Source organism: Pseudoalteromonas sp. ABV4_021, from assembly GCF_056159365.1.
The window spans coordinates 1-57,671 of the sequence record NZ_JBSWVB010000001.1 but is presented as its reverse complement, the minus strand read 5'-3'; the positions used below and the strand labels follow the sequence as shown (position 1 = coordinate 57,671).

General features: G+C 41.3%; 42 protein-coding genes and 3 rRNA genes (1 of these 45 running past the window's edge). 20 read left to right on the top strand and 25 right to left on the bottom strand.

What is annotated here, in order from left to right:
• From ACXAFE_RS00225 to ACXAFE_RS00190, 8 genes are all read left to right on the top strand, one after another.
• A protein-coding gene (locus tag ACXAFE_RS00225; RefSeq protein WP_336434221.1) for a DUF484 family protein crosses the window boundary here: on the top strand, positions 1–216 show its end. 396 nt of this gene lie to the left of the window's left edge; the window shows 216 of its 612 coding nt (coding positions 397–612); the start codon falls outside the window, past its left edge; the stop codon is at positions 214–216.
• A complete protein-coding gene (gene xerC / locus ACXAFE_RS00220) occupies positions 213–1,130 on the top strand; it encodes a tyrosine recombinase XerC (protein ID WP_475146878.1) in 918 nt (305 codons plus the stop codon). The genes ACXAFE_RS00225 and xerC overlap by 4 nt, the downstream gene beginning before the upstream one ends.
• Position 1,131: 1 nt before the next feature.
• Positions 1,132–1,833 (top strand): HAD-IA family hydrolase, encoded by a 702-nt coding sequence (locus tag ACXAFE_RS00215; protein WP_475146875.1) that lies wholly within the window; start codon positions 1,132–1,134, stop codon positions 1,831–1,833.
• 124 nt (positions 1,834–1,957) lie between these two features.
• Complete coding sequence (locus ACXAFE_RS00210) at positions 1,958–2,281, top strand: hypothetical protein (RefSeq protein ID WP_475146873.1); 324 nt, start codon at positions 1,958–1,960, stop codon at positions 2,279–2,281.
• Positions 2,282–2,313: 32 nt separating this feature from the next.
• Complete coding sequence (locus ACXAFE_RS00205) at positions 2,314–2,649, top strand: hypothetical protein (protein ID WP_475146870.1); 336 nt, start codon at positions 2,314–2,316, stop codon at positions 2,647–2,649.
• Positions 2,650–2,738: 89 nt separating this feature from the next.
• On the top strand, positions 2,739–4,910 hold the full coding sequence (gene uvrD / locus ACXAFE_RS00200; protein ID WP_054981405.1) for a DNA helicase II: 2,172 nt from the start codon (positions 2,739–2,741) through the stop codon (positions 4,908–4,910).
• Positions 4,911–4,913: 3 nt separating this feature from the next.
• Positions 4,914–6,962 (top strand): tRNA(Met) cytidine acetyltransferase TmcA domain-containing protein, encoded by a 2,049-nt coding sequence (locus ACXAFE_RS00195; protein ID WP_475146867.1) that lies wholly within the window; start codon positions 4,914–4,916, stop codon positions 6,960–6,962.
• Positions 6,931–8,043, top strand: coding sequence for an ABC transporter substrate-binding protein (locus tag ACXAFE_RS00190; protein ID WP_475146864.1), 1,113 nt, complete (start codon positions 6,931–6,933; stop codon positions 8,041–8,043). The genes ACXAFE_RS00195 and ACXAFE_RS00190 overlap by 32 nt, the downstream gene beginning before the upstream one ends.
• Here the strand turns inward: ACXAFE_RS00190 and ACXAFE_RS00185 are convergent.
• Complete coding sequence (locus tag ACXAFE_RS00185) at positions 8,036–9,196, bottom strand: hypothetical protein (protein ID WP_475146859.1); 1,161 nt, start codon at positions 9,194–9,196, stop codon at positions 8,036–8,038. The genes ACXAFE_RS00190 and ACXAFE_RS00185 overlap by 8 nt on opposite strands.
• A gap of 116 nt (positions 9,197–9,312) precedes the next feature.
• Between ACXAFE_RS00185 and ACXAFE_RS00180 the strand changes: the two genes are divergently transcribed.
• Positions 9,313–10,131: a CZB domain-containing protein gene (locus ACXAFE_RS00180; RefSeq protein WP_475146857.1), complete on the top strand. Its 819-nt coding sequence runs from the start codon at positions 9,313–9,315 to the stop codon at positions 10,129–10,131.
• 164 nt (positions 10,132–10,295) lie between these two features.
• Here the strand turns inward: ACXAFE_RS00180 and rrf are convergent.
• The 3 genes from rrf to ACXAFE_RS00165 form a co-directional block, all read right to left on the bottom strand.
• Positions 10,296–10,410: ribosomal RNA gene (rrf, locus tag ACXAFE_RS00175) — 5S ribosomal RNA — on the bottom strand.
• Between the two features lie 135 nt (positions 10,411–10,545).
• Positions 10,546–13,428, bottom strand: a 23S ribosomal RNA gene (locus ACXAFE_RS00170).
• Between the two features lie 283 nt (positions 13,429–13,711).
• Positions 13,712–15,244 (bottom strand): 16S ribosomal RNA (locus ACXAFE_RS00165).
• Together the 16S, 23S and 5S rRNA genes form the textbook arrangement of a ribosomal RNA operon.
• Before the next feature lie 584 nt (positions 15,245–15,828).
• Here ACXAFE_RS00165 and ACXAFE_RS00160 point away from each other — a divergent pair.
• Entirely contained in the window at positions 15,829–16,362 is a 534-nt protein-coding gene (locus ACXAFE_RS00160; RefSeq protein WP_054979424.1) for a gamma carbonic anhydrase family protein, read from the top strand.
• On the opposite strand, the gene ACXAFE_RS00155 is transcribed toward ACXAFE_RS00160, so the two are convergent.
• Both ACXAFE_RS00155 and aroE read right to left on the bottom strand, forming a co-directional pair.
• On the bottom strand, positions 16,357–16,599 hold the full coding sequence (locus ACXAFE_RS00155; protein ID WP_054979423.1) for a DUF1488 family protein: 243 nt from the start codon (positions 16,597–16,599) through the stop codon (positions 16,357–16,359). The two genes, ACXAFE_RS00160 and ACXAFE_RS00155, sit on opposite strands and share 6 nt — an antisense overlap.
• Positions 16,599–17,420, bottom strand: coding sequence for a shikimate dehydrogenase (gene aroE, locus ACXAFE_RS00150; protein ID WP_475146853.1), 822 nt, complete (start codon positions 17,418–17,420; stop codon positions 16,599–16,601). The genes ACXAFE_RS00155 and aroE overlap by 1 nt, the downstream gene beginning before the upstream one ends.
• 47 nt (positions 17,421–17,467) lie before the next feature.
• Here aroE and ACXAFE_RS00145 point away from each other — a divergent pair, with 47 nt between their 5' ends.
• Both ACXAFE_RS00145 and ACXAFE_RS00140 read left to right on the top strand, forming a co-directional pair.
• Positions 17,468–17,899 (top strand): group II truncated hemoglobin, encoded by a 432-nt coding sequence (locus ACXAFE_RS00145; RefSeq protein WP_475153577.1) that lies wholly within the window; start codon positions 17,468–17,470, stop codon positions 17,897–17,899.
• Positions 17,900–17,984: 85 nt separating this feature from the next.
• Positions 17,985–19,592 carry a methyl-accepting chemotaxis protein gene (locus tag ACXAFE_RS00140; RefSeq protein WP_475146848.1) on the top strand — a complete coding sequence of 536 codons (1,608 nt, stop codon included), beginning with the start codon at positions 17,985–17,987 and terminating at the stop codon, positions 19,590–19,592.
• Positions 19,593–19,662: 70 nt separating this feature from the next.
• Here ACXAFE_RS00140 and hemF read toward each other — a convergent pair whose 3' ends face one another.
• The 6 genes from hemF to ACXAFE_RS00110 all read right to left on the bottom strand — a co-directional run bounded on the left by hemF (position 19,663) and on the right by ACXAFE_RS00110 (position 24,497).
• On the bottom strand, positions 19,663–20,577 hold the full coding sequence (gene hemF, locus ACXAFE_RS00135; RefSeq protein WP_475146846.1) for an oxygen-dependent coproporphyrinogen oxidase: 915 nt from the start codon (positions 20,575–20,577) through the stop codon (positions 19,663–19,665).
• 2 nt (positions 20,578–20,579) lie between these two features.
• Complete coding sequence (tsaC, locus tag ACXAFE_RS00130; protein ID WP_475146843.1) at positions 20,580–21,143, bottom strand: L-threonylcarbamoyladenylate synthase type 1 TsaC; 564 nt, start codon at positions 21,141–21,143, stop codon at positions 20,580–20,582.
• A gap of 13 nt (positions 21,144–21,156) precedes the next feature.
• The gene (locus ACXAFE_RS00125) at positions 21,157–21,714 is read right to left on the bottom strand and encodes a DNA topoisomerase family protein (protein ID WP_475146840.1); all 558 of its coding nucleotides are present in this window, start codon (positions 21,712–21,714) and stop codon (positions 21,157–21,159) included.
• Between the two features lie 78 nt (positions 21,715–21,792).
• Entirely contained in the window at positions 21,793–22,266 is a 474-nt protein-coding gene (locus ACXAFE_RS00120) for a DUF494 family protein (RefSeq protein WP_475146837.1), read from the bottom strand.
• Between the two features lies 1 nt (position 22,267).
• Positions 22,268–23,359, bottom strand: coding sequence for a DNA-processing protein DprA (gene dprA / locus ACXAFE_RS00115; protein ID WP_475146834.1), 1,092 nt, complete (start codon positions 23,357–23,359; stop codon positions 22,268–22,270).
• Positions 23,360–23,390: 31 nt separating this feature from the next.
• The gene (locus tag ACXAFE_RS00110; protein WP_475146832.1) at positions 23,391–24,497 is read right to left on the bottom strand and encodes a LysM peptidoglycan-binding domain-containing protein; all 1,107 of its coding nucleotides are present in this window, start codon (positions 24,495–24,497) and stop codon (positions 23,391–23,393) included.
• A 124-nt stretch (positions 24,498–24,621) separates the two neighbouring features.
• On the opposite strand from ACXAFE_RS00110, the gene def reads away from it, so the two are divergent.
• The 5 genes from def to ACXAFE_RS00085 all read left to right on the top strand — a co-directional run bounded on the left by def (position 24,622) and on the right by ACXAFE_RS00085 (position 30,083).
• Positions 24,622–25,134, top strand: coding sequence for a peptide deformylase (gene def / locus ACXAFE_RS00105; RefSeq protein WP_475146828.1), 513 nt, complete (start codon positions 24,622–24,624; stop codon positions 25,132–25,134).
• Positions 25,135–25,152: 18 nt separating this feature from the next.
• Complete coding sequence (gene fmt, locus ACXAFE_RS00100; protein ID WP_475146823.1) at positions 25,153–26,106, top strand: methionyl-tRNA formyltransferase; 954 nt, start codon at positions 25,153–25,155, stop codon at positions 26,104–26,106.
• Positions 26,090–27,382, top strand: coding sequence for a 16S rRNA (cytosine(967)-C(5))-methyltransferase RsmB (gene rsmB / locus ACXAFE_RS00095; protein ID WP_475146820.1), 1,293 nt, complete (start codon positions 26,090–26,092; stop codon positions 27,380–27,382). Before fmt ends, rsmB begins: the two co-directional genes overlap by 17 nt.
• Positions 27,383–27,417: 35 nt before the next feature.
• Positions 27,418–28,794 (top strand): Trk system potassium transporter TrkA, encoded by a 1,377-nt coding sequence (gene trkA, locus ACXAFE_RS00090; protein ID WP_475146818.1) that lies wholly within the window; start codon positions 27,418–27,420, stop codon positions 28,792–28,794.
• 164 nt (positions 28,795–28,958) lie between these two features.
• Positions 28,959–30,083 (top strand): DUF3103 family protein, encoded by a 1,125-nt coding sequence (locus ACXAFE_RS00085; protein ID WP_475146815.1) that lies wholly within the window; start codon positions 28,959–28,961, stop codon positions 30,081–30,083.
• 298 nt (positions 30,084–30,381) lie between these two features.
• Here ACXAFE_RS00085 and ACXAFE_RS00080 read toward each other — a convergent pair whose 3' ends face one another.
• From ACXAFE_RS00080 to ACXAFE_RS00065, 4 genes are all read right to left on the bottom strand, one after another.
• The gene (locus ACXAFE_RS00080) at positions 30,382–31,833 is read right to left on the bottom strand and encodes a TrkH family potassium uptake protein (protein ID WP_010561297.1); all 1,452 of its coding nucleotides are present in this window, start codon (positions 31,831–31,833) and stop codon (positions 30,382–30,384) included.
• Positions 31,834–31,870: 37 nt separating this feature from the next.
• Complete coding sequence (locus ACXAFE_RS00075) at positions 31,871–32,488, bottom strand: YigZ family protein (RefSeq protein WP_475146813.1); 618 nt, start codon at positions 32,486–32,488, stop codon at positions 31,871–31,873.
• Between the two features lie 59 nt (positions 32,489–32,547).
• The gene (gene pepQ, locus ACXAFE_RS00070) at positions 32,548–33,870 is read right to left on the bottom strand and encodes a Xaa-Pro dipeptidase (protein ID WP_475146811.1); all 1,323 of its coding nucleotides are present in this window, start codon (positions 33,868–33,870) and stop codon (positions 32,548–32,550) included.
• A 121-nt stretch (positions 33,871–33,991) separates the two neighbouring features.
• Positions 33,992–35,884 carry a transglycosylase SLT domain-containing protein gene (locus ACXAFE_RS00065; protein ID WP_475146807.1) on the bottom strand — a complete coding sequence of 631 codons (1,893 nt, stop codon included), beginning with the start codon at positions 35,882–35,884 and terminating at the stop codon, positions 33,992–33,994.
• A gap of 326 nt (positions 35,885–36,210) precedes the next feature.
• Here ACXAFE_RS00065 and fadB point away from each other — a divergent pair, with 326 nt between their 5' ends.
• Both fadB and fadA read left to right on the top strand, forming a co-directional pair.
• Complete coding sequence (fadB, locus tag ACXAFE_RS00060) at positions 36,211–38,373, top strand: fatty acid oxidation complex subunit alpha FadB (RefSeq protein ID WP_475146803.1); 2,163 nt, start codon at positions 36,211–36,213, stop codon at positions 38,371–38,373.
• A 1-nt stretch (position 38,374) separates the two neighbouring features.
• Entirely contained in the window at positions 38,375–39,538 is a 1,164-nt protein-coding gene (fadA, locus tag ACXAFE_RS00055) for an acetyl-CoA C-acyltransferase FadA (protein WP_475146797.1), read from the top strand.
• A gap of 67 nt (positions 39,539–39,605) precedes the next feature.
• Here fadA and ACXAFE_RS00050 read toward each other — a convergent pair whose 3' ends face one another.
• Both ACXAFE_RS00050 and ACXAFE_RS00045 read right to left on the bottom strand, forming a co-directional pair.
• Complete coding sequence (locus tag ACXAFE_RS00050) at positions 39,606–41,588, bottom strand: hypothetical protein (protein WP_475146792.1); 1,983 nt, start codon at positions 41,586–41,588, stop codon at positions 39,606–39,608.
• 258 nt (positions 41,589–41,846) lie between these two features.
• Positions 41,847–47,264 (bottom strand): hypothetical protein, encoded by a 5,418-nt coding sequence (locus ACXAFE_RS00045; protein ID WP_475146786.1) that lies wholly within the window; start codon positions 47,262–47,264, stop codon positions 41,847–41,849.
• Positions 47,265–47,563: 299 nt separating this feature from the next.
• Between ACXAFE_RS00045 and tusA the strand changes: the two genes are divergently transcribed.
• On the top strand, positions 47,564–47,806 hold the full coding sequence (tusA, locus tag ACXAFE_RS00040; protein WP_475146782.1) for a sulfurtransferase TusA: 243 nt from the start codon (positions 47,564–47,566) through the stop codon (positions 47,804–47,806).
• Positions 47,807–47,864: 58 nt separating this feature from the next.
• Here the strand turns inward: tusA and ACXAFE_RS00035 are convergent, their stop codons facing one another.
• From ACXAFE_RS00035 to dnaA, 7 genes are all read right to left on the bottom strand, one after another.
• The gene (locus ACXAFE_RS00035; RefSeq protein ID WP_054979404.1) at positions 47,865–48,323 is read right to left on the bottom strand and encodes an early set domain-containing protein; all 459 of its coding nucleotides are present in this window, start codon (positions 48,321–48,323) and stop codon (positions 47,865–47,867) included.
• A gap of 174 nt (positions 48,324–48,497) precedes the next feature.
• Complete coding sequence (gene glyS / locus ACXAFE_RS00030; RefSeq protein WP_475146775.1) at positions 48,498–50,564, bottom strand: glycine--tRNA ligase subunit beta; 2,067 nt, start codon at positions 50,562–50,564, stop codon at positions 48,498–48,500.
• Positions 50,565–50,566: 2 nt separating this feature from the next.
• Positions 50,567–51,490 carry a glycine--tRNA ligase subunit alpha gene (gene glyQ / locus ACXAFE_RS00025; RefSeq protein ID WP_010561306.1) on the bottom strand — a complete coding sequence of 308 codons (924 nt, stop codon included), beginning with the start codon at positions 51,488–51,490 and terminating at the stop codon, positions 50,567–50,569.
• Between the two features lie 138 nt (positions 51,491–51,628).
• Complete coding sequence (gene gyrB, locus ACXAFE_RS00020) at positions 51,629–54,046, bottom strand: DNA topoisomerase (ATP-hydrolyzing) subunit B (protein WP_475146772.1); 2,418 nt, start codon at positions 54,044–54,046, stop codon at positions 51,629–51,631.
• A 12-nt stretch (positions 54,047–54,058) separates the two neighbouring features.
• A complete protein-coding gene (recF, locus tag ACXAFE_RS00015; RefSeq protein ID WP_475146769.1) occupies positions 54,059–55,153 on the bottom strand; it encodes a DNA replication/repair protein RecF in 1,095 nt (364 codons plus the stop codon).
• 22 nt (positions 55,154–55,175) lie between these two features.
• Positions 55,176–56,279: a DNA polymerase III subunit beta gene (gene dnaN, locus ACXAFE_RS00010; RefSeq protein WP_475146767.1), complete on the bottom strand. Its 1,104-nt coding sequence runs from the start codon at positions 56,277–56,279 to the stop codon at positions 55,176–55,178.
• Positions 56,280–56,291: 12 nt separating this feature from the next.
• The coding region (dnaA, locus tag ACXAFE_RS00005) for a chromosomal replication initiator protein DnaA (RefSeq protein ID WP_475146765.1) at positions 56,292–57,671 on the bottom strand (1,380 nt) is incomplete at its 5' end.

Genomic DNA, 57,671 nt, shown 5'->3' with positions numbered 1-57,671 from the left:
ACCAGCTTTTTAGGACGTTTGAGCCAAGATGAGCAAATGCTGCTATTTCAAAAAACAGTTGGCTCGGTCGCGGTGTATTTAGTTGGCGATAAAAGTACGCCAACAGCTATATTAGCCTTCGCCAGCAGCGATGAAACACATTATCACCCAGAACAAAACAGCGTATTTGTTTTAGAATTTATTCAAGCCTTAGATATCAAACTGTCTCAGTTATGAGTGAGCAACAACCGCTAAGCGCAAGCTGGCAGCAGAGTATAGATTTATACATCGCCTTTGCGCGCAATGAGAAACACTATTCAACAGCCACCATCGATGCATACCTTCGTCATTTAGAAACATCTGCACACTATTTTTCGCAATTTGTTGCTAACTGGCAAGCAATTGAAGTTGAGAATGTGAAAGGCTTGCTCGCGAAATTAAAAAGCCGCGAATTATCAGCTAGAACCATTAATTTGCACCTATCGTGCTTGCGTAGCTTTTATAAGTTTTTAATTAGAAAAGGACTCGCTAAAGCGAATCCGGTCGAGCTCGTAAAAGGGCCAAAATACACCAAACCATTACCAAAAAACCTTGATGTTGACCAAGTAAATCAGCTGCTTGAAATTGTGCCTGAAGATAGCTTAGCAATTCGCGACAAAGCCATGATGGAATTAATGTATTCATCAGGGCTGCGCTTATCTGAGCTTGCTAGCCTTAATTTAACGGATAAGAGCGCGATCTTTAATGGCCTTCTAACCGTATTAGGTAAAGGAGGTAAAGAGCGGGTTATTCCCGTTGGGCGAAAAGCCATTAGCGCAGTAAAAGAGTGGCTTAAAGTGCGTGCAGAGTTTGCTAACCCCGACGAACTCGCTTTATTTACTAGTAAACAAAAACGTCGCTTGTCGATTCGCCAAATTCGTGCGCGCATGAAAAAATGGGGCATTGAACAAGGCCTAAGTGCCAATGTGCATCCACACAAATTACGTCATAGCTTTGCATCCCACATTTTAGAGTCGAGCGGTGATTTACGTGCAGTGCAGGAGTTACTTGGCCATAGCAATTTATCAACCACCCAAGTGTATACGCACCTAGATTTTCAACACCTTGCAAAGGTATACGACAACACACATCCAAGGGCAAAAAAGAAGTAATATGATGCGATTTAACCGAGCAATTTCTGCCGTAAAGGTAATTAGTTTTGATTTAGACGATACCCTTTACGACAACCGCCCTATCATAAAAAACGCCATTAACGCACAGCAAGATTATCTTGCTGCCATTCCAGAGTGGGCGGAGCAAAACGGCGATTTCTGGCGCACTTGCCGAAACGGTTATGCACTTGAAAACCCAGAGGTCGTAAACGACGTAACGCTATGGCGTCAAAAGGCTTTACTATGGGGGTTAGAAACTCTCAAAGTAGAAAATGCAGCATTTCATGCAGCACAAGCCTATAACGCATTTGCAAAAGCACGCAGCGATATTGAAGTAGCACCTGAGGTAATTGATTTACTCGCAGCACTTCGTAAAAAATACAAAGTGATTGCTATTACCAATGGTAATGTCGATGTAAACCAATTTAATTTAAAAGACAGCTTTGATTTAGTATTACAAGCAGGCCCTCACGGCAAAGCAAAACCAGAAAGCGATATGTTTGATTTGGCCTGCCAGCAATTAGGTGTAAGTCCAAACGAGATTTTACATGTAGGTGACAGCCTTGATTCAGATGTGCAAGGCGCTAACAACGCTGGCTGTTATAGCGTTTGGCTAGAAAATACCTTTGTGCCCTACCGCTACAAAGGTTTAGCTGACATGGAAATAAGCGATGTTTTTGCGCTCAAATCCCTGCTTGATTAATAACTTAAGGAAATATCACGTGCGCGATATTTCCTTACGTCACGTAATATAACCTCTCATCATTAATAACTTTAATAAGCTCATACCAGAATATAATCTGCACTCAATAAATAAGAGAGCAGTTATGTTTACAAAAGAATGGAAATTTAATCTCAAGCATCACCAAATCCACATTACTTATCATTGGCATAACGGCATGAAACTATATGTTGATGGTGATTTAAAGGATTTTAGTGAACTTAATTTGTCATTTCGTGATGATGTACTTTTAAGGGCTAACCTCTGCGAGATTGGTATTATTGATGTAACTCCTTCATTACCTTTTTTTAGCCTTGAAGTCACAGTGCAACTTTCCCAAGCTTCAGACAGGTTTATCGTCTACTCCTTTCACGAGCGAGTACCATTACGGGAGCAGCGCCTTATAAGTAAATTAACGACTTTTTCTTAAAAAATAACAACATTATAAAAAGGACTAACATTATGTATAAAGAATGGGAATTCGACTTAAACGACCATCACGTTCGCGTAACCAATAACTGGTTAACTGGGGTGAAGCTTTATGTAGACGGAAAGCTAAAAGGACGGAATGGATTTCCTGTTATGGGCCCTCTGTTAATTCTCTTTTTCCTTATCAGCGGTGACAGAGTTATCTCTCACTTTCAAGAAAAACAAAAAATAGCGCATATTGAGAATATCATTGCAACGTTGCCTGAAAGCGAAAGAGCAACGTTTGTTAAAACGTACTTAGAAACAAAAAGTTCAGAGCTCCAACAACCTACTCACAATGTAAAGGCTAGCGAAAAAATCAATAGATAAACAACCCCTGTTTATAAAAACAGTATTCTATTTGGTATTAAATCAACTCCTGTTATACTTTTGCCAATTTTGGTAAAGAGTTAACTTCGATGGACGTTTCTGAATTATTAGATGGTTTAAATGACAATCAACGCGAAGCCGTAGCCGCCCCGCTGCAAAATATGCTGGTGCTGGCAGGCGCAGGCTCAGGTAAAACCCGCGTACTTGTCCATCGAATTGCTTGGTTAATGCAAGTTGAACACGCATCGCCTTACAGCATTTTTGCGGTAACCTTTACCAACAAAGCAGCCAAAGAAATGCGCAGCCGTGTTGAAGCAACGCTTAAAGCGTCTGTTGGCGGCATGTGGATTGGCACTTTCCACGGTTTATCGCATCGTATTCTGCGCGCCCATCATAAAGAAGCAAACCTGCCAGAATCATTTCAAATTCTCGATACTGACGACCAAGTGAGGATGATCCGTCGCTTAATGAAAGCAATGAACATCGACGAGAAGAAATGGCCAGCCAAACAAGCGGCTTGGTATATTGGCGCTAAAAAAGACGAAGGTTTACGCCCTAAACACATTCAAGCGTTTGATCCTAACGAGCAAATGATGCTGCGTATTTATACCGCTTATCAAGAAGCATGTGACCGCGCAGGTTTAGTGGATTTTGCCGAAATTTTGCTGCGTTGTTTCGAATTGTTACGCGACCAACCAACCTTGTTACGTCACTACCAACAGCGTTTTCCACATATGTTGGTAGATGAATTCCAAGATACCAACACCATTCAATATCAGTGGTTAAAGTTGATTGCTGGCAAAAGCAACAAGATCATGATTGTAGGTGATGATGACCAAAGTATTTATGGTTGGCGTGGCGCACGTATCGAGAATATTAAACAGTTTATTAGTGACTTTGATGCACAAACTATTCGCTTAGAACAAAATTACCGCTCAACAGGTAATATTCTAAAGGCGGCAAACCATTTAATTGCCAATAACTCTGAGCGAATGGGTAAAGAGCTGTGGACTGACGGCAATCAAGGTGAACAAATTGGCGTTTACGCTGCTTATAACGAGCTAGACGAAGCCCGCTTTATTGTAAGTAAAATTAAGGCCTGGTTTGAACAAGGGAATGCACTGCAAGACTGCGCCATTTTATACCGCAACAACGCCCAATCTCGTGTATTGGAATCAGAATTAAATATTCAGTCACCGCGAATTCCTTACCGTATTTATGGCGGTATGCGCTTCTTCGAACGTCAAGAAATCAAAGATGCCTTATGTTACTTACGCATTGTAAATAACCGCAATGATGACGCGGCATTTGAGCGTATTATTAACACCCCAACGCGTGGTATTGGCGATCGCACATTAAGCCTGATTCGTGATTGTGCGCGTAGCGAATCATTGCCACTTTGGTACGCAGCAAAAACCTTACTAGCAGAAAAACATTTAGCCGGGCGCGCTGCTAATGCGGTTAATTCGTTTATTGAGCTTATCGATCAGATTGAAGATAACATTCTTGATAAATCATTAGATAAACAAACCAAATACGCTATTCAAACCTCGGGCCTAATGGCAATGTATATGGCAGAAAAAGGTGAAAAAGGCCAAGCGCGGGTAGAAAACTTAGAAGAATTAATTAACGCTACTAGCCAATACGAACTGCCAGATGAAGAGGAGTTTAGCTCGCCACTTGATGGCTTTTTAGCGTATACCGCACTAGAGTCAGGTGAAGGACAAGCAGACGAACACGAAGATGCGGTACAAATGATGACACTGCACTCGGCTAAAGGCCTAGAGTTCCCTCTGGTATTTATGGCTGGCGTTGAAGAAGGCATGTTCCCGTCACAACAAAGCCAAGAAGAAACCGGCCGTTTAGAAGAAGAACGTCGTCTATGTTATGTAGGTATGACACGCGCCATGCAAAAGCTTTATATTTGCCACGCTGAAAGTCGCCGTTTATACGGGCAAGAAAAGTTTCATAGCCCGTCGCGCTTTATTCGCGAATTACCGGAAGATTGCTTGGATGAAATTCGCATTAAAACACAAATCACCAAGCCTAAAACCACTGGCCGTTTTAGCAATACCATCAGTTTAGAAACCTTTAACGATACAGGCTTTAAACTCGGCCAGCGTGTAATGCACGGCAAGTTTGGTGAAGGTACAGTGCTAAACTATGAAGGTACGGGCCCACAGGCGCGTATTCAAGTTAACTTTGATGATCATGGTACTAAGTGGCTAGTGACCATGTATGCGAAATTACAAGCGATGTAAATTATGCTCACTAACACCTGGCTTAACCAATTACACCAATCGTTGCTAACGAGTAAGCATCGTCAGTTATTGGTTTTGTCAGGGAGTGAGCATTGGTGTTGGCAACAAGTTGATACCTTAAAAACGGTTTACCCCGATTTATTAACCCTTAGTAATTCCCCCTCAGTAAATTTTTGGCCTGAGCATAATCACCAGTTATTAGGGCAAGAATACAGCACAGTGGTGTTTGACGTAAATTCAGGGCTAATGCCAGACAAGCTCGCAACCGTGGCGGGTACAGTAAAAGCAGGCGGCCTACTGGTGCTGCTAATGCCGAACTTTGAAAGTTACGCTAAGCAAGCTGATCCCGCGTTTTCTCGTTTTCAAAGTGCGAATAAATCACCTAACCCTATTTCACTTTTTCAAACACGTTTTATTTCGTTACTTTCATCTAACGAGCAAGTATTAATTGTTTCAGAGCACTATGCTCTGCCAAAAATCCCAATTTTCACTGCAACTGAGAGAACTCAGTATCAAGAGCAGCAAAATCTAGTTGCCGATTTGAGCAAGTTTATCACTAAGCGCCGCGCCACATTTTTACTAACCGCCGATAGAGGCAGAGGGAAATCGGCAACGCTTGGAATGCTGGCAGCCAATTGTTCATCACTAGGCAAGCCTGTTGCTATTTGCGCTCATCATAAACAAACCGTTGCGACAGTATTTAAACACTACGATCAACTCATAGATAATGACGTACAGCTTGATTTTATTGCACCTGATGCATTGCTAAACCAAGCAAAAAACTACGATTTAGTATTAATTGATGAAGCGGCAAGCTTGCCTGTAAGCATATTAAAAAAAGCGCTCGATTTACCGATAAAACTTGGCTTTGCAACAACGCTTCATGGCTATGAAGGCACAGGCCGAGGGTTTAATTTACGCTTTATTCCTTATTTGAAAGTAACCCGCAGCAATTGCCTTATCGCTGAGCTGTCGGACCCTATACGTTACGCTGATAACGACCCGCTCGAAAATACCATTAATCAGTTGCTTGTACTTGATGCTGACTTCAAACAACTGACGATCAACCATAAAACTGACGTTACTTTTGACGCGATAACACAGCAACAACTCGCAAACGATAACGAATTACTTAAACAAGTATTCGCTATTTTAGTCATGGCGCATTACCAAACCAGTGTGAATGACTTACGACATATGCTCGATGGGAATAACTTAAAGGTGTTTGTTGCTGAACAAAATGGTGTTTTATTAGCCGCAGCATTAGTTGCACTTGAAGGTGAGATTGCGGATCCGTTAGCATCACAAATTATCGCTGGAGAACGCCGCCCGCAGGGCAATATGTTGGCGCAATCTACCGCTTGTTTGCTCGGTGAAAAACACTTGTTGGCAACCCGTTATGCCCGCATTGTGCGTATTGCCGTTAACCCCTATTGCCAAGGTAATGCGATAGGTACCCAGTTACTCAATTCGATTGAATCATCACTGTCTGATCTCGTTGATTTTTTCGGTGCGAGTTTCGGCGCTGAAGCCAAGCTTTGCAATTTTTGGTTTAAGCAGAATTACAATCTAATTAAACTCGGTGCAAAGCGAGATAAAGCCAGCGGCGAACATTCTTGCTTAGTCATTAAAGCTTCAAATGTTTATTTAGACCAACAGACATTGCTCAAATCCCATTTCAAGCAGCAATTTTTGTTTGAGTTAGCACGCTCGTTTTCGCACCTGCCAAGCGAGTTAGTATTAGGCATTAGCGCAAACTTGAATTCATCAAACCAGCAATGCACTCGCAGCAATAACTTAGTGAAAAGATTTAGTGAAGGGCAAATCAGCTTTGACCAAGCACGCTTTGCCTTAGCTCAACAAGTTTATGTAAACCCTTGTTCACTAAATAAACTAGAAAGTATTTCTAGAAAGTTAATAATTAAGCTAGTATTACAGAATATGCCTGAGACTAAGGTCAACGAAGCTCTTGCATTAACGGGTAAAAAGCAACTTAATTCAGCGCTAAAACAAGCAGCTAATGAATGGTGTAACCATAATTCTAATCACTAAACTAATCATTGCAATTTGCTGTATTCCGCTAGTTGTCTTTGCAACGCAGCAACCACCTATAAAACTTGGCATGTCGGCGGCTTTAAGCGGCCCGTCGGCAGAATTAGGCGTGCAATTAAAGCAAGGAGCTGACGCTTACTTTGAGCGAGTAAATGCTAACGGTGGGGTAAATGGTCGAAAAATAGAATTACTCGCACTTGATGACCAATACGAACCTCACCTCACCGTAAATAACACACGATACTTTATAAACAACGCTAAAGTTGATGTTCTTTTCTCTTATGTTGGCACACCCACATCTAGCGCGATTCAACCCATTATTGATTCTCACCAAATTCCATTTATTACCCCCTTTACCGGCGCAGACTTTTTGCGCCACAAAGATCATATTTTTAATTTACGCGCCAGCTATAATGATGAAGCTAAGGTACAAATAGATTATTTAGTGAAGCAAAAAGGGCTAACAAAAATTGCGTTTTTGATTCAAGCTGATGAATTTGGTCTCTCGCTGCAAAATGCACTTACCCAAGCAATGTTACCATACGCATTAAAACCTAAAGCCATTGCGAGATTCAAACGAAATAGCCAAGATATTGAGCGAGCGTTAGAAAAATTAAAACAAAGCGGCGCACAAGCGGTTTGCTTAGTTGGTACTTATAAGCCCCTAGCCCATTTTATTAATTTAGCCGATCAGCAAAACTTTAAGCCCTATTTTACAAGTGTTTCTTTTGTATCGAGCAATGAACTGTTTGCTCGTATTAAGCAGCCTAGCAGAGTACTGGTAACGGAAGTAATACCAAAAGTTGATGGTTGTAAACAAAATTGGTGCAAACAATTTATTCAATCAATGAAGCAAGCAAATATAGCAAACCCAACGCGTGTGCACCTAGAAGGGTATGCAAATGCATTTGTATTTTACAACGCAGCAAAAGCCTGCAAACCGCTATCAAACGATTGCTTATTACAAAAGCTGCAAGTCATAAAAATGCAGTTAGATAAAAGCAAAAAAAACTATGTTGAATTATCCGAACGGGTAAAAGACAACACAGTTTTTTTAAACCATTTCACGTTTACTAAATAACCGGTATCGTCTGCTTTAGCATGGCTTCAATTTGATTCACAATCGCTTTATTGGTTGCATCGTCAAACGTTTTGATACGTGGTGTATGTATATGGCCAGTTGGCACTTTCGTACCTAATTGATTTTGCAAACGAATACTGCGATACGAGATTTCATTCGAAAGGTAACCACCGCCGCCACCTGAGACCGCAGTTAATCCATTTAACTCTGAAAGCGATTTAGGTTGTAACTCGCCTTTTTCTAACGTTACTACTTTTAAGTTATCGTTAATTTGATATTGCCCTTTTGCCTTTTGCATCGCAGCAACAGGCAAGCTAAATTCAACAAACTCGTCTCCCGAAAGAGTTTCGCCTGCTAACTTTGAAATAATTGGCGCATCTTTTGTGCCACCTGATAGTACATTTAAATTATCTGGCGCAGTTACACTACGACGCTTACCAGGGAAACGCTCAAGATCAAAATGCTCTCTACCCATTGAAACAGTTGAAACTAAATCTACTTGTCCACCTAAGTAAATAGGCGCTAGCAGTGATTCTATTTCACCTTGATCAAAATCTTCATAACGCACAGGTACAATAACCGCATTAATTTCAGCTTGCTTACCATTAAGCTCAATAACCTTTCCGTCTAACGCTAATGCCGCAAGTCCTGAAGGGTTACTTTGTGAAATATTTCTGTCCAATAAGAACGGGTCAAAACCGGTAATAAAAATTTGCGTATCTGCACTATAACGGTAATCAATATCAGAGTACCCACGAGATACTGTTTCAAACACTTCTAAAAGGCTAGCTAGCTCAGCTTTTGAAAAATTAAGCGGCTTGTTTTTTAGTTGTGATTTAACCGCTAGGCGCTGCCAGTAAAGCGGCCTATCGTCATATCGCTGGTTAGATTGCACCTGCGCTTTAACTTCAGACCATAACTTTGTGCCTACTTTCGAGAGTAACTGCTTAGCTTCAGCATAGTTACTTACGGCTTGCCATTGTTTCGCGAATTGTGACATTGCCTTGTGGTTAACTAAGCTTGCATCGACGGTGTTGAGTTTAGTTAATCGTAACTCTTCGACACTTTGCGAGATTACATTTTGGTTTGCATATGTATTTGCACTTAAAAACAGTGCTAAGCTGGTAATCAGTAGTTGGCGTTTATTTTTCATTGCTAAACTATCTTTTAATATAATATTCGGTGAGTTAGCTACTTATCATACGTGCATTTTTGACAAGCTCAACTATGCTCTATTTAATAAATGAGAATGTTAGGAAAGAATCTTATATGGACTTTATTAATTTTAAAGTTGGCTCTAAGACGATCGCTTTAAAAATACTCGATATTTTATTAACAGAACGATATGAAAATAACCTAACCGAATTACCCAACGATAATAAAAGCTTTATTGGCGTAAAGGATTACTTAGGCACTCCAACCCCCATCTTTGATCTTGGTATTGTTCTTAACAAAGAGTCGACTCAAGTTGCCAATCAAGCGCTTTCAGATTTACTTATTGCCAGAGAAAAGGACCATTTAGATTGGCTTGATGCGTTAGAAAATAGCCTCACCAATGGCGCACCATTCGAAAAAGCGAAAGATCCAGACAAATGCGCATTCGGCACTTGGTACAATAACTTCAAAACAGACAACGAAGAGTTACGCGTTATACTCGACAAGTTCGATAAGCCGCATCGAGAGCTACATGCTATGGCAGAAGAATTATTAAGTGTAAACGCTAGCGATACATCAGGAAGAGCCCTTACACTCTTCCATGAAAAGAAACGCAAGATATTTACCGTGCTCGTAAGGTTATTCCAAACAGCAAGAGAGCAGATCACTCTCGATTACAAACCCATTATCATCTTTACCACCAAAGACGGCAAAACCCCTCATATAGGCTTGTTGGTAGATAAGGTGGAAGACTCTTTAACGGTTAATAAAGACGATATCAAACCACTAGAACAATTAACTTCGATTGGTTTTGATATCGACCCACAAACCCGTCATATGATGAAAGGTCTGATTAATATGAATAATAAGCACAGCATTATTATCGACCCAACAGTGATTTTTTCACCGCAAGACGAAGCTGAGATAGCTTAGAGTAATGGATTCAGAATTCAGGATTCAGGATTCAGGATTCAGGATTCAGGATTCAGGATTCAGGATTCAGCAATATCCTGAACTCTGGTTGCTTAATCCTAAAATCTTTTATGTCTAAAACGCAAAAAGCCCGCTCAATGAGCGGGCTTTTTACTTAATTAGGAGCTTGGCGATGTTCTACTTTCACATGGGCGAACCCACACTATCATCGACGCTGTTTCGTTTCACTTCTGAGTTCGGCATGGGGTCAGGTGGTTCCAAAACGCTATAGTCACCAAGCAAATCTGGTTGACTTAAGAGTTAATCTTAAATCTAAATCTGGAAAGCTTTTTTTAAGTAAATGTCTACTTTAGTATTTGTCTCTTTTTTCAGAGACTATTCAACTTCTGCGGGTCTAAACCACTTTGGCGTTGTATGGTTAAGCCTCACGGGTAATTAGTACAGGTTAGCTTAATGGCTCACACCACTTCCACATCCTGCCTATCAACGTTGTAGTCTTCAACGGCCCTTCAGTTAACTCAAGTTAAAGTGAGAACTCATCTCGAGGCTCGCTTCCCGCTTAGATGCTTTCAGCGGTTATCGATTCCGAACGTAGCTACCGGGCAATGCAATTGGCATCACAACCCGAACACCAGCGGTTCGTCCACTCCGGTCCTCTCGTACTAGGAGCAGCCCCTCTCAATTCTCAAACGCCCACGGCAGATAGGGACCGAACTGTCTCACGACGTTCTAAACCCAGCTCGCGTACCACTTTAAATGGCGAACAGCCATACCCTTGGGACCGACTTCAGCCCCAGGATGTGATGAGCCGACATCGAGGTGCCAAACACCGCCGTCGATATGAACTCTTGGGCGGTATCAGCCTGTTATCCCCGGAGTACCTTTTATCCGTTGAGCGATGGCCCTTCCATTCAGAACCACCGGATCACTATGACCTACTTTCGTACCTGCTCGACGTGTCTGTCTCGCAGTTAAGCTTGCTTCTACCATTACACTAACCGTACGATGTCCGACCGTACTTAGCAAACCTTCGTGCTCCTCCGTTACTCTTTGGGAGGAGACCGCCCCAGTCAAACTACCCACCAGGCACTGTCCACAACCCCGATTCAGGGGCCTATGTTAGAACATCAACACTACAAGGGTGGTATTTCAAGGACGGCTCCACACAATCTAGCGACTGTGTTTCAAAGCCTCCCACCTATCCTACACATGTAGGGTCAATGTTCAGTGCCAAGCTGTAGTAAAGGTTCACGGGGTCTTTCCGTCTAGCCGCGGGTACACAGCATCTTCACTGCGATTTCAATTTCACTGAGTCTCGGGTGGAGACAGCGTGGCCATGGTTACACCATTCGTGCAGGTCGGAACTTACCCGACAAGGAATTTCGCTACCTTAGGACCGTTATAGTTACGGCCGCCGTTTACCGGGGCTTCGATCAAGAGCTTCGCCGAAGCTAACCCCATCAATTAACCTTCCGGCACCGGGCAGGTGTCACACCCTATACGTCATCTTTCGATTTTGCAGAGTGCTGTGTTTTTAATAAACAGTCCCAGCCACCTAGTCACTGCGACTCTCGTCCGCTTAGAGAGCAAGTCTCATCACAGATAAGAGCGTACCTTCTCCCGAAGTTACGGTACAATTTTGCCTAGTTCCTTCACCCGAGTTCTCTCAAGCGCCTTAGTATTCTCTACCTGACCACCTGTGTCGGTTTGGGGTACGATTCGAAATAATCTGAAGCTTAGAGGCTTTTCCTGGAAGTATGGCATCAACAACTTCACATCCGTAGATGCTCGTCTCGTATCTCAGCCTTAAAGAAACCCGGATTTACCTAAGTTTCAAGCCTACATACTTTCACATGGACAACCAACGCCATGCTTGTTTAGCCTGCTCCGTCCCCCCATCGCAATTATTCCAAGTACGGGAATATTAACCCGTTTCCCATCGACTACGCCTTTCGGCCTCGCCTTAGGGGTCGACTCACCCTACCCTGATTAGCATGGGATAGGAACCCTTGGTCTTCCGGCGAGCGGGTTTTTCACCCGCTTTATCGTTACTCATGTCAGCATTCGCACTTCTGATACCTCCAGCATGCCTCCCGGCACACCTTCAACAGCTTACAGAACGCTCCCCTACCCCGCGAATAAATTCGCAGCCGCAGCTTCGGTGGTATGTTTAGCCCCGTTACATCTTCCGCGCAGACCGACTCGACCAGTGAGCTATTACGCTTTCTTTAAAGGATGGCTGCTTCTAAGCCAACCTCCTGGCTGTCTGGGCCTTTCCACATCGTTTCCCACTTAACATACACTTTGGGACCTTAGCTGGCGGTCTGGGTTGTTTCCCTCTCCACGACGGACGTTAGCACCCGCCGTGTGTCTCCCGGATATTACTTATTGGTATTCGGAGTTTGCAAAGGGTTGGTAAGTCGGGATGACCCCCTAGCCTTAACAGTGCTCTACCCCCAATAGTATTCGTCCGAGGCTCTACCTAAATAGATTTCGGGGAGAACCAGCTATCTCCCGGTTTGATTAGCCTTTCACTCCTAGCCACAGGTCATCCGCTAGCTTTTCAACGATAGTCGGTTCGGTCCTCCAGTCAGTGTTACCTGACCTTCAACCTGCCCATGGCTAGATCACCGGGTTTCGGGTCTATACCCAGCAACTAAACGCGCAGTTAACGCTCGCTTTCACTACGGCTCCCCTAAATGGTTAACCTCGCTACTGAATATAAGTCGCTGACCCATTATACAAAAGGTACGCAGTCACAGAACGAATCTGCTCCTACTGCTTGTACGTATACGGTTTCAGGTTCTATTTCACTCCCCTCACAGGGGTTCTTTTCGCCTTTCCCTCACGGTACTGGTTCACTATCGGTCAGTTGGGAGTATTTAGCCTTGGAGGATGGTCCCCCCATATTCAGTCAAAGTTTCACGTGCTCCGACCTACTCGATTTCACTGTAAATAAGTTTTCGTGTACGGGACTATCACCCTGTATCGTCAAACTTTCCAGAATGTTCCACTAACTACATTACAGCTTAAGGGCTAATCCGATTTCGCTCGCCGCTACTTTCGGAATCTCGGTTGATTTCTTTTCCTCGGGGTACTTAGATGTTTCAGTTCTCCCGGTTCGCCTCACTTACCTATGTATTCAGTAAGTGATACCACTAAGTGGTGGGTTTCCCCATTCGGAAATCCTAGTCTCAAGCGCTTTTTACTAGCTTGACTAGGCTTATCGCAAGTTAATACGTCCTTCATCGCCTCCAACTGCCAAGGCATCCACCGTATACGCTTAGTCACTTAACCATACAACCCAAAATGGTTTGTATCGTCAAAGACAGTTTTTAACTCCGCCAGAAGTTAAATATTGAATACTAAAGTAGATACCAACATATTCTTTATTAAAGAGTATGCGGCATATTTTCTTTACTTTATTTTGAGAACTCTAAATTAAATATTGCACTTACTAAGTAAGTACTTAATTTAAAGTTTGTCAGCTTTCCAAATTTTTAAAGAGCAAATTAACTAAGCTATTGCTTAGCTAACAATCATCTGTGTGGACACTTCGAACAAAAAGTTCTAAATCGTATAAGGAGGTGATCCAGCCCCAGGTTCCCCTAGGGCTACCTTGTTACGACTTCACCCCAGTCATGAATCACTCCGTGGTAAGCGCCCTCCCTAAGGTTAAGCTACCTACTTCTGGAGCAACCCACTCCCATGGTGTGACGGGCGGTGTGTACAAGGCCCGGGAACGTATTCACCGCGACATTCTGATTCGCGATTACTAGCGATTCCGACTTCATGGAGTCGAGTTGCAGACTCCAATCCGGACTACGACGCACTTTAAGTGATTCGCTTACTCTCGCGAGTTCGCAGCACTCTGTATGCGCCATTGTAGCACGTGTGTAGCCCTACACGTAAGGGCCATGATGACTTGACGTCGTCCCCACCTTCCTCCGGTTTATCACCGGCAGTCTCCTTAGAGTTCCCGACCGAATCGCTGGCAACTAAGGATAGGGGTTGCGCTCGTTGCGGGACTTAACCCAACATCTCACAACACGAGCTGACGACAGCCATGCAGCACCTGTCTCAGAGTTCCCGAAGGCACCAAACTATCTCTAGTAAGTTCTCTGGATGTCAAGTGTAGGTAAGGTTCTTCGCGTTGCATCGAATTAAACCACATGCTCCACCGCTTGTGCGGGCCCCCGTCAATTCATTTGAGTTTTAACCTTGCGGCCGTACTCCCCAGGCGGTCTACTTAATGCGTTAGCTTTGGAAGACAGTTCCGAAAAACCGAACTCCTAGTAGACATCGTTTACGGCGTGGACTACCGGGGTATCTAATCCCGTTTGCTCCCCACGCTTTCGTACATGAGCGTCAGTGTTGACCCAGGTGGCTGCCTTCGCCATCGGTATTCCTTCAGATCTCTACGCATTTCACCGCTACACCTGAAATTCTACCACCCTCTATCACACTCTAGTTTGCCAGTTCGAAATGCAGTTCCCAGGTTGAGCCCGGGGCTTTCACATCTCGCTTAACAAACCGCCTGCGTACGCTTTACGCCCAGTAATTCCGATTAACGCTCGCACCCTCCGTATTACCGCGGCTGCTGGCACGGAGTTAGCCGGTGCTTCTTCTGTTGCTAACGTCACAGCTAGCAGGTATTAACTACTAACCTTTCCTCACAACTGAAAGTGCTTTACAACCCGAAGGCCTTCTTCACACACGCGGCATGGCTGCATCAGGCTTGCGCCCATTGTGCAATATTCCCCACTGCTGCCTCCCGTAGGAGTCTGGACCGTGTCTCAGTTCCAGTGTGGCTGATCATCCTCTCAAACCAGCTAGGGATCGTCGCCTTGGTGAGCCATTACCTCACCAACTAGCTAATCCCACTTGGGCCAATCTAAAGGCGAGAGCCGAAGCCCCCTTTGGTCCGTAGACATTATGCGGTATTAGCCATCGTTTCCAATGGTTGTCCCCCACCTAAAGGCATGTTCCCAAGCATTACTCACCCGTCCGCCGCTCGTCATCTTCTAGCAAGCTAGAAATGTTACCGCTCGACTTGCATGTGTTAGGCCTGCCGCCAGCGTTCAATCTGAGCCATGATCAAACTCTTCAATTAAAAGTGTTTTTGGACATAAGTCCGACTCAATGAATTCTGATTTTGATTTCTTTCGAAATCGAATTGACTGTACTGAAATAAACTATGTTTATTTCCGTTGGTCACTCAGTTCAATTAAGTCTAAATTTTGTTACGCTTTAAATGCGTATGTTAGAACTTAATCTGTACGAGTGCCCACACAGATGATTGCTTAAATTTTTAAAGAACAGCGCAAACAACCTTGTGTTTGCCGCGACGCTTCGTCGCTGTTAGGGCTGCGTATGTTACGCTTTCCTATTTTTTTGTCAACACTTAATTTTGATTATTTTCTTTTTATTTTGAAAACTCTCAAAACTCAGTTTTACTTGACTCAACCAACTCGTGATTCGCTGCTATGCTGCGTCGTTCCCCGTGTTGATGGAGGCGAATTATAGAGAGATTTGATTTGAGCGCAACCCCTTTTTTAAAGAAAATTTGTATTTTTTTACTGTTTGCCTGAAATACCAGCTATAAGCGTTAAAAACATACATTTTCTGGCCAGAAATTAACAATCAGTACACTTTTATCTATAATTTACGCTCTATAACTATTTTATTGGAGCCGTTATGACAATTAGAAGCTATAAAGGTGTAGAGCCAAAAATCAATTTAAATACCTATATAGACGAATCGGCTGTATTAGTTGGTCAAATTGAAGTTGGCGCCGATTCAAGTATTTGGCCTTTAGTTGCTGCACGTGGTGATGTTAACTATATAAAGATTGGCGAACGTACAAATATACAAGATGGTTCGGTGCTTCATGTAACGCGTAAAAGTAATGCAGTGCCAAATGGCTATCCGTTAATTATTGGCGACGACGTCACCATTGGTCACAAAGCAATGCTGCATGGTTGTGTACTTGGAAACCGTATCTTAGTTGGTATGGGCGCAATTATAATGGATAACGCGGTGGTACAAGATGATGTCATTATTGGTGGCGGATCATTGGTTCCACCGAATAAAACGTTAGAGTCAGGTTATTTATATGTAGGTAGCCCAGTTAAACAAGCCCGAAAGCTAACTGAAGCAGAAATAGCTTTCCTTAAAGTATCTGCTGATAACTACGTTATATTAAAGAATGAATACCTAGAAGAGCTATAATAGCTCTTCTACTTCAATCTCACCTTGATCATTGTATAGTTCGTCTTCAATTGCACTTTCTGCAGTATCTTCATAGTCGAACTTTTTACTTTCGAATTCTTTTATAGCACTTTCTTTAGATTGCTTAGTTAAATAAAAGCAGGTAATCAATTGCCCATTTACTTGTGCAAAGAAGTTTATACGTTTTGCATCTTCTATGTATTCAACGCGGTCGACAAATAAAATAGACTGGTTCATTACAAAATTCCTGATTTTAGCTTTTCAATCACATTATCGGTTAACGGCTTAACACCTCGCCACACAAAAAATGCCTCAGCGGCTTGCCCCACCAGCATGCCAGAACCATCTAGCGTTGTTGCGTTTGGGTTTATGCTATTAACCCAATCGTTAAATGATGTGCGTTGTTGGCTATAAAACATATCGTATGCCAGTTCACACTGTGCAACAAATCGCTTAGAAATTGGCGGCACATCGCCTGTTATACTTGCTGAAGTAGAGTTAATTACAATATCGTAGTCAATGTCAGGTTCGTGCTCGAAGCCATAGGCATCGATATCACCATATTTTGCAAATTCGTCTCTTAAGGTTTGCGCTTTCGCTTTTGTTCTATTAATTACTGTTAGCTTAGCTGGATTTTGTTGTAATAGAGGTAGCAATGCACCTCTTGCTGCACCGCCTGCACCAATTACCAATACTCGCTTTGATTGCAGCGTAAAGTTATTACTTAAAATGTCGTTTACTAAGCCTATACCGTCTGTGTTATCACCTAGTAACGAACCATCTGAGCTAACCTTTATTGTGTTAACTGCGCCCGCACATTTAGCGCGTTCAGAAAGTTCGTCTACTAACGCAAATGCTTGCTCTTTGAATGGCACAGTCACATTTGCCCCTTTGCCACCACGTGCGACAAACTGCTCTACCGATTCCTTAAAGCCGTCAATCGGTGCTAAGATTGCGCTGTATTCGATTTGCTGATCTAGTTGGCTAGCAAACTCACTGTGAATTTTCGGTGATTTTGAATGCTCTATCGGGTTTCCGAATACCGCGTATTTATCCATTAGTTTTCTCGCATTGAGTTAGAGTTATGAAGCAAATTTTAAGACGTATGTTTGGCACGACACAAAAACAAGATGAATCTCATCAATCTCCCTCTCCTGAAAAAACACCTTATGAGTTAATAGGACAAGAACAGGGTGCCCGCGCGCTAGCTAATCGATTTTACGACATTATGGCTGAAGAGGAATACGCAAAACCATTATATGATATGCATCCTCAACCTTTAAATAGAATTAGACAAGTGTTTTTCGAGTTTTTATCAGGTTGGCTTGGTGGACCTGATTTATTCGTAGAGAAATATGGGCACCCTATGTTGCGAAAGCGTCATATGCCCTTTCCTATTGATCAAGACTTAAGAGATCAATGGATGTTTTGCATGAACAAAGCACTTGATATTGAAGTTGATAACCCCGTATTGCGCGAAGGGCTTAAACAATCACTAGCGCAACTTGCGACACATATGATTAATCAGGGACGTTAACACTCACCATTAGATTGCGTTAAATCAATGCAGCTTCGTTGATAATTGCGCATACTCAGTTTACTTAGTGCTTGAGAAAACTGTTATGCGTCACCACTCTATTCAACACAAAATTTTTGCGTTACTTACGGTTACGGGTATTTTGGTACTTGTTGCTAGCTTGCTTACTGGGCAAAAACAGCAAAGCGAACTTGCTCATCAAACTATTGAGCAAAACATAAAAATACTTGCCGACAACTATTTTGACTCTATAAACACCATGATGCTTACCGGCACTATGGCAAACCGTGAAATTTTGCGTCAAAAAATACTCAGTGAAGAACAGATAAAAGATATTCATATTATTCGCGGAGACAAAATAAATAAATTTTTTGGCCCCGGCGAAGCAAATCAAGCACCACAAAACCAACAAGAAACCGAAGCTTTAAATGGCACTGAACAAATCCACTTTAGCAAAAGCGAAGACGGCAGTAATTTAATTACATACTTAAAACCAGTTGTTGCCAGTGAAAATTATCGCAGCACCAATTGTTTAGGTTGCCATCAAGCCACTGAAGGCGAAATACTCGGTGCGGTGAAGATCAGTTACTCGCTTGATAAGGTAGATGCGGCAGTCACTCGTAATTCATGGATTAGCTTTGCTATTCTGACAACAATATTTGTTATTACCTTTGCTACACTTGGCTGGTTATTTAGAAAGTTCTTAATTGAGCGTCTTCGTGTAATTGGCAAGTCAATGCGCTTAGCATCGCAAAATAACGATTTAACCATTCATGTGGAAGATAAAACCAATGATGAACTTGGACGTTTAGCAAATAACTTTAATTTAATGATGGCTGCATTTAAAGGAAATATTAGTCAGTTATCAGAATCGTCCAAGGTGCTTATTCACAGCGCTGAAAAAATTTATGCATCAGCTGAAACAACAGAACAGGCAATAAACCAACAAAAACAAGGTACTGACTCAGTTGCCGCAGCAATTAACGAGTTAGAATCTTCGTCTTCTGAAGTACGCAATACCACGCATTTTGCATCGGAGCGTTCAGATACCAGTAATCATCTTGCTGAAAGCAGTTTAGAAATCGCTGAAAGCACAGAAGAGAGCATTAACGGCCTCGCATTAGAAGTGCGTACTGCAGCAAAACAAGTCAGTGAATTACAAAACCGTACATTAGAAGTTGGTAAAGTACTGGAAGTGATCAGTAACATTGCAGAACAAACGAACCTACTCGCGCTTAATGCAGCTATTGAAGCTGCACGGGCTGGTGAAGCTGGCAGAGGATTTGCCGTCGTTGCTGATGAAGTACGCACACTCGCAAATCGCACCCATGACTCAACCGATGAAATAAAGCGCACCATTGAGAATTTACAATCTGAAGCGTTGGAGACCGTAAATACCATGAATCGTTCCAGTGAGGATGCGGACCAGCGAGCAGAGCAAGTGAAAAAAGTAGCGTTGGCGCTAAAAGATATTTCAGAGCACATGAAAGAAATAAACCAACTCAATACACAAATTGCCGATGCAACAGAGCAGCAAAACCTAGCGGCAGAAGAAATTAATCAGAGTGTGATTGCAATAAGTGATAACGCAGAGACCTCGCTTGTGGATGCCCATGAAAGTAAGCAAGTTAGTGAAAGCTTATTGTCGCTGGCAAGAGAGCTTGATCAGCAAGTACGTAAATTTAAATTATAAGCACAAAAAAGCCGCAAAATTGCGGCTTTTTATTAACCTCTTATTTTTATAAGAAATTATGAGGTTATTATTAAATTTGCAACCAATCCTTTGGCGACAAGTAATTCTCGTAGAGGTTGGCTTCTAAGCTATTTGGTTCAGGTTTAAAATCATACTCCCAACGCGCAAGCGGCGGCATTGACATTAAAATGGATTCAGTACGACCGCCTGTTTGCAACCCAAATAGTGTGCCTCTATCCCATACCAAATTAAATTCCACATAACGGCCACGGCGATACAGCTGGAATTCACGTTGTTGCTCGGTGTGTGGGAAGTCTTTGCGTTTTTCTACGATTGGTAGGTAAGCGTCAAGGAAACCGTTGCCAACAGCTCGCATAAAGGCAAAGCAACGATCAAAGCCCCATTCATTTAAGTCATCAAAAAACAAACCGCCTACACCACGGGTTTCACCGCGGTGCTTTAAGTAAAAGTATTCGTCACACCATTTTTTGTAGTCATCATAAACGGTCTCACCAAATGGCAAACATAATTTACAGGCTTCTTGGTGCCAATGTTTTACGTCTTCAAGCACAGGGTAAAAAGGTGTTAAGTCAAAACCACCACCAAACCACCAAATCGGGTCTTCACCTTCTTTTTCAGCAATAAAGAAACGAACATTGGCATGTGATGTGGGTACATGAGGGTTTTTTGGGTGAATAACTAACGATACACCGCATGCATGAAAACTTCGACCAGCGAGTTCTGGGCGATGTGCAGTAGCAGAAGCTGGCATTGATTCACCATACACATGGGAGAAATTGACTCCACCTTGCTCTATTACCTCACCATCTTTGATCACTCGTGTGCGGCCGCCACCACCTTCTTCACGTTGCCAAGCGTCTTCGACAAATTTAGCGCTACCATCAGCTTGCTCTAAGGCATCACAAATTTTGTCTTGTAAGGCCAATAAAAACTCTTTTACTACTTCTAAGTTAACGTGCGACATAATTACTCTCTAAACAACTTACCTGTAAATGCATCTTTAATCTGGCTTGGTTTGGTGTTGCCACCAAGTGCACCTTCAACATAAGCTGATACTTTATCGCCAAATGCACTTTTAGCTTCTTCTAATGTTAAAACAGGATCTTGTCCCGTTAGATTTGCGCTTGTTGATACTAATGGTTTGCCAAACTCTTGGCATAACTGTTTTACTACTGGATGAGCTGTAACCCGAACTGCGATTGTATCAAACTGCCCCGTTAGCCATTTTGGCGTACTTTTTTTAGCTGGCATTACCCAAGTTACTGCTGCTGGCCACGACGAAAATATATCAGCGCGTTTATCCATGGGTATTTTATCATCATCGACATACTCTAACAGTTGACCATAGTTATCTGCGATGAGGATTAACCCTTTTTCTACTGGACGTTGTTTTATATCTAATAGCTTCAATACTGCAGTTTCGCTGTCAGGATCACAACCTAAACCGTAAACGGCTTCTGTAGGGTAAACAATTACACCGTCACTTTTAAGTGCAGATATAATTGGATTTTCTAATAACTCGTTACTCACAACTCACTCCAATTCATAACGAGACTTTGTGGTTACAATGCTTTTGTGGGCACTGTAACATTAAGCCTTTTGCTGTTTTTTTCTCAACCATCACTTGCCAACCACATTCAGGGCACGAGTGTGCAACTGGTTTATTATTTAAAATATATTTGCATTTGGGGTACCCCCCACAGGAGTAAAATGTTTTACCCGATTTATTGCTGCGTTCAACTAACTCAGATTTATTGCAGCTAGGACAAATAGGTAATGACTCTTTCGACTCTTCTTGTGCGACATAATGGCACTCAGGAAAGTTAGTGCAGCCAATAAACATACCAAAGCGGCCATTTTTAACTGCTAAAGGCGATTCACAAAGAGGACATTCGCTGTCATCAAGCACTTTAAGAAGTGTTTCATGGTGTTCGACTAATGGGCGAGTATAATCACAATTAGGATAATTATTGCATCCGACAAACGCACCTTTTTTACTATGCTTCACACTCGTTTCAGAGCCGCACTTCGGACACACTTCATGCTCTTTTTCTAAAGCATGTTCGTGAACAGAAAATAAAGAATGATCAATTTTGCTCATAATTGTCAAAACGCAGGCGTAATTTTCGCAGAATTATACCATGCAAGCCTTGGCAAGATGCAAATTTAAACATTCTCGCTAGTGAATGGTACCGTTTTGCTCTTCAAACAGTAGGTCTTCCATTTGCGCATAGGCAATTTCTTTACCCGGCACGTTAAATAACACCATTAGCACAACCCACTTTAAATCATCTAACTCGATAATTTCTTTATCAAGCGCAAAAATACGATCGATCACCATCTCACGCGTGGTTGTGTCGATAACCGAAATTTGCTCCAAAAACATTAAAAAGCCACGACAAGTCAGATCCAGTTTGTCGCATTCTTGTTGCGTATAAATACGTACTGACTTGCCAGGGACGCGATTTAAGTAAGGGCATTCATCGCTGTGTTGTAGATCTGCTAATTGCTCAAGCCAATCGAGCGCTTTATAAATTTCTCGATGATTAAACCCGGCTCGTAATAATTCATCTGTTAGTTCACTTTGTTCAACAAATATTTCGCTTTCGCTGTGAATATAGTTCTCAAACAAATACATGAGGATATCAAACATTTCAACTCCCCCCTATTCGGGTGTAACCATCTAGTACACGAACAACTTGACCAGATAGCTCTAGATCTAATAATCGGGATAGCAATTCATCCATTTGAATCCCTGAAAGTTGTTGCAATTTATCTACTGACGTCACTTCAAAAGTTAGGTGCTCTAAAACAGAATCTGAAATCACATTTTTTTCAGTCTCATTTACTTTATATAGACAACTTTTTGGTAAAACGCTTAATTCTGAAAAAATATCATCGCAATTCTCTATTAATTTAGCGCCTTGTTTTATTAACGCATGGCACCCTTTTGCTAGTTCGTTATACACAGAACCTGGTACAGCAAAGACTTCCCGATTTTGCTCTAGCGCATATTTGGCGGTAATCAAAGAGCCGCTTTTTTGCTCTGCTTCAACTACAATGGCTCCCATGGAAAGCCCAGAAATAATGCGATTTCTACGTGGAAAGTTTGCCGCTTGGGCAGAGGTTCCAGGTTTATACTCTGAAATTAACAAGCCATGCTCTGAAATGCTCCCATACAATTTACTCGCACGTTTGGGGTAGCATAGGTCAACGCCAGTACCGAGTACGGCAATAGTTTTGCCATTTGCTTGCAATGCGCCTTGGTGCGCACAACTATCAATACCTCGGGCCATACCAGAAACAACACAGAATTCATTAATCGCAAGACTATGCGCTATATCAAAGCTGACTTGCCTGCCTGTTTCAGTTGCATTTCTAGAACCAACAATTGCCAACTTAGGTGAATCAAGTAATTGGATATCACCTTTACAAAAAAGCACCAAGGGTGGAGCGGGAATTTCTTTTAGCAATGCGGGATAATCAGAATGAGATAAATGAATAATTTGAATGTTTAACGCTTTGCATTGTTGAATAATTGAATCAACTTGCCGCCATTCAAAAGTTTTAATTGCGGTGGCTACTGAAGGTTTGAGCCCTAACTCACACAGTTCGTGATTTGAACAAGAGAAAAGCGCCTCGAAGCTTGTATGCGTTAGTAACTGCTTAGCAGTTTGAAAGCCTATTCCTTTAATCAAATAAAAAGCGAGCCAATATTCAAGCTCGCTTCGTATATTTCTTTGCATCTTCCCTCCTTAGAAGACGCGCCAAATATTTTTAGTTATCTACATGGATTGTGTCGCCAACGCGGACTGGTTCTAATGTTTTTGTGACTATTGCATAACTTACTTTGTTGTAAACTTTAAAAACCATTAACTCGCCAACCTTTTCTTTTGGCATCTCCCATTCGCGACTATCTTCTCCGTCACCAAAAATACTCATTGCACGTTCGTATGCTGAAGCAGAGTCTTTATACTCAGGTCCATCTCGACCTACTACAACTGTAGGTGATGCTCTACGAATGTCCAGTATATGGCCAGGTTTAAGCGAATTAACTTCACCGCGGTTAATTACAACCACATCCATAGTACTAAATTCGCGTAGTTTAGAAGTAGTATCAATAATCGTTCCCGATATTGAAGAATCAGGACGTTGCATCATAAAAAATGCTGGTAAAGTTTGCCCTTCTAACGCTGGCATTAAAAAGTCACCTTGTCGAACTTCTCGCTTAACATTTTTCACGCGAGCTGACGCAGGTACTGCATTTTCTGCATCACCGGTTCTAAATGCACGTCCAGTGCCTACCAAAATAGCTTCATGGCCCAGCACTTCGTCGGTATCAGGATCGATATAAGGGTCACCCTGACGATAAATGCCGTAGTACTTAGAGCGCTCTAAATTACCTTTCACATATATAATCTGATCGGTATCGATTGTTTTGAATCCCTTCTTTGCACCTAGAACAACTGGCCTTGCGTTGATATCTTCTTTATCTAATGCTTGCTCATAAGTTAAGAAAGGACGAATTACTTCCAAAGGTAATGTTGGAACAGCATCACCTTTTTTCATAGTTTTACGAATACCCGGAGACAATCGCTTAAACTTTTGATTAATCACAAGCATTGGACGACCCTGTGAATCATAAACCAACGAAAGTTTATCACCTGGGTAGATAAGGTGAGGGTTATCAATTTGTGGATTAAGGCGCCATAGCTCAGGCCATAACCATGGCTGATCAAGATAAATGGCTGAAATATCCCAAAGGGTATCGCCTTTTTCTACAACATATTCTTTCGGGGCGTCCTTTCTGATCTGAAGCACATCAGCAAGAGTTGGAAACGCCATAGTTAATGCGACTATCGCAGCTGTCAGCTTTTTGACCATAACTAGCTTCCTTGAGCTGTTTTTTATTATTATTTACTTAAACCTGTAAAAGGTGAAGACAAATGGCTAAAATAAAAACATATCATAATTTGATGATTTTCGCATAGTTAAAATTAAGGTAAATATGGCTATTTTAGAAGTTTTACGCTTTCCAGACGAGAGATTACGCACAGTCGCACAAGAAGTTGCGCAAATCAATGATGGTACTAAGAAAATTGTATCAGACATGCTTGAAACCATGTATGACGAAAACGGCATTGGTTTAGCCGCAACGCAAGTTGACATCCACCAGCGCATTGTTGTTATTGACGTATCTGAAGAAGGTGACGAGCCTTTGGTGCTCATTAATCCAGAAATCATCAAAAAAGATGGCAGTAAAATTAGCGAAGAAGGCTGCTTATCTGTACCAGGTTCGTACGCAAAAGTAGACCGCGCAGAAACAGTTACAATTAAAGCGTTTGATGAGAATGGCAACCAATATGAAAAAGATGCCGATGGCTTGCTTGCTGTATGTATTCAACATGAGTTAGACCATCTTAAAGGCATACTTTTCATTGATTACCTTTCACCTTTAAAGCGCCAACGTATTCGTAAAAAGCTAGAAAAAGAAGCAAAATTAGCAGCACGTGCTGGCTAACCTACCTGGAGTTAAAACTTGAGCAAGCCTTTAAAAATTGTATTTGCGGGTACCCCTGATTTTGCCGCGCAGCACCTTGATTCTTTAATAAAGTCTCACCATGATGTGATCGCTGTTTACAGTCGGGCAGATCGCCCTGCTGGACGCGGAAAAAAACTAAAAGCAAGTGAAGTAAAACAACTGGCTTTAACGCATGACATTCCCGTGTACCAGCCAGAGAATTTTAAGTCAGACGATGCCAAGCAGCAGTTAGCTGATTTGAATGCGGATATTATGGTAGTGGTTGCTTATGGGCTACTACTGCCAAAAGCAGTATTGGAAACACCTAAACTAGGCTGTATCAATGTGCATGGTTCAATTTTGCCTCGCTGGCGTGGTGCTGCACCGATTCAACGCGCTATCTGGGCGGGAGATGCCGAAACAGGTGTAACTATCATGCAAATGGATGAAGGTTTAGATACTGGCGATATGATTTCCATTACCACCTGTCCTATTGAGGCGACAGATACAAGTGCGAGCCTGTATACCAAGCTTGCTGAACTTGGTCCCACAGCACTCATCGACACCTTAGCCACAATTGCCAATGGCACTGCAAATCCAGAAAAGCAAAATGATGAGCTTGCCAACTATGCGAAAAAGCTTAGCAAAGAAGAAGCGAATATCGATTGGCAAATGCCTGCCCAACAAATTGAACGTAATATACGCGCATTTAACCCTTGGCCAATTTGTTTTACGCAAATGCAAGGTAACACAGTAAAGATATATGCTGCTCAATTAGTTGAAAACGCTGGTAACCCAGGTGAAATATTAGCTGCTGATAAAACAGGCATTACCGTTGCGACCACTGAAGGCGCGCTAAAGATCACGCAACTTCAACCTCAAGGTAAAAAGCCAATGTCGGCACAAGACTTTTTAAATGGTCGTGCTGATTGGGTAACGGTTGGTTCAACTTTAGGTGATAACAATGAGTAGTGTTCGCGCTTATGCAGCTGAAACACTGCACCTAGTAGTTGATAAAGGCCATTCATTGTCACAAGTATTACCAAGATACTCTGATAAACTACCGCCAAAAGAGCGCCCGCTTTTACAACAACTTTGTTATGGTGTGTTACGCTACTTACCAAGCTTAGAAAACTACTGTTCTCACTTGCTTGAAAAACCACTAAAAGGCAAGCAGCGCCCATTTCAGTTTTTACTTTATGTCGGTATTTATCAGCTTCAGCATATGCGTATTCCAGCGCATGCTGCACTTGATGAAACAGTAAATGCGGTTAAAACAATGCGTGCACCAGGCCTTAAAGGTTTAGTAAACGCTGTGCTGCGCAACTTTCAGCGCCGCCAAAGCGAGCTGGAAAACTTAGCCGACCAAATTGACGCCTGTAAATACAACCACCCAGGTTGGTTCTTGAATAAGCTAAAAGCTGCTTACCCTGATAATTGGCAAGATATTGTTGAAGAAAACCAAGTGCAAGCACCAATGTGGTTGCGCGTTAATGGTAACTACCATTCACCTAAAGAATACCGCGAATTATTGCAAGATGCAGATATTGAAGCACATTTAGTTGAACAATTTGATGATGCGGTAGTACTTGAAAATGCAGTTGATGTATTTAAATTACCAGGCTTCGAATTAGGGCATAGCTCAGTACAAGATGGTGCAGCGCAACTTGCAGCAAGATTACTCGAGCCACAAGATGGCGACAAAATTCTTGATGCTTGCGCAGCGCCTGGTGGTAAAACATGCCATATTTTGGAGCTAGCGGAGTGTAATGTTACAGCTCTTGATCATGACGCAACCCGTCTTGAGCGCGTACAACAAAACTTAGAACGTATAGGCCTAAGCGCGAAGCTAATTAGTGCAGATGCCAGTCAACCCGACGACTGGTGGAATGGCGAGCAATTTGATCGTATTTTGTTAGATGTCCCCTGCTCTGCAACCGGTGTAATTCGTCGTCACCCTGATATTAAGTGGTTACGCCGAGCGTCTGATATTGAGCAACTTGCACAATTACAAAAGCAAATACTTGAGCAAATCTGGCCATTATTAAAATCTGGTGGCACATTGGTGTATGCAACATGCTCTGTTTTACCGGAAGAAAATACCAACCAGATAAAACAGTTTTTAGCACAGCATGCTGATGCTAAGCATATCGCACTCAATTTAGCAGATACCATCGAGCAACCAGGCTGGCAATTACTGCCAGATGAGCATGATGGCTTTTTCTACGCGAAAATTGAAAAATTATAATTAAGGCGAAGCTCGCCAACTAAGCGATTGACAGTATGAAAATTATCATTTTAGGTGCCGGACAAGTTGGCGGTACCTTAGCAGAAAACCTTGTCGGTGAGAAAAACGAAATCACCGTGGTTGATATTAATCGAGAAAAGCTACGCGTATTACAGGACAAATATGACCTGCAAGTCGTATCAGGCCATAGCGCCCACCCTGAAATCTTACGCCAAGCAGGTGCTGAAGATGCCGATATGATTATCGCCGTTACCAGTTCTGACGAAGTTAATATGATTGCCTGTCAAATCGCTTACAGTATTTTTAATACGCCAACAAAAATTGCGCGTATTCGCTCAGAGCAATACCTCAAATATAAAGAGCAGCTATTCCACAATCATGACCTACCGGTTGACCACTACATTGCGCCAGAACAACTGGTGACCCATTACATTCATCGCTTAATCGACTACCCAGGAGCACTGCAAGTGCTGCAATTTGCCGAAGGTAAGTTATCACTGGTAGCGGTAAAAGCGTATTATGGTGGTTTACTTGTTGGTTATGCACTATCAGCACTAAAAAAACACATTCCTAATGTTGAAACACGCGTTGCGGCAATTTACCGAAAAGGTAGACCAATTAAACCGCTTGGTACTACCGTAATTGAAGCCGATGACGAAATCTTTTTCGTTGCAGCAACAAAACATATTCGCGCGGTCATGAGTGAACTGCAAAAGCTTGAACAATCGTACAAAAAAATAATGATTGTGGGTGGTGGTAATATCGGCGCAGGCCTTGCCCGTACGCTAGAAAAAAGCCACAGCGTAAAGCTAATTGAACGCAACCCAGAACGAGCAGAATATTTATCAGGCAGGCTTGATCGTACCGTGGTTTTTTGTGGTGATGCATCAGACCAAGAACTGTTATCTGAAGAGCATATCGAACAAGTTGATGTGTTTATTGCCGTTACTAACGACGATGAAGCAAATATCATGTCTGCCATGCTGGCAAAACGCATGGGCGCACAAAAAACTATGGTATTAATTCAACGTGGCGCATACGTTGACCTAGTACAAGGTGGTGAAATTGATATTGCTATTTCTCCACAACAAGCAACTATTTCAGCGCTGCTAACGCATGTTCGACGTGGCGATATTGTTAACGTATATTCACTCCGTAAAGGTGCCGCAGAAGCCATTGAGGCTGTCGCGCATGGTGATGAAAACACCTCAAAAGTTGTCGGCAGAGCGATTCAAGACATTAAATTACCCGCGGGTACAACCATTGGTGCTATCGTACGAAACGATGATGTTGTAATTGCCCATGACGACACAGTAATCCTTTCAGGTGATCACGTCATAATGTTCCTTATCGATAAAAAGCAAATTCACGTAGTTGAAAAGCTCTTCCAAGTAAGTGCTATTTTCTTATAAATTTAAAGTAAAAATAACACGTCCTTGCAAAGGCTTATTTATAAGCATTTCATTATAATTTCTGTTTATTTATTAACCTTTCGTTACATTATTGACTATTTACTCTAACTTGGAACTAATAGAGGTACACATGAATGTGTAATACTACTATTGGAGACAAGTGAATGAATAAAAAAATAAAATCGTTATTACTGAGTGCACTCGCACTACCATTTGTTAGCGCCGCAGCAATGGAAACGACAAGCCAAGAGCGTTCAGTACAAATCGCTGAGCAAAAACGCGCTCTAGCACTGTCATTTGCTGAAAACTATGCAAGTCTAAAACCAAGCATTTTAGCATCAACGTCGAGTTATGATTTAACCATTGAGACCTCAGAACTGTCGTTAGCAAACAAAGAGGTTCAAACGCTTAAACAAGTTGAAACTCGTATTCGCTCGGCAAAAGGTCTACCGTATAACCCTAGCTCAATTACCCAGCTAAGAGTTGCTGACTCAAGCATGCTTAACTCGTTAATGTCTGAGACACCGTTATTTGCATGGGCTCCAGCAGGTAATGAGAAATCATGGCAATTTATTGAAGCATTTGATACCCAAGGTAACACCTATCACTTACCCGTAAACGCGCTACCTAAACGCCCCGTGTTAATTGTTGAGCTCGACAACAAACAAGCGTTATCGGAAGGTATTTCAGTACTCAAAAAAACGCTAAAACCGTTTAGCAGCGAACCAAAATTAGCATTGAATTCAACAACTCAATCAACCACGAATCCAATTCAAACCTCAGTGCTTAAATCCATTCATTTACAAGATGATGAAGAGCCATGGGTATCAGGTAAAGCGGAAGTGTATAGCATTGTTACTGGTGTGAGTCCGTCTCGTGATGAGCCAGTGCTCGATATTGTGGATATGCCTTATCTTGATTACGATGGCACTACCTACAACCCTAATCAAATTATCATTTATTGGGACCGCTACCGTTGGCAAGCTGCTGATATTTTAATGATGGAGCAGGATGACAACACTAACTACAAAGAACTTGCGAGCCGCTTACTTGATGTTGCCACCGAGATTCTTAAAGCGATTCCAGACCCTGAAGTACAAGGCTACGCCATCATTCCACAGTTAACCAATAAAGTACTGGCAGCAATGCCTGACTCATGGTTTACCAATGATGATGATTATGTGGATGTGTATTACACGCTATTTGAAGGTCAACGCTATTCTAATCATAAAGGCGCTAGTTCAAATGCAACCATCACACTTGAGCCATTAACGATTCAGCCGCGTTAATTAACAGAGCAGATTTAAACCAGAATCAAAGAGCGCCAAATGCGCTCTTTTTTATTTTTTGAAGAGAATTAAAGTTAATCATTCTGACGTTTAGAAAGTGCGTCAAACTTCATCCTTGAAGCGGTATTTCGTGCGCGTTATGCAGTAATTTTCATCCCTGAAAAGCGCTCGCGCCTAGGGAAACTTTGTTCCGGTCTGGAAGAGACGACCGATATATTAAGTCATCCTGACGCGATATTCCGGCTCGAAATCCCTTTCTCGCGTTCGACCAGCTGCGAAACTTCGTTTCGGTCTGGTCTCACCCACGCCAGAATGTTGGGGTGAATAATACGAGTAATGTGAAGATTTCGAGGCGGCCAAATACCATCGCAAGCGTTAAAATCCATTTTGCTGTATCGGTGATATCACCAAAGTGCGCTGCTACATCGCCTAAGCCGGGGCCTAAGTTATTTAAGCATGCAGCAGTTGCTGAGAATGCCGTAATGTTGTCCATTCCCGTTGCTAATAAACACAGCATAATGATGACAAACACCAAAGCATAAGCTGAGAAAAAGCCCCATACAGCTTCGACTACCTTATCGGGCAATGCTTTGCGACCAAGCTTAATAGAGTAAATTGCACGTGGGTGTACCAAGCGGTTTAACTCGCGAATACCTTGTAAGTACAACAGGAATACACGCACTACTTTCATGCCGCCACCTGTTGAGCCTGCACAACCGCCAATAAAGCTCGAAAAAATAAGTAGGATAGGTAAAAACAACGGCCACTGCGAGAAGCTATCGGTGGCAAAGCCAGCTGTCGTACTAATTGAAACAGCTTGGAAAAGCGCTTGGTCAAATGCCTGATCGGTCGAGGTATAAATACCCGCAGAAGTAAGCACAAAGAAACACAAAAGCACTAAACATGTTTGAATAAATAGAAATACTTTGAGCTCTGGGTCACGCCAATAAACGCGAAAGTTTTTATTAGCTACTGCCGCATAATGCAGTGAAAAGTTCACGGCAGCGATTAATAAAAACACCACACAAATAATATTAATTAGTGGACTATTAAAATGGCCAATTGATGCATCATAGGTAGAAAATCCCCCTATCGCAATAGTCGAAAAGGCATGACAAATGGCATCAAACCAATTCATCCCTGCCGCCCAATACGCCAAAGTACAGGCTGCAGTAAGAGATACATAAATGTACCAAAGGTGTTTTGCTGTATCGGCAATGCGCGGTGTCATTTTCGAGTCTTTCACAGGTCCCGGTGTTTCAGCGCGGTAAAGCTGCATGCCACCAACACCAAGCATTGGCAGTACAGCAACGGCAAGTACAATGATCCCCATACCACCGAGCCATTGTAGTTGCTGACGATAGAATAAAATCGCTTTCGGTAAATATTCAATACCCGTTAGAACAGTCGCCCCTGTGGTGGTAAGGCCTGAGAATGACTCAAACACCGAATCAGCTATAGATAGATTAGGTTCTTCTAAAAAGATCAGTGGTAACGAACCAAAGCTGCCTAGTACCAACCAAAACAAAACTACAATTAAAAAGCCTTCACGGGCTTTCAAATCCCCTCTTTGCTTGCGGTTTGGGTAGTAGGCTATTAAGCCAATAATAATACTGAAAACAAATGCCAGAACAAACGGCACACCACCACCATCTTTATAGATAAGCGAAACGAGCGCTGGCGGGATCATGGTGATACTGAATAAGGCAACTAACTGCCCTAAAATTTTAATTATTGTTCTGTATTGCATTGCAAGAGTATGAAACGAGCTATTTTAAGCTATTCTCTTACTGTTTTACCTTTAACTCAACAGCACCATTGGATATTTCATAAATATCTTTGATCGCTTGCTCTGCATTTCGCTCATCGATAGCGATTTGCCATGCAATATTTGCGGAGAATTCTTTCTCGATATTGCTGCCACTAAACTGGCTATTAAAATGCTGTTCAATTATGCCTTGTAGTGCATAACTCGATTCGCCCAGTAGCGTCACCATAGGTACACGAGTTAACAACTCAATATCACTCAATGCATTATTAAGCGAGCCACCATATGCTCGCACTAACCCACCCGTGCCTAGCTTAATACCACCAAAATAACGGGTGATTACAGCGGTGATTTCTCCCAAGCCTGAGCCCATCAGCACATTCAACATTGGCTTGCCCGCCGTACCATTGGGTTCACCATCGTCAGAAAAACCCAATACATGGCTGCCGCCAGGCTCGCCCGCTACATGTGCCCAACAGTTGTGACGTGCGTCGGGGTATTCTTGATTAATATTTTTAATAAACGCTTTCGCATCGGCAGTAGTTGGCGTATGGGCAATGTGCACAATAAACGTGCTTTTTTTAATTTCTTCACGATACAAGGTTCGTGTTGCTGGGTACTGGTATTCTTGAGTCATAACTTACAAAATAAAAAGGAGCCTAATGACTCCTTAAAGTGTATCACTTGCTAATAAGATTAAGCTAAACCTAAATCGCGTGTCATATTTTCATTGCGGTCTTGGTGCACAATCACATTATCTTCAATACGAATACCACCAAATGGCTTAAACGACTCAACGGTTTTCCAATTGATATACTGATTGTTATCTGTTTGCGCCAAGTCGGCTAACAGTGAATCAATAAAGTACAAACCAGGTTCAATGGTAAACACTTGGTTCGCTTCAATTAAGCGCGTACAACGTAAGAATGGATGACCTTCAGGTGGCGCTTGATGCGTACCGCGAGCATCAGCCATAAAACCACCCATATCGTGAACTTGTAAACCTAAATGGTGGCCTAAACCATGTGGGAAGAAGGTCTTTGTGATACCTTTTTCAACAATGGCATCAGCCGATAAGTTAACAATATTAAAGTCACTTAGAACTTGCGCTACTCGCTGATGGCAATCTAAATGAAGCTCACCGTACTTGATGCCTGGCTTTAACCCTTCACATAATGCTTGTTGGTGCGTATTCATCGCACTCACTAACTCTGCAAACTGACCTTGCTGTTTAAAGTCATAAGTACGCGTAATATCAGCCGCATAACCGTTAAAGTTTGCACCCGCATCAATCAAAAATGATAAATGTTGATCGGGCTTCGCAATATCTAAATGAGTGTAATGTAAAATCGCGCAGTTTTTGTTAAGGGCAACAATATTACCGTAAGGCATTTGGTTTTCAGTATGTTGCGTTGCAACAAGATACGCATGCTGAATTTCGTACTCAGAACCACCTGCAAAAAATGCGTCGCGCGCCGCTGTATGGCCAAGTACTGCTAAACGGTTTGCTTCACGTAAACAAACTAGCTCGTAATCTGTTTTATAAGCACGGTGGTAGTGTAAGTAGTTTAAAACGCCTTCTGGGTTAATTGCATTAAACCCTAACGCTTTCGCTACTTCAATATACTCACCAATATAAGCAAAACCTTCTTTATCATAAGGCAGTAATTGCTCAACTTGCTCTGGAGATTTTAATAAACAAATATCAAAGTATTCAGCCCAGAAGTCACTTGGCTCATCAGGCACTTTATGCCAAAAGTCTACAGGGCGATAGAAAATCAATTTTGGCTTATCAACGCCGTTTACCACTAACCAGCAATGAGGATTATCAATCACAGGTAACCAAGCTTTAAACTGCGGATTTACTTTAAATGGGTAATCCATATCATCTAAGAATTGGCGTTTTGCTTGACCTGAGTGAATGATCAGACCATCAAGTCCTTCACGCGCTAAAACATCTTTGGTACGTGACTGTAAGGTTGCTATATGCGCTGCATAAGTTGTTGAAAGTTTATCCATTATTAATCCAGTTCAGTGTGTTCTAAAAACAAGTGTATCATCTTGGTCCACCATTCTTAAGGGGTGGACAAAAATCGAAAACACTTACTCTGTAAATTGATTAGCAATATATTTGCCAAAACTACCTTTTGATTTTCATTGAAATGAGTTCATCAAATAGGTTTTCTTTATTGCCTGAGCGCGTTGCATACACTTGACGATAAGCGTAAACATTTTTTACGTACTCACGTGTTTCACGATACGGTATTGCTTCAACCCATAGATCAAAATCTACCGCTTCTTGAGGTAACCAGCGTTTCACTTTGTGATAACCCGCATTATACGAGGCTGTTGCAATCACTTCGTTACCTTTGCTTTTTTTCTTTAAATACTTGAGATACTGCGTGCCCAAACGAATATTAATATGAGGCTTTTTAAGTTGATTACGGCTGACGCTGCCTTTATTTACGTAGCGTGCGGTGCTTGGCAATAGCTGCATTAAACCAATTGCCCCCGCGCTTGAATGAGCATCTGAGGCAAATGAGCTTTCACGTCGTGAAATCGCATAAGCCCATGTTTTATCAACTTTACTACGGCTACTAAAACGCTCAAACTGATCGCTGTAAGGCGTAGGAAAACGGTAATCAAGCATATTGTAAGCCTTTAGTTGGCTCATCACACGAATAACACTATCATGCCACCCCATATCATTCGCTAAACTGGCTGCTGCGAGCTTTTCATCATCGGTAGAGCCTGCAATTAGCGAATTCCATTCACGGCGCGCTGAGTAAAAACGATCTAATTCATACAATGCTTTGGCACGTTTAAAGCCGGGGCTTTCACTAACAAGTTTTTGTGTTTGAGGGTCAACAACCACGGGTTGGTATTCAAGCGAAACCGCTAAATCTAACCTTGACGCCGCTAAAAAGCCGTAGTAATCGCGCTTTTTAGCTAGCTCTTTCCATAACTGATTTGCCCTCTGCGCGTCACCAATCTTATGATATGCATATGCCAACCAGTATCGATAACCATTATTCAGTGTTTTACCCGTTGAATAGGCAATAACCCCTTGCCAGTCTTGCTCGCGCAACATATTACTAAGTTGCCACTGCATTAGCTTACTATCGTGCCTTTTTGGTGCCACTTTATTTAAGTAAAACTTTGCTTCTTTATGTTTTCCCGACGCCAACGAAAGCGCAAAAATATAATACAGCGACTGCTTTTGTTGCTCTGTATAATCGAACATGTTTTCAAGCTTTTGCCATGCACGAATCGCTAAATCGCGGTCGCGCCAAACCAAACGTTTAACGCCATAAAGTGCTATTTGGCCTTCTTTATCAGTACGTTTTTTAAAGCGATAAAGCCCTGCGGCGGCGGATGGATCTCGTCTTACTGTTTTATACAAATCAGCCAAGTAACGCTCGTTCTTCGGTAGCAAACGACTCAGATAGGCTAACAAACTGGTATTGCCTTTCTCCGATACCTTGGTAATACGTTGCCACACCAGTTCTTGATTTAAATGCCCTGCTTTTTTCCATTTTGAAAAAAGCACATCACATTCTTTAGGCTGTGATTTAGCAACGCTCCAAAGCTCATCCACTTGGTTAAAAATGGCCTCTTTAGGTGCACCAAGTTGTAACTGATAGTTTAGGTAGGTGCATTGATACTCAGCTTTTCTGGTCGGACGATAAGCATCAATATAAAGTGCTTTTTTATTACTTTTCTTTAAATTGTCTAACCATGCGTAACGCACTTTCCACTCAAGTGGTGTGCCTTGATAGGTATCTAAAAATTTTTTAATTTCTTGCTGGTTAGCAAGCCATGGGGAATTAGCAAGATAAGTGGCCTCAGCATAAGGCGCTAGCGGATGTGACGACTGTTTTAACGCGCGATAAAAATCGCGTTTATCATTTTTCTTAGCGAGTTTTTCAAGTGCTAAGAAGTCTTTGTGCGCGGCTTTATCCGCACTTGCGTTCAACGCTGAAGAAGAAAGTACTAAGCTAACAAGCGCTGTTAAAATCACCGATTTTTTCACTGTTTTGCTCTCTTTACCACAGAAATAAAAGGCGCTGTGGTTATCTATTTAAATAAATTTAAAAATGCGCTGCATAATTCTAGCGTCTACGCTAACTGCAGTAATGCCATCTTAATCAATGCAAACCTAAACGTCAGCCTTTTAAGCTTAATCCTCTTATTGATACGACCACTGACAACACTTACGTTAATTTTTTTGTCCAGTTTTTAATCTTATGTAAAAAGCCAACTAAAATTTTAATTGCAATTTAATCGCAAAGAAGCGACACTGCGTAAAAACCAAACTCATCGTACCAGTTGCGGTGCGAGAAATTAGGGAGCAATAATATGCTATTTCAAAGCGAATCTTTTCAGGTTGCTTTTGTTAAAGACAACATTGCTGAGTTTAAGTTCTGTGTTCCAGGCTCAGTAAATAAGCTTTCTCAGCAAACTCTTAGCGACTGTGGCGCTGCATTAAAAGAGCTAGCTGCTAACAAAGACATTAAAGGTATGATTTTCACCAGTGATAAAGATCACTTTATTGTTGGTGCTGACATTTTTGAATTTTTACCTACCTTTAAAAAATCTGAAGAAGAACTAACTCAGTGGATTAAAAATGCCACTGACGTTTTCGACCTACTCGAAGATTTACCTTTCCCAACGATTTCTGCAATCAATGGCATGGCCCTTGGTGGTGGTTGTGAATGGGTACTTGCTACTGACTTCCGCGTAGCAAGTGAAGAACTAAAAATGGGCTTACCAGAAGTTAAATTAGGCATTATGCCAGGCTTCGGTGGTACAGTTCGTCTACCGCGTATTATCGGTGCAGATAATGCCATGACGTGGATTACAACAGGTAAAGAACACCGTGCTAAGCAAGCGCTTGCTGTAGGTGCAGTTGATGCCGTTGTAGCAAAAGACAAGCTAGTTGATGCAGCTATCAAGATGGTTGAACTAGCAGCAAACGGTAAACTAGATTGGCAAACAAAACGCCAAGCGAAGTTAGACCCGCTTGCTATGAACCAAATGGAGCAAGGCATGAGCTTTGCAACAGCGCAAGGCATGGTATTGGGTAAAACAAAAGGCCATTACCCTTCTCCGCTGATGGCTGTTGCAACAATTAAAGCTGCTGCAAACCATGGCCGCACTGAAGCAATGGCAATTGAGAATATGAACTTTGCTAAGCTGGCTAAAACCGAGGAAGCAGCTGCGCAAGTGGGTATTTTCCTGGCAGACCAATTTATTAAGTCTAAAGCACGCAAACTTGCTAAGAACAGTTCAACTGATATCAAGCAAGCGGCGGTATTGGGTGCAGGTATTATGGGTGGCGGTATTGCATACCAGTCTGCTTATAAAGGCACGCCAATCATCATGAAAGACATCAACCAAGCTGCACTTGACCTTGGTATGCAAGAAGCGTCAAAACTGCTTGGCAATAAAGTTCAACGCGGTCATATGAAGCTTGAGCAAATGGTTGCAACTTTAGGAGCAATCAAACCAACGCTAAGCGATGACGATGTTAAAAAAGCCGACATCATTGTTGAAGCGGTTGTTGAAAACCCAAAGATTAAACAAGCAGTTCTTTCTCAACTAGAAAAAGACATGCCTGAAGGCACAGTGCTGACATCAAATACCTCAACAATTCGTATTGATGAGTTAGCAAGCGCCCTTGAAAAGCCAGAAAATTTCTGTGGTATGCACTTCTTTAACCCTGTGCATCGTATGCCACTAGTTGAAATTATTCGCGGTGAAAAAACATCTGATGAAACCATTAATACCGTTGTTGATTACGCATTAAAACTTGGTAAGTCACCGATTGTTGTAAATGACTGCCCAGGGTTCTTTGTTAACCGTGTTCTTTTCCCTTACTTTGCCGGTTTTAACCAATTAGTGGTTGAAGGTGCAGATTTTGCGAAAGCAGATAAAGTAATGGAAAACGTATTTGGCTGGCCAATGGGTCCTGCTTACCTGCTTGATGTTGTTGGTCTTGATACAGCAAATCACTGTACAGGTGTAATGGCAGACGGTTTCCCTGAGCGTATGGCTGAACAAGAAAAAGATCCTGTTGCACTACTTGTTAAAGAAAGTCGTTTTGGTCAGAAGAACGGTAAAGGTTTTTACCAATATGCACCTGACCGTAAAGGTAAGCCTAAGAAAGCAAAAGATGCAGATGCAATTGCGCTACTAAGCACTATTTGCGATGCACCTAAAGAGTTTAGCAAAGAAGAAGTCATCGACCGCTGTATGATCCCTATGCTGAACGAAGTACTTCTGTGTTTACAAGAAAACATTGTTGCTTCACCACAAGAAGCAGATATGGCGCTTATTTACGGCTTAGGCTTCCCTCCATTCAGAGGTGGTGCTTTCCGTTATTTAGACCAAATTGGGTTAGCTAACTTTGTAGCAAAAGCGGATCAATACGCACACTTAGGTGCGATTTACCAAGTTTCTGATATCACGCGTCAGTGGGCAGAAGAAGGTCGTCAATTTTATTCAGTAGAGGGTGCATAATATGAAAACACCAGTAATTGTTGATTGTATTCGTACCCCTATGGGTCGTTCTAAAAACGGTGTTTTTAGAAACGTACGTGCCGAAGATTTAAGTGCACAATTAATGAAAGGGCTAGTTGAACGTAACCCTGCTTTAAATCCAGCTGATATTAATGATATCTACTGGGGTTGTGTACAACAAACCCTAGAGCAAGGCTTTAACGTTGCACGTAATGCGCAGCTTCTAGCAGGTATTCCTCACAGCGTACCAGCCACTACGGTTAACCGTTTATGTGGTTCATCGATGCAAGCATTACACGATGCAGCACGTGCAATTATGACTGGCTGTGGTGATGTTTACCTAGTTGGTGGTGTTGAACACATGGGTCACGTACCAATGAACCACGGTGTGGATTTCCACCCGGGTTTATCAAAGTCAGTAGCACAAGCGGCAGGCATGATGGGTTTAACTGCTGAATACTTAGGTAAGCAGCATGGCATTTCTCGTCAGCAACAAGATGAGTTTGCAGCGCGTTCTCATGCTCGCGCTCACGCAGCAACCGTTGAAGGTCGTTTCAAAAATGAAATCTACCCTATTACTGGCCACGATGCTGACGGTGCAATGATCTTAGTTGAAGACGACGAAGTAATTCGTCCTGAAACAACTGTAGAAGGCCTTTCACAGCTTCGCCCAGTGTTTGACCCAGCAAATGGTACTGTAACAGCTGGTACATCATCAGCGCTTTCAGATGGCGCATCTGCAATGCTTATTATGAGCGAAGAAAAAGCTAAGGAACTTGGCTTAACTATTCGTGCAAAAGTAAAAGCTATGGGTGTTGCGGGTTGCGATCCATCAATCATGGGTTACGGTCCTGTTCCTGCTTCTAAAAAGGCATTAAAAGCAGCTGGCTTAACCATTGATGATATTGGTGTAGCAGAGCTAAACGAAGCATTTGCAGCACAAGCGTTACCAGTACTAAAAGACTTAGGCTTAACTGAAGTGGTTGACGAAAAAGTTAACCTAAATGGTGGTGCTATTTCACTTGGTCACCCACTGGGTTGTTCAGGCACACGTATCAGCACCACGCTTATTAATCTTATGGAAGATAAAGACGCGAAATATGGTCTTGCAACCATGTGTATTGGTTTAGGCCAAGGCATCGCAACTATTTTTGAACGCCCGTAAGGTTTAAACAAGAACCGATTTATTCTTGGTGATAAGGCGCTGTCTCGAAAGAGCAGCGCCTTTTTTATTACTTTACGGATACGATATTTGACGCATCTAGCACTAAATTATCTTCTAGTTGCAAAGTCCCCTCAGGGGAGCCATCACTCATCCATAAACGACCATTAAGTACAAATACAACACTAGAGCCTACAGGTGTGACACTTATATTTTTTAAATGGCTATTACGACCTTCCAAAGTGTGAAGCAATTCAAACGAGCCACTTCCGATTGTATCTGAATCAATCAATGACGTTAATTTACCATTTTTAAACAATGAGACCGCATTTTTAGAAAACACGAAAACGTTATCGTCAACACTTTCTATACTATACACGGCATCAGTTGTTTTTAACGATACAGTGTTGCTCTCAATATCAAATAGATAAAGCCCATTTCTTTGATTGTATAGCAATACATTATTTTCAAGTTGGTGCACACCAAAACCTATACCTAGATCTTTAATGTCATCATGGGATATTGTTAAAAGCTTGGTCAGGTTTCCCTCTACAGAGTCAAAATACCAGTAGTCTTCGTTGCTATTTTTTCTATCATTTACAAATAAAACGGCACCATCATTGTAAGAACCAACAAAGTAAGCTCTGTCTGCATTCGAACTTCCATGTTCTCCAGTGCCATAATGCTCCTCAATATCAAGTATCTCAGTCATTCCATCGAATGTTACCAACCAAGCTTTCAAACCAGACCTTATATTTTCATCTACAATGTAGTACTCATCACCTGCAGCAAAAACAAGGTAATTATCCCAACTATTATTACTTAATTTATATTCTTTAGCTGTATTATGAATTTCAGAATAGACCGTAAACTTTTCACTATGCCATTCCTTTGAAGTGTGAACTAAACCAACAGAAGTATCGCCTATTGTTATACCTATTCGAATAAAGCTGCTGCTAGGAGTAGAAACGACTTCCAGTGTTTCTCCATCGGTTTTCCACACTTGCCACCCAAACCAATCGAACACATTAAATTCTCGCTCAACTCTATTTTCAATTGGTGCGGCATTGAAATATAAGTAATTATCCGAAGCCTTATACGACTCTGAGACTACGATTCCTTCAGCTTCAAAATCGAATTTTTTAATTGCATTATTATTATCATTGCTGACTTGCCAAATTCCGTTTTCATCTATCATTAAGGTCGAAGCTGCTAAATGGAAAATATCACCAGCAAAGTCTGCCGTTCCCCCACTTTCACTGTCAAATTCAATATTAACATCTGTCACAAGTTCGGCGCTTTGAGGCGTTAAGCTCGTTTGTCTTAACTCTCTACCATACGATTCATCCGCACCTAAAAAGAGCACATTGGCGATCGTGACAGCTCTGAATTCACTAACTTTATCACCTACGGTTACATTTGCTTTTTGTATTGTTGCAAATGTATCCGCTGTTTTTACTCTGACTTGCAAAGTCTGATTGTTCTCGATGAACGCATCGCCATTTTGATACTCACCACCCTCTATTCTAAACTCTCCGTTTTCAATAGAGACTGGCGTTGGAGCATTAATTCCTGCAATAACTATGCTCTCCGACTCAATCCAAGCATTTTTATCTTGGTCAACTTTTGCCTCAAAATCAAAGTCATCAGGAGTAGTATCGGAAGCTATTGCTGATACCGAAAAATCTGCACTTACTCCACCTACGTTTATATTTACTATTTTACTAGTGCCATATTCTGTTAATTGAGTTCGAACAGTTATGGTTTGATTATTAGTAACTGATCCATTTTGTTCGGTAAAGCTGCCGTTCTCTATTCGGTATTCTCCCCCTTCGATACTTATTGGTGTTTTGGTATTGATACCCGATATGACGATGGATTCAGATTCTATCCACTGATTAATTTCCAAGTCTGACTTGCTTGAAAATTGAAATTCATTTGGAGTTGTATCCGTAACAATAATCGGTGGTTTATCCTCTTTATCAGAGGAATTACCACAACCTAAAATTATTGAGCATACAAAAACTATGTATAATGTATTTCTAAATTCCATTAGAAGCTTCCTTTAATTGAATAATTTGAAACGATGAAAGCGCTTGGGCATTAAAAAGGTTCCAAGCATAAGAGGCTAAATAGCTGATACTTAACTCTCCATGTTAATAAAGTTGTGCACTTATTCTACAACACCAGTCAAAAAATAAAAAGTTGTCATTTTAAAACAAGTACTTAAACAAAGCACAAGCTATACAGATAAGTATAAAATTTAACTTTAAAAACAAAAAAGCTCCACTAGGGAGCTTTTTATAAGTGCTTAATGTAGGACTGAGAGAGAGTGACTATCTATCTGCAAGTTTTCATCCATAATCAGAGTTCCTTCTGCAGTGCCATCAGTTTTCCAAAGTCGTTCGTTTAGTGTAAATATTAGGTTATTGTCCAACATCAAAAATTTACCTTCAAACGCCAAATCAAATTGGTCTATTCCTAAAATTCCTTTGTCTATAACTAAATTTAGCGACTGAGTTTCGTAATACCAAATGGCGCTACTTGTTGCGATAAAAAATGCGCCAAGATCTGTTGGTATTAATTTTACAGGCTCTTGAATCAATGTATTGATTACCCCATTTTGCTGGCTAATCTCAAACAATCCAATATTAGTTTGCACTAACCAGTTATCTCCCTGTACATGCACCGCTAATTGCTCGCATGAAGTGCCGCAAAGCGATATAGAATCTAATGCAATTAACCTTGTTGTTGTTTCTTGAGATATTGCATCATATTCCATAAAACGTAACGTATTCGCTGTGCGATCGTTTATTGCAAACATCAAGAGTTCTTCATTTTGACCAAGATTCGTTATCACATTTTGCTGGTCGATTACCCCTGACATCTCCTCATAAAATACCAAGTCGTAATCAGAATCAGTGTAATTTAAAATACCATATCCTAGGTTTCCATTTATGGTTTCAAGCGTAAACGTTACGTATACTGTTCCATTTACTATACTTGCCTCACTATGCAGTAATTTTGCTGGTTTTATGTCTGAGTAACGTACGGTAAAATCATCTGCTATCACGTTGTAGGTTGTGAACTCTTGATCATCTGAGTACTTTACAGCAAACGCTTGATTACCAGATAAACCCGGAGTTGAGGCCTGTAAATTATCAATCAGCACTCCCCCTTCATTACCCACAAGCCGTGTTCCAGGAACAACCTTTGCTTCCAACATAATATCTGTAAATGTTGACTCGTCTTGAACATTTAAATTAACCAAAATCTCATTAACATTATTATCCTCTTTACTATTCGCAATAAAATATAAGTCATTCGATGTAGCCAACCAAGCCCTGGCATCTGCATACTTATTCGCATCTAAACGATCCATGTAACGGCCTGTAGTTGATTGGAATAATTTATTAGGATAGGCAACCACCCAGCTTTTATTTATATTAAATAGTTGCCCATGCTCAGACATTAATGTAGTAACGTTTATATCTCCAGATGCTGGTTCAATAGAATGGAACTTAAGGCCGGTAACATCTCTTGTCATAAAGGTTAAGTGTTGTTCTTGTGTCTCTAATCCAATTATAGGACCAGAATAAACCTCTTTTAACTCCGTCTCTGAAATAGTAAATTCATATATTTTTTCTTCTTTGTAAAGATACAGTGCATCCTTCACTACAAAAGTGCTGTAGCCATGAGGTAGCTTAATTGTACCTTGCGACGTCCCATCTGATATCCAAGCCTCAGAACGTCCTTCTAACAATACAAAATTGTCATAAAACGAAACAGAAGAACTCGAACTACCTGCTTTTATTGCCTCAGTCGAAAGTGTATTAATGTCATAAGCCTTAATCGTCCTTTCACCTGATTCAGGTTCATAATAAATTAAGAAAAGTTGATTGTTTGTTGCACCTATTTTTATCCCAGTAGCGCTTTGTGAAAAGACGTTTTCCTGCACTACAGAGCTAGTTTGGCCATCAAACTGATAAAGAGACTGGTTAATAATAAAGAAAAGTTTACCTTTCGCTACAGAATAAACCTTGATATCGCCGGCTTGATGCTCGGTTATTAAGGATAATGACTCATGATCTTCTGATAATTTATAAATACCAAGCTCTGAGCTGCTGTTGTAGCGGCCACGTAAAAACAACTGCTCATCAAGTAGAAATAAGCTATCTATATAAAAATCGTCATAACAATGCTCATTAACAGAGCTAGCATCTAGGTATACTTTATGAAAACAATTTCTGGCATCAATACTAAAGTAACTGGCTGTTTCTCCATATGCTGAAATTAATTCTTTAATATTATCTATGTGCGATACACTGTCTTTCTCTGTCTCAAATAAAACGTCCCCATCGAGTGATTTAAGCACATACCTATATGCGGTAAGCGCAGCAAAACCGTCATAATAACTTTGGCCAAATAAAACAATGTTGCTATTCATATATAGAGTTTCACTAGTATCGCCACGCCCAGCGGAGGAGTAATTATAAACGGTGTCATGAATAAGGTTATGCGCCCCCCCCAATAAGTCTATTGCGTACATCGAGGCATAATAGGCTGTATCTTCCCATGGCCAAGAAAAGGGAGTAGAATATCCCCACTTATATATAAGCTTATTATTATATATTCCATCAAAACTTTTTAAGCCAGAAGAACTAATTAGCTGTTTTATTTCTCCAGTATTAAAGTCATAGCTATTAATACCTCCAGCTGCGCTATCATAATAATAGAGCTTATCCTTGTATACAAAGTGCCTCTGATTGTCTTCCCGACCAGAATCAATTGAAAAGTAGCTTACTGCTTTGCTTTCTGCACTGCTTGCTACTGTATGTGTATAAAGCGCTTTTTGCGTACCATTTCTACCTATCGTTAGCACCTGCTTGTCTAAAGGCTTTGCTGTTACGTCAAAGTAACCTGTTACACCGCCAATATTCAATGACACAGTTTTATTACGGAATAAATTAGTTAGTTTGGTCATAACAATGACCCTAGTGCCATTAAATACTTTTATGTTAGCTGCACTTAACTCATCTAAGCTATAAAATATGGAATCATTTACCGATACAGCCGCTCCATCTGATAAAGATAATATTTTGGATTTCGTGTCTAAACCTGTAATAACTATTTCATCAGATTGTATCCATTCGTTAACTGGCTGATTAGTTTTTGGCGTAAAATTAAATTGTTCAGGAACACTGTCATTGCCTTCAGTTATCGTTGACACAACAAAGTCAGCTTGTTTACCACCAATATTTAAAACTAGCTTATATTCTCCATAATCTAGAGGCTTTAAGCGTACGCGTAAAGTTTGGTTGTTATTTATGGTTGCAGTACGACCGTACTCTTTTCCATCGATACTCATGCCTACACTGGAAGGGTAATCATTATGAAATATATTCACCTGTGCCGGGGCATTTAATCCTGTAATAGTAACGGCATCCGACTCAACCCAAGAATTAACTTGTTGCTCTCTTTTTTCGGTAAAACTAAAGTCATCGGGTGTTGTATCTGGTGCAATAGAGACCACAAACGAAGTACTGTAATCACCAACCGTAACCACTGCTGTTTTGCTTGAGTCATATTGCTCTGCAATCACCCTAAGCTGTAACTTATCTCGGTCATTTATTACACCCGGTTGTGACGTATACTCACCGCCATTTATTCGGTACTCGCCGCCCTCTATCGTTATAGGAACATCGTAAAACCTTGCTGTTTTTTCAGGCGTTTCTTCGATAATTACAATGTTAGATTGAACCCATTGATTTGCTGGAGCTTCATCTTGAGAAATAAACGCAAAGGGTTTTGGCGTAATATTTTGTTTATGAGTCGATATTCTAAATTCCGTTTGGTAATCACCAACCGTAACCACTGCTGTTTTGCTTGAGTCATATTGCTCTGAAATCACCCTAAGCTGTAACTTATCTTGGTCGTTTACTACACCCGGTTGTGACGTATACTCACCGCCATTTATTCGGTACTCACCGCCCTCTATCGTTATAGGAACATCGTAAAACCATGCTGTTTGTGTTGAGGTTTCTTGGATAGTTACAGTGTTAGACTCAATCCATTGATTTGCTGGAGCTTCATCTTGAGAAATAAACGCAAAGGGTTTTGGCGTAATACTTTGCTTATGAGTCGATATTCTAAATTCCGTTTGGTAATTACCAACCGTTACCCTTGCCCTTTTAACCGTGTAAAACTGCTCTTCTTTTGCACGTATTTGAAGTGTATCACCATTGTTAATAGTGCCAGTTTCAGAGGTATAATCGCCACCATTGATTCGATATTCACCATCAGTCACAGCTACAGAAACAGGTACATTGATACCTGAAACTGTCTCGATATTTGACTCATGCCATACCTTTACGTCTACATTAATAAGAGGTGAAAACTGAAGAGTGTTGGGTTTAGTGTCTGGTGCCGACCTGGTAGTAACAATAAACGAAGCACTATAATCACCAACCGTAACCTCTGCTGTTTTGCTTGAGCCATATTGCTCTGAAATCACCCTAAGCTGTAACTTATCTTGGTCGTTTACTACACCCGGTTGTGACGTATACTCACCGCCATTTATTCGGTACTCACCGCCCTCTATCGTTATAGGAACATCGTAAAACCATGCTGTTTGTGTTGAGGTTTCTTGGATAGTTACAGTGTTAGACTCAATCCATTGATTTGCTGGAGCTTCATCTTGAGAAATAAACGCAAAGGGTTTTGGCGTAATACTTTGCTTATGAGTCGATATTCTAAATTCCGTTTGGTAATTACCAACCGTTACCCTTGCCCTTTTAACCGTGTAAAACTGCTCTTCTTTTGCACGTATTTGAAGTGTATCACCATTGTTAATAGTGCCAGTTTCAGAGGTATAATCGCCACCATTGATTCGATATTCACCATCAGTCACAGCTACAGAAACAGGTACATTGATACCTGAAACTGTCTCGATATTTGACTCATGCCATACCTTTACGTCTACATTAATAAGAGGTGAAAACTGAAGAGTGTTGGGTTTAGTGTCTGGTGCCGACCTGGTAGTAACAATAAACGAAGCACTATAATCACCAACCGTAACCTCTGCTGTTTTGCTTGAGCCATATTGCTCTGAAATCACCCTAAGCTGTAACTTATCTTGGTCGTTTACTACACCCGGTTGTGACGTATACTCACCGCCATTTATTCGGTACTCACCGCCCTCTATCGTTATAGGAACATCGTAAAACCATGCTGTTTGTGTTGAGGTTTCTTGGATAGTTACAGTGTTAGACTCAATCCATTGATTTGCTGGAGCTTCATCTTGAGAAATAAACGCAAAGGGTTTTGGCGTAATACTTTGCTTATGAGTCGATATTCTAAATTCCGTTTGGTAATTACCAACCGTTACCCTTGCCCTTTTAACCGTGTAAAACTGCTCTTCTTTTACACGTATTTGAAGTGTATCACCATTGTTAATAGTGCCAGTTTCAGAGGTATAATCGCCACCATTTATTCGATATTCACCATTACTAATCACTATGGGAACTGAATTATCGATGCCTACGACAGATTCAATATTTGATTCATGCCACACCTTAGTCTCAACATTCATGTGAGGAATAAATGTAAATGAATCAGGCGTTATATCAACAGCAACTGTTGGTGGCTTTGGATTATCATTGGATGAACCACCACAAGCGGTGAGTGTAAGAAAGATAACAGAAAGTAATAAAGCTGATTTAAGCTTCACTTTAACATTCCTTGTTTTAGCTAATAAATTCAGAATAGTATGCACTTATAAGAGTGAAAACTCTATGCAAAAATGACATGAGCTAAAATTGACAGCCTATAAACCCGGGTGCATTTCGATTACTTTTAGCTTGAACGAGCAGGTAATCATAAGATTGATGTCATTTAATCTACATATTCTTCTGTTGATATTATCTTTAGCTTATAGCCGCTAATTCTCTTTTTTAAACACTACGGTTTACAACATGAGCTTAGCCACCTACAATTCCGCCTCTACTTTTTAACAGAGCTAAATTTTCCATGACTGACTTTTCAAATGCAGATCACACGCTTGATGCAATTGGCTTACGTTGCCCTGAACCGGTAATGATGGTGCGTGGTGCTATCAGGAAAATGGAACATGGCGAGACTTTAGTAGTGATTGCCGACGACCCATCAACAACGCGCGACATTCCCAAATTTTGTCGTTTTATGGATCACACCTTGCTGGCTCAAGAAGTGGAAAATGAACCATACAAATATTTAATAAAAAAAGGGCTTTAAATGCCCTTTTTTATTGCTCATAGGTAAGATGAGAGCTTGTTTAATTTAGCTCAGTTGCCTATTCAAAAATTTGGTTAATCGTTACCAGCGGCGTACTTTTGTTGCGGAAGTTTATTGATACTTCATACCAACCCGCCTCATAAGGCGTAAAACTAAAATAGTTATACACACTGTCGCAGTTTGCTTGTACTGGAATACCAACTTCTAAAAACTTATCTAAGTCTTCATTTTTAAAACCACAGTTATACCCTTGCGTCCAATTAGCGTCAGCTACTTTAAACTCGTATGCTTTACCAATTGAGCCAAACTTAACTTTTGTGCTGTAAACATTGGCTGTCTGCTGTGTTAATTGATAAGCTTTTTGCGCTTCCCATAAAGTGAAGTCACCACGTAGATATAGTGTGGTATCAACATTACCCACATTGCTTGTTTGTTCTAATAGGCTATCGTCTGTGCTTGAGCAACCAACTAGTACTAAGCTAGCAAGTGCCATAATTGAAAGTGATGCTCTTTTCATTGTTGTTATCCGCGATTTTCTAAGCTTAATTACTATACTAAATATCGTATAATTTTATGCAAGCGGCTTTTGTACCTGTTGCGAATATTTCGGCTATAACTAAGCTAAATACTGAATAAGTAACTTTAAAATAAAAAAGCCGGTGATTAGACCGGCTTTTTCTATGCGTTTTACTTACTTTTGTAACAGTGAAATATCCGCTACTTGTAAGAATAAACTTCTTAACTGACTCAGCATTGTTAAACGATTTAGTTTCACTGCTTCATCGTCAGCCATCACCATTACGTTATCAAAGAAGGTATCAACGACTTCACGTAAATCTGCAAGACTTGCCAAAATAGTTTGGTAATCATGTGCTGCAAATGCTGGCGCTAGCTCCACTTGATAGTGCACAATTTTCTCTGCTAATTGCTTTTCAGCGTCTTCAGCTAACAGGCTCTCATTAAGAGTCTCAGCAAGTTCTGCTTCATTCTTAGCCAAGATATTACCTACACGCTTGTTAGCCGCTGCAAGCGCTTCTGCTGCGTCTAATTCACGGAAGTGAGATACCGCTTTAACGCGTTGGTCAAAGTCCGCAGGCTTAGTTGGACGACGTGCTAATACTGCTTGAATAATGTCAACACTAAAGCCTTCGTCTTGATACCAAGCACGGAAACGACCAAGCATAAAATCAATTACATCAGATTCAACATTGTCGTTGCTAAGCTTATCGCCAAATAGCGATTTTGCTTTTGCAATTAAATCTACTAGGTCTAGGTTATAGCCCTTTTCAACAATAATACGCAATACACCTAGTGATGCACGGCGTAGCGCAAATGGGTCAGAGCCTTTTGGCGCTTGACCAATACCGAAGATACCCACAATCGTATCGAGTTTATCAGCCATCGCAACTGCAGCTGATACACCTGTGCTTGGTAACTCGTCGCCTGCAAAACGCGGCATGTATTGCTCGTAAAGTGCTTTCGCTACTTCCGCATCTTCACCGTCGTGCGTTGCATAGTGCATCCCCATCACACCTTGCGTATCGGTAAATTCGAATACCATTGATGTCATAAGGTCACACTTTGCCAGTAAACCTGCACGTTTAGATTTTTCAACGTCTGCTTCAATTTGTTCAGCAATGTAACCAGCAAGCTCGGTAATGCGGTCAGTTTTATCTTTAATGGTACCAAGCTGTTTTTGGAAAATAGCCTGGTCTAACTCAGGTAAGCGATCAATTAATGGGCGTTTACGGTCGGTATTAAAGAAGAACTCAGCGTCCGCTAAACGAGGACGAACCACTTTCTCGTTACCTTCTATTACGTAACGAGGCTCTTTTGATTCAATGTTCGAAACAAAGATAAAGTTTGGTAATAACTTTTTGTTTTCGTCGTAAACTGGGAAGTATTTCTGGTCACCTTTCATGGTGTACACTAGTGCTTCTGAAGGTACTTTTAAGAACTCTTCTTCAAACTTAGCCGTCAGTACAACAGGCCATTCAACAAGCGAAGTTACCTCTTCAACTAAGTCATCTTCTAAGTCCGCGATACCACCTACAGCTTGTGCAGCCTTTTGTGCATCGGCAAGAATAATCGCTTTACGTGCTTCGTAATCCGCCATTACTTTACCACGTTCTTCTAGAATCGCTGGATATTGCTCTGCAGAATCAATAGTAAACTCTTGTTCACCCATAAAGCGGTGGCCACGAATAATACGGTCTGATGCAACACCTAAAATCTCACCAGCAACTATATCACTGCCCATTAGCATAGTAAGTGTTTTAACTGGACGAATAAATTGCGTCGTTTTGTTACCCCAACGCATTGGCTTAGCGATTGGTAATTTAGCGAGTGCTTGCGCTGCAAGGTCAACGATTATTTCGCTAGTCGCTTTACCTTTTACTTCTTGTTTGAATAAAAGCCATTCGCCTTTTTCTGTTTTTAAACGGTCAGCTTGCTCAACTGTAATACCATTACCGCGCGCCCAACCTTGTGCCGCTTTTGTGGCATTACCGTCTTCATCAAATGCAACTGAAATTGCCGGGCCACGTTTTTCAACCACTTTGTCAGATTGAGACTCAGCAAGTGCCGCTACTTTTAGCGCTAAACGGCGCGGTGCAGCGAACCACTTTACGCCTTCATGACTTAACTCTGCAGCTTTTAACTCTGCTTCAAAATTTGATGCAAAGCTTTCCGCTAGCGTACGAAGCTGTGTTGGTGGTAATTCTTCAGTGCCTAATTCAATTAAAAATTCTTTCGCCATGATTACTTCTCCTCACCACTTTTTTTACACATAGGAAAACCTAACGCTTCACGCGATGCGTAATACGCTTCTGCAGTTGCTTTAGTAAGGTTGCGAATACGAAGGATATAGCGTTGACGTTCTGTCACTGAAATTGCTTTACGTGCATCTAATAAGTTAAATGCGTGCGCCGCTTTCAAAATGCGCTCATATGCCGGAAGTGGTAACGGTGTTTCTAGCGCTAATAATTCTTGTGATTCTTTTTCACATTGATCAAAGAAGCTAAATAAGAAATCAACGTCAGCGTGTTCAAAATTATAAGTCGATTGTTCCACTTCGTTTTGATGAAAAATATCACCGTAAGTAACCTTGCTACCATCTGGCGCATGGTTCCAAACCAGGTCATATACTGAATCTACTTCTTGAATGTACATCGCTAAACGCTCAATGCCATAAGTGATTTCACCTGTTACAGGCTTACACTCAAGGCCACCTACTTGCTGGAAATAAGTAAACTGAGTTACTTCCATACCGTTTAACCACACTTCCCAACCTAGACCCCACGCACCCAATGTTGGGTTTTCCCAGTTGTCTTCTACGAAGCGAATATCGTGTACTAGAGGGTCAACACCCAATACTTCTAAAGAGCCTAAGTAAAGCTCCTGAATGTTATCTGGCGACGGTTTTAACGCAACTTGAAACTGGTAGTAATGTTGAAGGCGGTTCGGGTTTTCACCATAGCGACCATCAGTTGGACGACGTGATGGTTGAACGTATGCAGTAGACATTGGCTCTGGGCCAAGTGCACGCAAACATGTCATTGGGTGCGATGTACCCGCACCTACTTCCATATCGAGTGGCTGAACGATAGTACAGCCGTTTTGTGCCCAGTAATCCTGTAATGCTAGGATCATTCCCTGGAAGGTTTTGATATCGTATTTTTGCATTGGCTTTAGCTGATATTTTAATCTGAAAAATTACGCCACAGTATACCGCGGCAGCAAACAGGTTTTAAGCGATTTGTTGATTTACGGCCAATAAAAAAGGGCCATTTAGGCCCTTTTATGAAAAATATTCACTATATTCTAAACATCTAAGTTCACAACTTTAAGCGCGTTTTGTTCGATAAACTCACGACGCGGCTCAACTTGGTCACCCATTAACGTCGAGAATAATTGGTCAGCTGCAATTGCATCTTCGATAGTTACTTTCAACATACGGCGTACTTCAGGGTCCATTGTCGTTTCCCAAAGCTGATCTGGGTTCATCTCACCAAGACCTTTGTATCGTTGAATGTATAAACCACGTTTAGATTCAGCAATTAACCAATTAAGCGCTTCAACAAAGCTTGAAACCTGTAAGGTCTTTTCACCACGTTGAATATAGCCACCCTCTTCAATTAGGTTGCCAATTTGCTCACCCGTTTTCGCAATTGCTAAATAATCACGAGACGTTAGGAATTCGTAATTCAATACATGTTCACGGTCTACACCATGCTGACGAATTACAATATTTGGATAGAATAAGTTACGCTCTTCATCTTTCTTCACTTGTGCCGTGAATAAAGTAGCGTCGGTATCTTTTTCCGTTAAGTAAGCAACAAGGATATCTGTCCACTCACGTACGTGCGCTTCGTTCGCTAAATCTGCTTCATTAATTTTAGCTGAGTAAACTAATGAATTAAGTACACTCAATGGATACTTACGTGTTAGGCGCGTGATAATTGTTTCGGTCGCTTGATAATCTTTAACTAACGATTCTAACGCCGTATCTTTAATTGCAGGCGCATCTTCATTAACGTATAGCGATGAGTTATCTAACGCCAATGTTGTTAAGTATTCAATTAACGCTGGATCATCTTTGATATAACGCTCTTGCTTGCCTTTTTTCACTTTATAAAGTGGAGGCTGAGCAATATATACGTAACCACGCTCTACAATCTCAGGCATTTGACGATAGAAGAAGGTCAATAGTAACGTACGAATGTGCGAACCATCGACGTCGGCATCGGTCATGATAATAATGCTGTGATAACGCAGCTTTTCAGGGTTATATTCATCACGGCCAATACCACAACCTAATGCTGTGATTAGCGTTGCAACTTCTTGCGAAGATAGCATCTTATCAAAACGCGCTTTTTCAACGTTTAGAATTTTACCTTTCAGCGGTAGAATCGCCTGATTCTTACGGTTACGACCTTGCTTAGCCGAGCCGCCCGCTGAGTCACCCTCCACTATATATAGTTCAGAAAGTGCTGGGTCTTTTTCTTGGCAATCTGCTAATTTACCTGGTAAACCTGCTAGGTCCATTGCACCTTTACGGCGTGTCATTTCACGCGCTTTACGCGCGGCTTCACGTGCACGTGCTGCATCAATAATCTTAGTAACTACAATTTTCGCATCTTGTGGGTTTTCTAATAAGTATTCACTTAATTTTTCACCCATTGCTTGTTCTACAGCCGATTTAACTTCACTTGATACAAGCTTGTCTTTCGTCTGAGATGAGAATTTTGGATCGGGTACTTTAACAGAAATAACCGCAGTTAAACCTTCACGGGCATCGTCACCTGATGCACTGCTTTTCTCTTTCTTATTAAAGCCTTCTTTTTCCATATACGTATTTAATGTACGCGTTAAGGCGCTTCTAAAGCCCGCTAAGTGCGTACCACCATCACGTTGTGGAATGTTATTTGTGAAGCAGTAAATACCTTCTTGGAAACCATCGTTCCACTGCATTGCTACTTCTACACTAATACCGTCTTCTTCACGTGTTGAAGTGAAGTGGAAAACATTTTGGTTAACCGGTGTTTTATTGGTATTTAGGAATTCAACAAACGCTTGAATACCACCTTCATATTTAAAGTGGTCTTTCTTTTCATCACGCTCATCTGCAAGAATGATACTTACACCTGAGTTTAGGAATGAAAGTTCACGTAAACGCTTTGCAAGAATATCGTAATGGAAGTTTACATCACTGAATGTTTCTGAGCTTGGCCAAAAACGGATTTCAGTACCGTTTGTTTCAGATTCACCCACTACTGCTAATGGCGCAGCAGGTTCACCCATATTATAAATTTGCTCGTGAATTTTACCTTCACGGCGAATGGTTAGTTTTAGCTTTTCAGAAAGTGCATTTACTACTGAAACACCTACACCGTGTAAACCACCCGATACTTTATATGAGTTATCATCGAATTTACCACCAGCGTGAAGTACCGTCATAATAACTTCAGCTGCAGATACACCTTCTTCTTCGTGAATTTCTGTCGGAATACCACGACCATTATCGCGTACCGATACAGAACCATCAGAGTGGATAGTTACATAAACATCATCACAGAAGCCCGCTAATGCTTCATCAATTGAGTTATCAACGACTTCAAACACCATATGATGAAGACCCGTTCCATCATCCGTGTCACCTATGTACATCCCAGGACGCTTTCTTACTGCATCCAGTCCTTTTAGTACTTTAATACTCGACGAATCGTAATTTTCAGACATGGTTTCTTCCAATTAACTTGTTATTAGTTTGCCATGTTTCACGTGGAACACTTTCATATTTTTATTTAGAGGTTCCACCACAGCTGAAATACTGTCGTAATCAATAGCGCTTATAAACAGTTGTGAATTTGAATGAGCGAGTAACTCACTTACAGCTTGTTTTGTTTCACTACTTAATTCAGACGGTAAATCATCAATTAAAAAAAGTGATTGTTTATCTGTTTCACTTTCAATCAGGCTATTTTGACAAATCTTTAGCGCATACATTAAAAGCTTCAACTGCCCCCGTGACAAAAAATTATCAACTGCGATACCGTCAATTAAAAAGTTGATATCGGCTTTATGAGGGCCTTTACTGGTATAACCCAGTTTTGTGTCTCTTTCGAAGTTTTTACTCAGTTGCTCAGCTAAATCATCTTCAGCTTTCCAACCTGGAGAAAAATCAAAAGTAAGACTTTTAAATAATTCAATCTGACTAGCTATCTTATCAAAAAACAGGTTAGATAACCTAGTTATATATGTGGTTCTAAGTGTATTTATCTTTGTCGCGATTGTTACAAATTCTTTATCCCAGAACTGAATTTGTTGCTCAAATCCGTGCGGTTTTTGCTTTAACAGCGCATTGCGTTGTTTCAATAGTTTATTAAAACGATACCAATGATAATAAAACTCTTGTTCCACGTGGAACAATCCTAAATCTAAAAAGCGACGGCGCTCTTTTGGACCACCAAAAAACAACTCAAAACTCTCGGGCGTGATGACTTGCACAGGAAGCACTTCTGCAAGCTGTGCCATACGTTCACAGCGCTTTCCATGTACTTTTGCCAGCGTATCACCGGAGCGTTCTTTTTGCAGCCCCACAGGGATTTGTAGACTGTTAAATTGCTTTTTACCATGCAGTACCATGGCACTTTTTTGATGTTGAATTACAGCTTTAAATTTAGAAGTGCGGAAGGATTTACCGTGAGACAGAAAATAAATGGCTTCAAGTAAACTACTTTTGCCACTGCCATTCTCTCCAATAATCACATTAACTTCTGGAGAGGGTTCAAAGCTTAGCGCTTCAATATTACGAAAATTTGAAACATTAAAGGTAACTAAGCTCATTTAATTATACTTACTCCAATCACTATAAACGCATCGGCATTACAACGTACATGGCGCCTTCGTCGCCCTGTCCTTCAATTAATGCACTGCTGTTTGAATCAAGTAAGGTAAATAAAACGTCGTCAGTTTTAATGGTATTTAATACTTCTAATAAGTAAGACACATTAAAACCAATTTCTAAATCAGGGCCTTGGTACATTACTTCTACGGTTTCTTCCGCCTGTTCCTGCTCTGGGTTATTGGCAGAAATCGTTAACTCGCCTGAAGTAAGATTCAACCTTACACCGCGGAATTTTTCATTCGAAAGAATCGATACTCGGGCAAATGCGCTGCGTAACCACTCGCGATTAGCGACAATTTGTTTGTCGCCACCACGCGGTAATACGCGACGATAATCAGGGAAACGACCATCAACTAGTTTAGATGTAAAAATAAATGCCTGGTCGATAATACGAACATGATTAGCACCTAACTGAATTTCAACAATTTCATCGTCAGCAATCAATAAGCGCATAATTTCTTGTACGCCTTTACGTGGAATAATTACCTGACGTTGAGTATTAAGTGATGCTTCTAATGGTTTTTGCGCTAATGCTAAACGGTGGCCATCGGTTGCAACCGTTTTAACTACATCGTTTTCGATTTCCAGTGACATACCATTTAGGTAATACCTAACATCTTGATTTGCCATAGAAAAGCTTGTACTTTCAAGTAGTTTTCTAAGTTCTAAGCGCGTTAGGTTAAGGGTTACTTCGCTATCCCAGTTTTCTAAATTAGGGAAGTCTTCCGCCGCTAATGTCGCTAGTGAAAAACGACTTTTGCCAGACGTAAGTAAAACTTGCGCATCTTGAATAGTTAGCGTGATATCAGAACCATCAGGCAAGCTCTTACAAATGTCCAATAGCTTTTTAGCCGGTAATGTAAGCTTACAGTCTGCTACTGGTTCAGCTAATACCACACTTGCTACAAGTTCTATTTCAAGATCGGTACCTGTGAAATAAAGTACACCTTCTTTTACCTCTAACAACACATTAGATAGAATCGGTAACGTATGTTTGCGCTCAATCGCTCCTGAAACCTGCATTAAAGGTTGTAAAAATTGCTCGCGCGAAATAGTAATTTTCATGCTGTACTCGTCCTAAGATGACAAAGTTCTAATCAAGTTTTGATAATCTTCTTTTACTTCGTGAGACTCTTCACGAAGTGACTTCACTTTTCTACATGCATGTAGCACGGTTGTATGATCTCGTCCGCCAAACGCATCGCCGATTTCAGGCAAACTGTGATTGGTTAATTCTTTTGATAATGCCATTGCGACTTGGCGTGGCCTTGCAACTGAGCGACTGCGACGTTTTGATAATAAGTCAGAAACGCGAATACGGTAGTACTCTGCTACTGTTCTTTGAATATTATCAATTGTTACCAGTTTATCTTGTAACGCGAGTAAATCACGCAGCGCTTCTTTTACAAAGTCGATAGTAATTGGCCTACCGGTAAAGTTAGCATTGGCAATTACGCGATTTAACGCACCTTCTAGTTCACGTACGTTAGAACGTAAACGCTTGGCAATAAAAAATGCGACTTCTTCAGGTAATTTAATTTGGCTTTGCTGCGCCTTCTTCATCAAGATGGCAACGCGCGTTTCAAGCTCTGGTGGCTCAATCGCAATGGTTAAACCCCAGCCAAATCGCGATTTAAGGCGATCCTCTACCCCTTCAATTTCTTTTGGATAGCGGTCTGAGGTTAAAATAATTTGTTGGTTACCTTCTAATAATGCATTAAAGGTATGAAAGAACTCTTCTTGTGAACGTTCTTTATTAGCAAAAAACTGAATATCATCGATAAGTAATGCATCAACGCTACGGTAGTAGCGTTTAAATTCTTCAATCGCATTATTTTGCAGCGCTTTTACCATATCTTGTACAAAACGCTCAGAATGCATATAAACAATTTTTGCATTCTCTTTTTTATCTAAGATGCCATTACCCACAGCATGTAATAAGTGGGTTTTACCTAAACCTGTGCCACCATATATAAAAACAGGGTTAAAGGCCGAACCAGGGTTATCAGCAACCTGTGTTGCCGCAGCTTTTGCTAGTTGGTTCGATTTACCTTCAACAAAGCTATCAAAGGTATAGTTTTCTTTGATATTTGATTTAGGCATGTTTTTAGGTGCAGGCTCTACTGGCGCTTTGTTTTCTTTTTTAACGGGCGCTTCAACTGCTGCTTTCTCTTGCGCTGGTGTTTGTGGTGCAGCAGGCTTGCTAATATTAACCGTGCTGCCAACTTCAAAACGCAATTCCGGCGCTTCGTCACCACAAATCTCAATTAATAACTCGTTAATACGGTTTAGGTACTTTTCACGCACCCAATCAAGTACAAAGCGGTTAGGCGCATAAATAGTGAGGGTATCTTCAGTGCTTTCTGCCTGTAGCGGACGCACCCACATACTAAATTGTTGTGATGGCAGTTCATCTTGTAAAACGTAAAGACAGCTTTGCCAAACCGACAAATACAC

Coding starts and splice junctions, on each gene's coding strand:
- xerC (WP_475146878.1), top strand. CDS start 213: ATGAGTGAGCAACAACCGCTAAGCGCAAGCTGGCAGCAGAGTATAGAT.
- ACXAFE_RS00215 (WP_475146875.1), top strand. CDS start 1,132: ATGATGCGATTTAACCGAGCAATTTCTGCCGTAAAGGTAATTAGTTTT.
- ACXAFE_RS00210 (WP_475146873.1), top strand. CDS start 1,958: ATGTTTACAAAAGAATGGAAATTTAATCTCAAGCATCACCAAATCCAC.
- ACXAFE_RS00205 (WP_475146870.1), top strand. CDS start 2,314: ATGTATAAAGAATGGGAATTCGACTTAAACGACCATCACGTTCGCGTA.
- uvrD (WP_054981405.1), top strand. CDS start 2,739: ATGGACGTTTCTGAATTATTAGATGGTTTAAATGACAATCAACGCGAA.
- ACXAFE_RS00195 (WP_475146867.1), top strand. CDS start 4,914: ATGCTCACTAACACCTGGCTTAACCAATTACACCAATCGTTGCTAACG.
- ACXAFE_RS00190 (WP_475146864.1), top strand. CDS start 6,931: ATGAATGGTGTAACCATAATTCTAATCACTAAACTAATCATTGCAATT.
- ACXAFE_RS00185 (WP_475146859.1), bottom strand. CDS start 9,196: ATGAAAAATAAACGCCAACTACTGATTACCAGCTTAGCACTGTTTTTA.
- ACXAFE_RS00180 (WP_475146857.1), top strand. CDS start 9,313: ATGGACTTTATTAATTTTAAAGTTGGCTCTAAGACGATCGCTTTAAAA.
- ACXAFE_RS00160 (WP_054979424.1), top strand. CDS start 15,829: ATGACAATTAGAAGCTATAAAGGTGTAGAGCCAAAAATCAATTTAAAT.
- ACXAFE_RS00155 (WP_054979423.1), bottom strand. CDS start 16,599: ATGAACCAGTCTATTTTATTTGTCGACCGCGTTGAATACATAGAAGAT.
- aroE (WP_475146853.1), bottom strand. CDS start 17,420: ATGGATAAATACGCGGTATTCGGAAACCCGATAGAGCATTCAAAATCA.
- ACXAFE_RS00145 (WP_475153577.1), top strand. CDS start 17,468: ATGTTTGGCACGACACAAAAACAAGATGAATCTCATCAATCTCCCTCT.
- ACXAFE_RS00140 (WP_475146848.1), top strand. CDS start 17,985: ATGCGTCACCACTCTATTCAACACAAAATTTTTGCGTTACTTACGGTT.
- hemF (WP_475146846.1), bottom strand. CDS start 20,577: ATGTCGCACGTTAACTTAGAAGTAGTAAAAGAGTTTTTATTGGCCTTA.
- ACXAFE_RS00125 (WP_475146840.1), bottom strand. CDS start 21,714: ATGAGCAAAATTGATCATTCTTTATTTTCTGTTCACGAACATGCTTTA.
- ACXAFE_RS00120 (WP_475146837.1), bottom strand. CDS start 22,266: ATGTTTGATATCCTCATGTATTTGTTTGAGAACTATATTCACAGCGAA.
- dprA (WP_475146834.1), bottom strand. CDS start 23,359: ATGCAAAGAAATATACGAAGCGAGCTTGAATATTGGCTCGCTTTTTAT.
- ACXAFE_RS00110 (WP_475146832.1), bottom strand. CDS start 24,497: ATGGTCAAAAAGCTGACAGCTGCGATAGTCGCATTAACTATGGCGTTT.
- def (WP_475146828.1), top strand. CDS start 24,622: ATGGCTATTTTAGAAGTTTTACGCTTTCCAGACGAGAGATTACGCACA.
- trkA (WP_475146818.1), top strand. CDS start 27,418: ATGAAAATTATCATTTTAGGTGCCGGACAAGTTGGCGGTACCTTAGCA.
- ACXAFE_RS00085 (WP_475146815.1), top strand. CDS start 28,959: ATGAATAAAAAAATAAAATCGTTATTACTGAGTGCACTCGCACTACCA.
- ACXAFE_RS00080 (WP_010561297.1), bottom strand. CDS start 31,833: ATGCAATACAGAACAATAATTAAAATTTTAGGGCAGTTAGTTGCCTTA.
- ACXAFE_RS00075 (WP_475146813.1), bottom strand. CDS start 32,488: ATGACTCAAGAATACCAGTACCCAGCAACACGAACCTTGTATCGTGAA.
- pepQ (WP_475146811.1), bottom strand. CDS start 33,870: ATGGATAAACTTTCAACAACTTATGCAGCGCATATAGCAACCTTACAG.
- fadB (WP_475146803.1), top strand. CDS start 36,211: ATGCTATTTCAAAGCGAATCTTTTCAGGTTGCTTTTGTTAAAGACAAC.
- fadA (WP_475146797.1), top strand. CDS start 38,375: ATGAAAACACCAGTAATTGTTGATTGTATTCGTACCCCTATGGGTCGT.
- ACXAFE_RS00050 (WP_475146792.1), bottom strand. CDS start 41,588: ATGGAATTTAGAAATACATTATACATAGTTTTTGTATGCTCAATAATT.
- tusA (WP_475146782.1), top strand. CDS start 47,564: ATGACTGACTTTTCAAATGCAGATCACACGCTTGATGCAATTGGCTTA.
- ACXAFE_RS00035 (WP_054979404.1), bottom strand. CDS start 48,323: ATGAAAAGAGCATCACTTTCAATTATGGCACTTGCTAGCTTAGTACTA.
- glyS (WP_475146775.1), bottom strand. CDS start 50,564: ATGGCGAAAGAATTTTTAATTGAATTAGGCACTGAAGAATTACCACCA.
- glyQ (WP_010561306.1), bottom strand. CDS start 51,490: ATGCAAAAATACGATATCAAAACCTTCCAGGGAATGATCCTAGCATTA.
- gyrB (WP_475146772.1), bottom strand. CDS start 54,046: ATGTCTGAAAATTACGATTCGTCGAGTATTAAAGTACTAAAAGGACTG.
- recF (WP_475146769.1), bottom strand. CDS start 55,153: ATGAGCTTAGTTACCTTTAATGTTTCAAATTTTCGTAATATTGAAGCG.
- dnaN (WP_475146767.1), bottom strand. CDS start 56,279: ATGAAAATTACTATTTCGCGCGAGCAATTTTTACAACCTTTAATGCAG.